The 57,671-nt window shown below is 37.3% G+C and carries 63 protein-coding genes (1 of these 63 running past the window's edge); 14 read left to right on the top strand and 49 right to left on the bottom strand.

Annotated elements, in window-relative coordinates:
• The 15 genes from murG to J7E77_RS17210 all read right to left on the bottom strand — a co-directional run.
• Positions 1 to 364, bottom strand: partial view of an undecaprenyldiphospho-muramoylpentapeptide beta-N-acetylglucosaminyltransferase gene (gene murG / locus J7E77_RS17280; RefSeq protein ID WP_214715974.1) — the 5' portion only. It extends 740 nt beyond the left edge of the window; only the first 364 of its 1,104 coding nucleotides appear in the window; its start codon is at positions 362 to 364; its stop codon lies off the left edge, out of view.
• A gap of 162 nt (positions 365 to 526) precedes the next feature.
• The gene (gene spoVE / locus J7E77_RS17275) at positions 527 to 1,627 is read right to left on the bottom strand and encodes a stage V sporulation protein E (protein WP_214715972.1); all 1,101 of its coding nucleotides are present in this window, start codon (positions 1,625 to 1,627) and stop codon (positions 527 to 529) included.
• A gap of 59 nt (positions 1,628 to 1,686) precedes the next feature.
• Positions 1,687 to 3,039, bottom strand: coding sequence for a UDP-N-acetylmuramoyl-L-alanine--D-glutamate ligase (gene murD, locus J7E77_RS17270; RefSeq protein WP_214715969.1), 1,353 nt, complete (start codon positions 3,037 to 3,039; stop codon positions 1,687 to 1,689).
• A 1-nt stretch (position 3,040) separates the two neighbouring features.
• Positions 3,041 to 4,015, bottom strand: coding sequence for a phospho-N-acetylmuramoyl-pentapeptide-transferase (mraY, locus tag J7E77_RS17265; RefSeq protein WP_168242711.1), 975 nt, complete (start codon positions 4,013 to 4,015; stop codon positions 3,041 to 3,043).
• Between the two features lies 1 nt (position 4,016).
• Complete coding sequence (locus tag J7E77_RS17260) at positions 4,017 to 4,460, bottom strand: hypothetical protein (RefSeq protein ID WP_214715967.1); 444 nt, start codon at positions 4,458 to 4,460, stop codon at positions 4,017 to 4,019.
• A gap of 2 nt (positions 4,461 to 4,462) precedes the next feature.
• Entirely contained in the window at positions 4,463 to 5,923 is a 1,461-nt protein-coding gene (locus tag J7E77_RS17255) for a UDP-N-acetylmuramoyl-L-alanyl-D-glutamate--2,6-diaminopimelate ligase (protein ID WP_214715965.1), read from the bottom strand.
• Between the two features lie 189 nt (positions 5,924 to 6,112).
• Positions 6,113 to 8,032: a stage V sporulation protein D gene (locus J7E77_RS17250; RefSeq protein WP_214715962.1), complete on the bottom strand. Its 1,920-nt coding sequence runs from the start codon at positions 8,030 to 8,032 to the stop codon at positions 6,113 to 6,115.
• A gap of 118 nt (positions 8,033 to 8,150) precedes the next feature.
• The gene (locus J7E77_RS17245) at positions 8,151 to 10,391 is read right to left on the bottom strand and encodes a penicillin-binding protein (protein WP_214715960.1); all 2,241 of its coding nucleotides are present in this window, start codon (positions 10,389 to 10,391) and stop codon (positions 8,151 to 8,153) included.
• Between the two features lies 1 nt (position 10,392).
• A complete protein-coding gene (gene ftsL / locus J7E77_RS17240) occupies positions 10,393 to 10,746 on the bottom strand; it encodes a cell division protein FtsL (RefSeq protein ID WP_214715959.1) in 354 nt (117 codons plus the stop codon).
• Between the two features lie 59 nt (positions 10,747 to 10,805).
• A complete protein-coding gene (gene rsmH, locus J7E77_RS17235; RefSeq protein ID WP_214715958.1) occupies positions 10,806 to 11,738 on the bottom strand; it encodes a 16S rRNA (cytosine(1402)-N(4))-methyltransferase RsmH in 933 nt (310 codons plus the stop codon).
• A gap of 63 nt (positions 11,739 to 11,801) precedes the next feature.
• Positions 11,802 to 12,233 carry a division/cell wall cluster transcriptional repressor MraZ gene (gene mraZ / locus J7E77_RS17230; RefSeq protein ID WP_214715957.1) on the bottom strand — a complete coding sequence of 144 codons (432 nt, stop codon included), beginning with the start codon at positions 12,231 to 12,233 and terminating at the stop codon, positions 11,802 to 11,804.
• Between the two features lie 155 nt (positions 12,234 to 12,388).
• On the bottom strand, positions 12,389 to 14,023 hold the full coding sequence (gene bshC / locus J7E77_RS17225; protein ID WP_214715956.1) for a bacillithiol biosynthesis cysteine-adding enzyme BshC: 1,635 nt from the start codon (positions 14,021 to 14,023) through the stop codon (positions 12,389 to 12,391).
• An 87-nt stretch (positions 14,024 to 14,110) separates the two neighbouring features.
• Positions 14,111 to 14,506, bottom strand: a complete 396-nt coding sequence (locus J7E77_RS17220; RefSeq protein WP_214715955.1) for a DUF3397 domain-containing protein — start codon at positions 14,504 to 14,506, stop codon at positions 14,111 to 14,113.
• Positions 14,503 to 15,405, bottom strand: a complete 903-nt coding sequence (locus J7E77_RS17215) for a 2-dehydropantoate 2-reductase (protein ID WP_214715953.1) — start codon at positions 15,403 to 15,405, stop codon at positions 14,503 to 14,505. Before J7E77_RS17215 ends, J7E77_RS17220 begins: the two co-directional genes overlap by 4 nt.
• Before the next feature lie 117 nt (positions 15,406 to 15,522).
• A complete protein-coding gene (locus tag J7E77_RS17210; RefSeq protein ID WP_214715951.1) occupies positions 15,523 to 17,046 on the bottom strand; it encodes an acyl-CoA carboxylase subunit beta in 1,524 nt (507 codons plus the stop codon).
• Between the two features lie 227 nt (positions 17,047 to 17,273).
• Between J7E77_RS17210 and J7E77_RS17205 the strand changes: the two genes are divergently transcribed.
• Positions 17,274 to 17,750, top strand: coding sequence for an N-acetyltransferase (locus J7E77_RS17205; RefSeq protein ID WP_168242699.1), 477 nt, complete (start codon positions 17,274 to 17,276; stop codon positions 17,748 to 17,750).
• Positions 17,751 to 17,785: 35 nt separating this feature from the next.
• Here J7E77_RS17205 and J7E77_RS17200 read toward each other — a convergent pair whose 3' ends face one another.
• From J7E77_RS17200 to J7E77_RS17185, 4 genes are all read right to left on the bottom strand, one after another.
• Positions 17,786 to 18,415: an RsfA family transcriptional regulator gene (locus tag J7E77_RS17200; protein ID WP_214715949.1), complete on the bottom strand. Its 630-nt coding sequence runs from the start codon at positions 18,413 to 18,415 to the stop codon at positions 17,786 to 17,788.
• Between the two features lie 82 nt (positions 18,416 to 18,497).
• A complete protein-coding gene (locus tag J7E77_RS17195; protein ID WP_251028097.1) occupies positions 18,498 to 19,259 on the bottom strand; it encodes an enoyl-CoA hydratase/isomerase family protein in 762 nt (253 codons plus the stop codon).
• 198 nt (positions 19,260 to 19,457) lie between these two features.
• Positions 19,458 to 19,631: a 50S ribosomal protein L32 gene (gene rpmF / locus J7E77_RS17190; protein ID WP_026566356.1), complete on the bottom strand. Its 174-nt coding sequence runs from the start codon at positions 19,629 to 19,631 to the stop codon at positions 19,458 to 19,460.
• Between the two features lie 83 nt (positions 19,632 to 19,714).
• A complete protein-coding gene (locus J7E77_RS17185) occupies positions 19,715 to 20,242 on the bottom strand; it encodes a YceD family protein (RefSeq protein WP_168242697.1) in 528 nt (175 codons plus the stop codon).
• A 233-nt stretch (positions 20,243 to 20,475) separates the two neighbouring features.
• On the opposite strand from J7E77_RS17185, the gene J7E77_RS17180 reads away from it, so the two are divergent.
• Positions 20,476 to 21,696, top strand: a complete 1,221-nt coding sequence (locus tag J7E77_RS17180; RefSeq protein WP_214715948.1) for a nucleotidyltransferase — start codon at positions 20,476 to 20,478, stop codon at positions 21,694 to 21,696.
• 28 nt (positions 21,697 to 21,724) lie between these two features.
• Here the strand turns inward: J7E77_RS17180 and J7E77_RS17175 are convergent, their stop codons facing one another.
• Positions 21,725 to 22,744 (bottom strand): SepM family pheromone-processing serine protease, encoded by a 1,020-nt coding sequence (locus J7E77_RS17175; protein WP_214715947.1) that lies wholly within the window; start codon positions 22,742 to 22,744, stop codon positions 21,725 to 21,727.
• A gap of 8 nt (positions 22,745 to 22,752) precedes the next feature.
• On the bottom strand, positions 22,753 to 23,532 hold the full coding sequence (locus tag J7E77_RS17170; protein WP_214715946.1) for a patatin-like phospholipase family protein: 780 nt from the start codon (positions 23,530 to 23,532) through the stop codon (positions 22,753 to 22,755).
• Positions 23,533 to 23,767: 235 nt separating this feature from the next.
• On the opposite strand from J7E77_RS17170, the gene ylbJ reads away from it, so the two are divergent.
• Positions 23,768 to 24,982, top strand: coding sequence for a sporulation integral membrane protein YlbJ (gene ylbJ / locus J7E77_RS17165; protein ID WP_214715945.1), 1,215 nt, complete (start codon positions 23,768 to 23,770; stop codon positions 24,980 to 24,982).
• Positions 24,983 to 25,005: 23 nt separating this feature from the next.
• Here ylbJ and coaD read toward each other — a convergent pair whose 3' ends face one another.
• Positions 25,006 to 25,491: a pantetheine-phosphate adenylyltransferase gene (coaD, locus tag J7E77_RS17160; protein WP_168242692.1), complete on the bottom strand. Its 486-nt coding sequence runs from the start codon at positions 25,489 to 25,491 to the stop codon at positions 25,006 to 25,008.
• 12 nt (positions 25,492 to 25,503) lie between these two features.
• A complete protein-coding gene (rsmD, locus tag J7E77_RS17155) occupies positions 25,504 to 26,064 on the bottom strand; it encodes a 16S rRNA (guanine(966)-N(2))-methyltransferase RsmD (protein ID WP_214715944.1) in 561 nt (186 codons plus the stop codon).
• Positions 26,065 to 26,475: 411 nt separating this feature from the next.
• Here rsmD and J7E77_RS17150 point away from each other — a divergent pair, with 411 nt between their 5' ends.
• A complete protein-coding gene (locus tag J7E77_RS17150) occupies positions 26,476 to 26,865 on the top strand; it encodes a DUF7147 family protein (RefSeq protein WP_214715943.1) in 390 nt (129 codons plus the stop codon).
• Between the two features lie 29 nt (positions 26,866 to 26,894).
• Here J7E77_RS17150 and J7E77_RS17145 read toward each other — a convergent pair whose 3' ends face one another.
• From J7E77_RS17145 to J7E77_RS17125, 5 genes are all read right to left on the bottom strand, one after another.
• On the bottom strand, positions 26,895 to 27,170 hold the full coding sequence (locus tag J7E77_RS17145; RefSeq protein ID WP_088086281.1) for a YlbG family protein: 276 nt from the start codon (positions 27,168 to 27,170) through the stop codon (positions 26,895 to 26,897).
• Positions 27,171 to 27,325: 155 nt separating this feature from the next.
• Positions 27,326 to 27,769, bottom strand: coding sequence for a YlbF/YmcA family competence regulator (locus tag J7E77_RS17140; protein ID WP_214715942.1), 444 nt, complete (start codon positions 27,767 to 27,769; stop codon positions 27,326 to 27,328).
• A gap of 60 nt (positions 27,770 to 27,829) precedes the next feature.
• Entirely contained in the window at positions 27,830 to 28,195 is a 366-nt protein-coding gene (locus tag J7E77_RS17135; protein WP_088086279.1) for a hypothetical protein, read from the bottom strand.
• A 108-nt stretch (positions 28,196 to 28,303) separates the two neighbouring features.
• Complete coding sequence (locus J7E77_RS17130) at positions 28,304 to 28,543, bottom strand: YlbE-like family protein (protein WP_214715940.1); 240 nt, start codon at positions 28,541 to 28,543, stop codon at positions 28,304 to 28,306.
• Positions 28,544 to 28,562: 19 nt separating this feature from the next.
• Positions 28,563 to 28,967 carry a YlbD family protein gene (locus tag J7E77_RS17125; protein ID WP_214715938.1) on the bottom strand — a complete coding sequence of 135 codons (405 nt, stop codon included), beginning with the start codon at positions 28,965 to 28,967 and terminating at the stop codon, positions 28,563 to 28,565.
• A 146-nt stretch (positions 28,968 to 29,113) separates the two neighbouring features.
• On the opposite strand from J7E77_RS17125, the gene J7E77_RS17120 reads away from it, so the two are divergent.
• Positions 29,114 to 29,596 carry a PaaI family thioesterase gene (locus tag J7E77_RS17120; RefSeq protein WP_168242685.1) on the top strand — a complete coding sequence of 161 codons (483 nt, stop codon included), beginning with the start codon at positions 29,114 to 29,116 and terminating at the stop codon, positions 29,594 to 29,596.
• Positions 29,597 to 29,617: 21 nt separating this feature from the next.
• Positions 29,618 to 29,977: a hypothetical protein gene (locus J7E77_RS17115; protein ID WP_214715936.1), complete on the top strand. Its 360-nt coding sequence runs from the start codon at positions 29,618 to 29,620 to the stop codon at positions 29,975 to 29,977.
• A 17-nt stretch (positions 29,978 to 29,994) separates the two neighbouring features.
• On the opposite strand, the gene J7E77_RS17110 is transcribed toward J7E77_RS17115, so the two are convergent.
• Positions 29,995 to 31,074: a CAP domain-containing protein gene (locus tag J7E77_RS17110; protein ID WP_214715934.1), complete on the bottom strand. Its 1,080-nt coding sequence runs from the start codon at positions 31,072 to 31,074 to the stop codon at positions 29,995 to 29,997.
• A 179-nt stretch (positions 31,075 to 31,253) separates the two neighbouring features.
• Positions 31,254 to 31,688 (bottom strand): CBS domain-containing protein, encoded by a 435-nt coding sequence (locus J7E77_RS17105; RefSeq protein ID WP_214715932.1) that lies wholly within the window; start codon positions 31,686 to 31,688, stop codon positions 31,254 to 31,256.
• A gap of 192 nt (positions 31,689 to 31,880) precedes the next feature.
• Between J7E77_RS17105 and J7E77_RS17100 the strand changes: the two genes are divergently transcribed.
• Positions 31,881 to 32,240 (top strand): YugN family protein, encoded by a 360-nt coding sequence (locus J7E77_RS17100; protein ID WP_214715930.1) that lies wholly within the window; start codon positions 31,881 to 31,883, stop codon positions 32,238 to 32,240.
• 55 nt (positions 32,241 to 32,295) lie between these two features.
• On the opposite strand, the gene J7E77_RS17095 is transcribed toward J7E77_RS17100, so the two are convergent.
• From J7E77_RS17095 to cyoE, 7 genes are all read right to left on the bottom strand, one after another.
• Complete coding sequence (locus tag J7E77_RS17095) at positions 32,296 to 32,760, bottom strand: DUF420 domain-containing protein (RefSeq protein ID WP_214715929.1); 465 nt, start codon at positions 32,758 to 32,760, stop codon at positions 32,296 to 32,298.
• A 114-nt stretch (positions 32,761 to 32,874) separates the two neighbouring features.
• On the bottom strand, positions 32,875 to 33,780 hold the full coding sequence (gene ctaG, locus J7E77_RS17090; RefSeq protein ID WP_214715928.1) for a cytochrome c oxidase assembly factor CtaG: 906 nt from the start codon (positions 33,778 to 33,780) through the stop codon (positions 32,875 to 32,877).
• A 143-nt stretch (positions 33,781 to 33,923) separates the two neighbouring features.
• Positions 33,924 to 34,259, bottom strand: coding sequence for a cytochrome c oxidase subunit IVB (ctaF, locus tag J7E77_RS17085; RefSeq protein ID WP_214715927.1), 336 nt, complete (start codon positions 34,257 to 34,259; stop codon positions 33,924 to 33,926).
• Positions 34,260 to 34,263: 4 nt separating this feature from the next.
• Positions 34,264 to 34,890, bottom strand: a complete 627-nt coding sequence (locus tag J7E77_RS17080) for a cytochrome (ubi)quinol oxidase subunit III (protein WP_214715926.1) — start codon at positions 34,888 to 34,890, stop codon at positions 34,264 to 34,266.
• A complete protein-coding gene (gene ctaD, locus J7E77_RS17075; RefSeq protein WP_374102984.1) occupies positions 34,890 to 36,761 on the bottom strand; it encodes a cytochrome c oxidase subunit I in 1,872 nt (623 codons plus the stop codon). Before ctaD ends, J7E77_RS17080 begins: the two co-directional genes overlap by 1 nt.
• Positions 36,762 to 36,792: 31 nt before the next feature.
• Positions 36,793 to 37,851, bottom strand: a complete 1,059-nt coding sequence (coxB, locus tag J7E77_RS17070; protein WP_214715925.1) for a cytochrome c oxidase subunit II — start codon at positions 37,849 to 37,851, stop codon at positions 36,793 to 36,795.
• A 114-nt stretch (positions 37,852 to 37,965) separates the two neighbouring features.
• Positions 37,966 to 38,901, bottom strand: a complete 936-nt coding sequence (gene cyoE / locus J7E77_RS17065) for a heme o synthase (RefSeq protein WP_251026798.1) — start codon at positions 38,899 to 38,901, stop codon at positions 37,966 to 37,968.
• Positions 38,902 to 39,564: 663 nt separating this feature from the next.
• Here cyoE and J7E77_RS17060 point away from each other — a divergent pair.
• On the top strand, positions 39,565 to 40,473 hold the full coding sequence (locus J7E77_RS17060) for a COX15/CtaA family protein (RefSeq protein ID WP_214715923.1): 909 nt from the start codon (positions 39,565 to 39,567) through the stop codon (positions 40,471 to 40,473).
• A gap of 38 nt (positions 40,474 to 40,511) precedes the next feature.
• On the opposite strand, the gene pyc is transcribed toward J7E77_RS17060, so the two are convergent.
• The 3 genes from pyc to J7E77_RS17045 form a co-directional block, all read right to left on the bottom strand.
• Positions 40,512 to 43,955: a pyruvate carboxylase gene (pyc, locus tag J7E77_RS17055; protein WP_214715922.1), complete on the bottom strand. Its 3,444-nt coding sequence runs from the start codon at positions 43,953 to 43,955 to the stop codon at positions 40,512 to 40,514.
• A gap of 68 nt (positions 43,956 to 44,023) precedes the next feature.
• The gene (locus J7E77_RS17050) at positions 44,024 to 45,229 is read right to left on the bottom strand and encodes an FtsW/RodA/SpoVE family cell cycle protein (protein ID WP_214715921.1); all 1,206 of its coding nucleotides are present in this window, start codon (positions 45,227 to 45,229) and stop codon (positions 44,024 to 44,026) included.
• Positions 45,230 to 45,431: 202 nt separating this feature from the next.
• Positions 45,432 to 45,713 carry an Fpa/YlaN family protein gene (locus tag J7E77_RS17045; protein ID WP_214715920.1) on the bottom strand — a complete coding sequence of 94 codons (282 nt, stop codon included), beginning with the start codon at positions 45,711 to 45,713 and terminating at the stop codon, positions 45,432 to 45,434.
• A 223-nt stretch (positions 45,714 to 45,936) separates the two neighbouring features.
• On the opposite strand from J7E77_RS17045, the gene J7E77_RS17040 reads away from it, so the two are divergent.
• Positions 45,937 to 46,434, top strand: a complete 498-nt coding sequence (locus J7E77_RS17040; protein ID WP_214715919.1) for a peptidyl-prolyl cis-trans isomerase — start codon at positions 45,937 to 45,939, stop codon at positions 46,432 to 46,434.
• 40 nt (positions 46,435 to 46,474) lie between these two features.
• On the opposite strand, the gene J7E77_RS17035 is transcribed toward J7E77_RS17040, so the two are convergent.
• Positions 46,475 to 47,803, bottom strand: a complete 1,329-nt coding sequence (locus J7E77_RS17035) for a PhoH family protein (RefSeq protein WP_214715918.1) — start codon at positions 47,801 to 47,803, stop codon at positions 46,475 to 46,477.
• A gap of 205 nt (positions 47,804 to 48,008) precedes the next feature.
• Here J7E77_RS17035 and J7E77_RS17030 point away from each other — a divergent pair, with 205 nt between their 5' ends.
• The gene (locus J7E77_RS17030; RefSeq protein WP_214715916.1) at positions 48,009 to 48,593 is read left to right on the top strand and encodes a YhcN/YlaJ family sporulation lipoprotein; all 585 of its coding nucleotides are present in this window, start codon (positions 48,009 to 48,011) and stop codon (positions 48,591 to 48,593) included.
• Between the two features lie 23 nt (positions 48,594 to 48,616).
• Here J7E77_RS17030 and J7E77_RS17025 read toward each other — a convergent pair whose 3' ends face one another.
• Complete coding sequence (locus tag J7E77_RS17025) at positions 48,617 to 49,072, bottom strand: pyridoxamine 5'-phosphate oxidase family protein (protein ID WP_168242670.1); 456 nt, start codon at positions 49,070 to 49,072, stop codon at positions 48,617 to 48,619.
• A 169-nt stretch (positions 49,073 to 49,241) separates the two neighbouring features.
• Here J7E77_RS17025 and J7E77_RS17020 point away from each other — a divergent pair, with 169 nt between their 5' ends.
• Entirely contained in the window at positions 49,242 to 49,442 is a 201-nt protein-coding gene (locus J7E77_RS17020) for a YlaI family protein (RefSeq protein WP_214715915.1), read from the top strand.
• 90 nt (positions 49,443 to 49,532) lie between these two features.
• On the opposite strand, the gene J7E77_RS17015 is transcribed toward J7E77_RS17020, so the two are convergent.
• Genes J7E77_RS17015 through typA form a run of 3 tightly spaced genes read right to left on the bottom strand, consistent with a single transcriptional unit; the run spans position 49,533 to position 52,008 of the window.
• A complete protein-coding gene (locus J7E77_RS17015) occupies positions 49,533 to 49,829 on the bottom strand; it encodes a hypothetical protein (RefSeq protein ID WP_214715914.1) in 297 nt (98 codons plus the stop codon).
• A gap of 15 nt (positions 49,830 to 49,844) precedes the next feature.
• Positions 49,845 to 50,150 (bottom strand): YlaH-like family protein, encoded by a 306-nt coding sequence (locus J7E77_RS17010; protein ID WP_088086255.1) that lies wholly within the window; start codon positions 50,148 to 50,150, stop codon positions 49,845 to 49,847.
• 19 nt (positions 50,151 to 50,169) lie between these two features.
• Positions 50,170 to 52,008, bottom strand: a complete 1,839-nt coding sequence (gene typA, locus J7E77_RS17005) for a translational GTPase TypA (RefSeq protein ID WP_214715913.1) — start codon at positions 52,006 to 52,008, stop codon at positions 50,170 to 50,172.
• Positions 52,009 to 52,187: 179 nt separating this feature from the next.
• On the opposite strand from typA, the gene J7E77_RS17000 reads away from it, so the two are divergent.
• Positions 52,188 to 52,373 (top strand): YlaF family protein, encoded by a 186-nt coding sequence (locus J7E77_RS17000; protein ID WP_214715912.1) that lies wholly within the window; start codon positions 52,188 to 52,190, stop codon positions 52,371 to 52,373.
• A 25-nt stretch (positions 52,374 to 52,398) separates the two neighbouring features.
• Here the strand turns inward: J7E77_RS17000 and J7E77_RS16995 are convergent, their stop codons facing one another.
• Positions 52,399 to 53,199, bottom strand: a complete 801-nt coding sequence (locus J7E77_RS16995) for an inositol monophosphatase family protein (RefSeq protein WP_214715980.1) — start codon at positions 53,197 to 53,199, stop codon at positions 52,399 to 52,401.
• A gap of 263 nt (positions 53,200 to 53,462) precedes the next feature.
• Positions 53,463 to 53,657 carry a hypothetical protein gene (locus J7E77_RS16990; RefSeq protein WP_088086251.1) on the bottom strand — a complete coding sequence of 65 codons (195 nt, stop codon included), beginning with the start codon at positions 53,655 to 53,657 and terminating at the stop codon, positions 53,463 to 53,465.
• 177 nt (positions 53,658 to 53,834) lie between these two features.
• On the opposite strand from J7E77_RS16990, the gene J7E77_RS16985 reads away from it, so the two are divergent.
• Positions 53,835 to 54,467 carry a YktB family protein gene (locus J7E77_RS16985; RefSeq protein WP_214715911.1) on the top strand — a complete coding sequence of 211 codons (633 nt, stop codon included), beginning with the start codon at positions 53,835 to 53,837 and terminating at the stop codon, positions 54,465 to 54,467.
• 41 nt (positions 54,468 to 54,508) lie between these two features.
• On the opposite strand, the gene J7E77_RS16980 is transcribed toward J7E77_RS16985, so the two are convergent.
• Entirely contained in the window at positions 54,509 to 54,781 is a 273-nt protein-coding gene (locus J7E77_RS16980; protein WP_098933074.1) for a UPF0223 family protein, read from the bottom strand.
• A gap of 42 nt (positions 54,782 to 54,823) precedes the next feature.
• Complete coding sequence (locus J7E77_RS16975) at positions 54,824 to 55,783, bottom strand: NAD(P)H-dependent flavin oxidoreductase (RefSeq protein ID WP_214715909.1); 960 nt, start codon at positions 55,781 to 55,783, stop codon at positions 54,824 to 54,826.
• A gap of 201 nt (positions 55,784 to 55,984) precedes the next feature.
• On the opposite strand from J7E77_RS16975, the gene J7E77_RS16970 reads away from it, so the two are divergent.
• Positions 55,985 to 57,457, top strand: a complete 1,473-nt coding sequence (locus J7E77_RS16970) for an aminotransferase class I/II-fold pyridoxal phosphate-dependent enzyme (protein WP_214715907.1) — start codon at positions 55,985 to 55,987, stop codon at positions 57,455 to 57,457.
• Positions 57,458 to 57,671: the final 214 nt, after the last annotated feature.

Here is a 57,671-nt window from a genome sequence, read left to right as displayed (position 1 = left end):
CGTGGATAATCGTTGGAATACCGAGCTTTGACGCAGCATAAACAACAGGTCCGCATACATATCCGCCTGTTCCAATGACAATATCAGGTTTGAACTCTTTTAACATTCTTTTACTGTCTTTTACCCCTTTTAGAAAACGTAGGACAGTTTTTATATTTTCAAAGGAAAGCTTTCTTTGAAAACCAGTAATATGAATTGCTTTAAAAGAAATATTCTCCATCGGAACAAGCTTACTTTCCAAACCATTTTTAGTCCCAATATATAAAAATTGTGCATCTTTATTCTGTTTTTGAATTTCTCGAATTAGTGCGAGAGCAGGATAGATATGTCCGCCAGTCCCTCCACCGCTAACAACTATTTTCATTTTTCCACCTCATTAACTATTTAACACCTTATTGCCATAACTATCTTACTATAAAAACGAACGAAATAAAGCATATGAAAAAAGAATGTTATCTAATTGTAACCTTATGAATTAGATTTCGCTAAAAATAAAAAGAACCCTGCTGCTAAACAGGGGTAAGGTTCAAAAGCGAGAATACCTGCTAATATTAAGGAGAACACCGATCGCCATTAACATCAGGGTCAATGAAGAACCCCCATAGCTCAAAAATGGCAAGGTAATGCCCGTAACGGGCATTAGCCCTGTGACAACTCCAATATTAATCATTACCTGAATAGCCACCATGGCGATGATCCCTACGGCTAAAAAGCTGCCATATAAATCCGGTGCACCTAGGGCGATTCGAATACCTCTCCACAACAACAGTGCAAATAATAGTAATATAAATGAACCACCGATAAAACCTAATTCTTCAGATAGTATTGCAAAGATAAAGTCGGTCTGTGGTTCTGGTAAGTAAAAAAACTTCTGTCGGCTTTCGCCAAGTCCAAGTCCAAACAATCCGCCAGGTCCAATCGCAAAAAGCGATTGAATCATTTGAAAGCCACTTCCCTGCGGGTCGGACCATGGATCTAAAAAGGAAGTTATCCTTTTCATTCGATAAGGTGCGGAAGCAATTAAGCCGACAAACCCTGCTATACCCAACAGTCCAAGGAAAGAAAAATGGCTAATCCGTGCACCAGCAATAAAAATCATGACGACACAGGTTCCCATCATAACTGTTCCCGTACCTAAATCAGGTTGGAGCATGATCATTGAAAAGGCTAAAAAGGCAAGCCCTAATGATGGAACAAGACCTTTCTTAAATGAAGTAATGAGCTTTTGCCGTTCGGACAGATATTTTGCCAAAAAAGCTATCATCGCCAGTTTCATAAATTCTGAAGGTTGAATTGAAAAAGCCCCTACACCAATCCAACTTCGAGATCCATTTCTTTCATTACCTATTCCCGGAATTAAAACAAGAATAAGTAGGACAAAACAAATAATAATAAAGGTTTTCGACCAAGTCCTCCACGTCCAATAGTTGATGTTCATAATAAAAAACATAGCAGCGACTCCTACCCCTGCAAAAAGAGTTTGTCTTTTCGCAAAGAAAAAGGAATCATTAAATTTATATTCAGCCCAGATAGCACTTGCGCTGTAAACCATGATAAGCCCTATTGCCAGAAGCGTGAATGTTACGATCATTAAAATAAAATCGGGAGTTGTTCTTTTTGTCGGCACCACAATACACCTCAACTGCTAGTTTTAGGGCTTTGCAGAACCACGCGAGGTACAAGCCCTTACTTAAGCTTATGCACCGCTTCGATAAAAATGTCTCCCCTGACCTCAAAAGTTTTATATTGATCCCAGCTCGCACAAGCAGGAGATAACAATATTACGTCACCTGATTCGGAGTATCGATAAGCTTCAGGCACTGCCTTGTCAACATTATCGACACGGATGATTGTTTTTATTCCAGCCAATGTCCCGATCCGTTCCATCTTAGGAGCGGTTTGCCCAAATGTAATCATTGCTTTTACATTTTTTAAATAAGGCAGGAGCTCATCAAACTCGTTACCGCGATCCAAACCGCCTGCCAGCAGAATAACAGGTGCTTCAAACGCAGCTAAAGCATTAATGGATGCCAGAATATTCGTCGCTTTAGAATCATTATAGAATTTTCTACCGTTCACTTCTGTAACGAATTGCAGGCGGTGCCTGACACCAGTAAATGTACGCAGAACCCTTTGAATCGCGCTATTTTCTACGCCTGAAAGCTTTGCCGCAGCCATAGCAGATAAAATATTTTCAAGATTGTGGTTGCCCGGCAGAGCTATTTTCTCAATTTCCATCACTTTTTCTCTATTAAATATAATCCAACCATCGGAAATATAAGCACCTTCCGACAGTTTCTTCTTTGTAGAAAAAGGAATGATGCTGGCCTTAGAGTGACGAGCAACTTCTAAAGTTTCTTCTTGATCCGCATTGACAATGAGATATTCAAGTTCTGTTTGATTTTTTGTGATGTTTGCCTTTGCTGTAATATATTCTTTTTTTGTCCCATGATAATCCAAATGGGCATCATATAAGTTTGTAAGAACGGCAATTTTAGGATTAAAATTGACAATCCCCATTAATTGAAACGAAGATAATTCAATGACAATCGTATTGTCTGCAGTTGCTTCCTCCGCAACACCTGATGCCACTGTACCAATATTCCCTGCAATTAGCGGGTTCTTTTCATCCTCTTTCAACATTTCATAGACTAAAGTTGTCGTAGTTGTTTTCCCGTTTGTTCCTGTAATAGCAATAAATGGGGCTTCCGAAACCTCATACGCAAGCTCTACCTCGGTGATTACCGGAATTCCTTTTTCAATAGCTCCAGCAATCATTGGGTTGTTATAAGGAATACCTGGATTCTTAACGATCAGCTCGAAGCCTTCATCAAGAAGTTCAATAGGATGTTCACCACAAATCACTTTTATCCCTTGTTCTAATAGCCCTTGTGCCTCAGGATTTTCCGAGAATGGCTTTTTATCATTAACCGTCACAAATGCTCCAAGCTTATGTAATAGAGCGGCTGCTGTTACCCCGCTTTTCGCCAAACCAAGGACAAGAATTTTTTTATGACTGAAAGTTTTAATCTGTTTCAATTTATAACCACACCTCTATATAGATTCCTAGTATCGCAAGGATTAATCCAACACTCCAAAAAGTGACGACAACACGCCATTCCGACCAACCTACTAATTCATAATGGTGATGCAATGGGCTCATACGGAAAATCCGTTTACCGGTTGTTTTAAAGGAGATAACCTGTAAAATAACGGATAATGTTTCAATGACAAATACTCCTCCGATAATGATAAGCAAAATTTCAAGTTTGGTAAGAATTGCGATAGTGGCAATTGCCCCTCCAAGGGCAAGTGAACCGGTATCTCCCATGAAAACCTTGGCTGGATGGGCGTTAAACACCAAGAACCCTAACACAGCTCCTACAACCGCCACAGAAAATATCGCAATTTCCATCTGTGATTGATTCCAAGCAAGTACTGCTAGTGCACCAAAAGCAATTGCTGCGGTACCTGACACCAGGCCATCAAGTCCATCGGTTAAGTTGACCGCATTTGAAAAGCCAACTAACCAGAATATGATGAAAAAGATGAAAAACCAGCCTAAATCAAATGTTGTATCAGTAAATGGAATACTAATTTCGGTAGAGAAACCTTGTTGTTTATAGATAAGATAAAAGATAATTGAAATAATGATTTGACCTGCTAGCTTTTGTTTAGAGGTTAATCCTAAATTCCGTTTTAACGCAACTTTGATAAAATCGTCTAAAAAACCAAGCAATCCAAAACCAAGCGTTACAAGAAGCAGCAAATATGTTTTAACGGTCGGTTCAGAAAATTTTCCAGTCATTACAAGTGTCGTAATAACGATCGAAAACAAGATCATCACACCACCCATGGTTGGTGTGCCAGATTTTTTCTGGTGGGATTTTGGCCCTTCTTCACGAATGCTTTGTCCAAATTTCAACCTTCTTAAGAAGGGAATAAATACAGGAGAAAGCAATACTGATATAAGAAAGCCCATAATTATTGTGAAAAAAATAACTTGCTCGAGCATTTTATTCCCTCCTTTCAGGTTTGTTTTTATTAATTACCTCGTTTAATAACACAGATATATCATATGTTTCGTTATTTTTATTAAGAAGTTTTTTATTTGAAAATTTAAAGTTAGTTATCGCCATAATTTTGTCTGTTTCTCCATTTAATTTTTCAATATATCTATTTAAAATTGTTACAATTGCATCAGCAGGATCGTTTGTAAAAAATACTGGAAAATGGTTCGGAGTATACCTTGGAAGATCGTGTTCTTGATTCCAAATAGCTGCGATTGCTCCATTGGCAATCGCTTCTGAAAGCTCACCATACATTCCGTTATATGACACAAATAATCCTTTTGGCTGCGCTTCGTTTGCTTGGTCGCTAACCGAAGCAAACAAAAAATCGTCTTGGATTCCACGGCTAGAATCAAATAGACCTCCCAAGTCTTTCAAAGCTAAATACATAGCTATCTCCCCTCAATCGCTTCCCGTGCTACCAGCCTGTCATCAAAATCGTGAACGACATTGCCAATAATTTGATATGTTTCATGGCCCTTACCGGCTATTAAGATCACATCTCCTGTTGTTGCCTGTTGTATTGCTGTATGAATCGCTTCTTTACGGTCAGGTATGATCTTATATTTTTCACCCTCAACCCCCGCTTCCATTTCCTTCAATATTGCTAATGGGTCTTCACTTCTAGGGTTATCTGACGTGAGGATAGGATCTGTGGCCAATTGACAGGCTATCTGAGCCATCAATGGCCGCTTCGTACGATCTCGATCTCCACCGCAGCCTACGATGACGAAGATTCTTTTTTTGGCAAAATGCTGAACCGTCTTTAATACATTTTCAAGGCTGTCAGGTGTATGGGCATAGTCAACAATAACCGTGAAATCTTGTCCTGCATTTACAAGTTCAAACCTTCCTGATACACCTTCTACACTTTCAATGGATTTAATAATTTCATTAATTTCGACTCCGGACACAAGTGAGGCAGCAATACTTGCTAAAACATTATAAACACTGAATTTCCCAATTAATTGCATTTGGATCGGAAATTTTTCCGTTTCGACAAAAAGATTGAAATGAGTACCAGAGGAAGTCATTTGGATGTTTTTCGCTTGAATATCGGCCTTGTTGTCGATTCCATATGTAATTACATGTGCGGCAGTTGACCTGCTATACATATCAGAGGCTGGGTCGTCTGCATTTAAAACAGCAAATTTTGGTTTATGATGATCAAATGTATTACCGAGCTGGGCAAATAATAAACTCTTCGCACGCTTATATTCATCCATTGTCTTATGATAATCCAGGTGGTCTTGCGTTAGATTTGTAAACACTGCCACATCATAATCGCAGCCATGGACCCTGCCAAGGTCTAAGGCATGCGAAGAAACCTCCATTACAGCAGTAGTTACACCTGCTTCAACCATTTGCTGAAAGGTTTTTTGAAGTATCAAGCTTTCAGGTGTGGTGTTTTTGGTTTCAATCGTCTTTTCAGCTATTTTAGTGTACATCGTGCCAATCAAACCAGTTTTTTGACCAGCATCTACCATTATTTTTTCAATTAAATGACTGGTGGTTGTTTTTCCATTTGTTCCTGTGATCCCAATTAAATGCAGCTTTTTAGTTGGCTGCCCATAAAGAGTATCAGCTAACACAGCCATTGCTCTTGTTGTATCTTTTACAAGAATAACAGGCACATCAAGTGATAACGGACGTTCCGCAAGTATGGCTGCTGCGCCGTTTTTGACAGCTGATTCTGCAAAATCATGACCATCAACTGTATAACCTTTAATACAAATAAATAAGCTCCCTTTTTGCACCTTCCGATTATCGTTTTCGATCGATGTAATTTCCAGATCTTCACCTTTAAAAGGAACTAAAAGATGCAAATTCTTAAGCAGCTTTTGTAGCTTCATTTCTCTCAAATCCTCTCATGACCGTACATACATATTACCAGTATTCACCTTAAAATTCTTCTTAACGAAAGTTCCATCTTATTTTACATTAAAATATTTTATTTTGCTATTTAGTTATATAAGCTTAAAGAAAAAATTAGGCGGCGGAAAACATTCCGACCGCCCTAACAATAAGAAATTCAACTCGAGTTATTCTTCTTTACCAAAATAAAGCCTAATTTTTGACCCTTCCTTCACTTTGGTTCCGGCTACAGGAGATTGCCTAATAACCACATCTCCCTCCCCGCTGGCATCTACCTTTAAGTTAATAAGCTGATCCATTAACTCCATTTTTGTTAAACCGGTAAAATCAGGAAGTTTTATTAAAGGAGTATCTGGCCATTTTAGTTCTTTTTCAATTTGATCCTTTCTCGGCTCAACCCCCATTGCTTTCATGCTATCTTTCATAATATTACCTACAATTGGAGCGGTAATGGTTCCCCCAAATGCCGTAACTCCTTTTGGGTTATCAACAGCAACATAAACGACAATCTGTGGGTCATCAGCAGGGGCAAAGCCCATAAAAGAAACAATAAAGTTATTTTCTAAGTATCTGCCGTTTTGTGCTTTTTGCGCAGTCCCTGTTTTACCACCAACACGATAGCCTTCAACAAATGCCCTGCCACCTGTCCCTTGGGCCACTACACTTTCAAGTGCATGGCGGATTTCCTTTGAAGTTTTCTCGGAAATTACTCTTCTTTTTTCAACAGGAGAATTCCTCATTACAATCTCTTTGGTTACAGGATCAATTAACTCTTTCGCAATGAACGGCTTGTATAATATTCCGCCATTGACCGCTGCTGACACTGCGGTTACCTGCTGGATCGGTGTTACAGATACTCCTTGTCCAAAAGCAGTTGTTGCCTGTTCAACAGGACCTACGCGGTTCAAATTAAATAAAATCCCTGTTCCTTCACCTTGTAAATCAATTCCAGTTTTCTGACCAAATCCAAAATCCTTAACATATTTAAAAAGCTTTTCTTTTCCTAGTCGTTCACCTAATTCAACAAATCCAGGGTTACACGAGTTTTCAACAACCTCTAAAAATGTTTGATCACCATGCCCGCCCCGCTTCCAGCATTTTAACCTTGCACCTGCTACTTGAACCGACCCAGAATCATGGAAATGTTCCTTTTCCAAGTTAACCTTTCCTTCATTCAATGCTGCAGCAAGGGTAATAATTTTAAAAGTTGAACCAGGTTCATAGGTTGACCAAACTGGCAGGTTCCGATTATAGACCTCTTGGGGTACATTCCGGAAATTAGCAGGATCAAAAGTTGGTCTGCTTGACATCGCTAAAATTTCACCACTATTTGGGTTCATAGCAATGGCGATAATACCATCTGGGTTGTATTTTGCCTCAGCAATATCTAGTTCTCTTTCGACAATGGTTTGTATCTTTGAATCGATTGTCAGTTTTAATTCAAGGCCCTTTACAGGGTGCTCATAATCATCAGCCATGCTATTCATTCTTTTTCCTTTAGCATCCGCATAAAATTTAACTGCTCCACGTTCACCTCTTAACTCTTTATCATAGTACTGCTCGAGTCCCATCAAACCTTGGTTATCCACCCCAGTGAATCCAAGCACATGGGAAAGATAACTCCCATTTGGATAATGGCGCTTGGAGTCTTCCCCAATATAGACGCCATCAAGACCGAGGGCTCTGATTTCTTTTGCCTTTTCATGGGAAATTTTTCTCCCTTCCTTAATCCGAACGGAAGAAGCACTTTTTGTAATTTCTCGATAGGCTTTCTCTTTTGGCATATTTAACACAGAGGCCAGCTTCTCTGCTGTTGCTGCCGGATCTTTTACTTGTCTTGGCATAACATAAACAGTTGGCGCACTAATATTTGTTGCTAATGGGATCCCATTCCGGTCAACAATTTGTCCGCGCTCAGGTTCGAAGGGGATATTTCGGCTCCAAGAATCCCTTGCCCCTTTAGTCAGCCAATCTCCAAGGACAAATTGCACATATCCAAGCCGCACATCAATAATTAAGAAGGTTAGAATACCAACGAATAGAGCAATCATTAATCGATTACGGACAGTTACATTTGAAACTCGCATATTTTGAACGACCCTCCTTTTTCTATCGTTCATTTATATGCTTGTACTTTTTTTATTAGAACGCCGACTAACGTTAATAAATAAGAGAAAATCCCGCTCTAGTAAGCGGGATTAACGTTTAATCTTGGACTATTTCTTCAATGGTTTCTTCTGATTGGTCTTGACCATTTGAATTAGCCTGATTTTCTTGAGTCCACTGTTCTTCAGGAGTTTTTAAATCAACTATTAAGAAATCACCGTTTCGCATAATCGTTTTTGGTTTGATATTTTGCTGAGTTACGTAGCCTTGTCCCTTTGAATTCAGTTTTAAGCCAGCAATATTGGCTACTTTCATTACATCTCTAAGTGACCAGCCTGTCATATCTGGGGCCAGTTTATCTCCATTTGTTTGGATGATTACCTTTTCCCCCTCTAAAACAGTCGTACCTGACTCTGGTAGTTGTCTGACAACTTTTGTTCCTTTCCCTATTACAACGGTTTCAATGTCCTTTGCCTCTAGTTCTTTTTCTGTTGCCTCGACCGACTTCCCGATAAAATCTGATAGTTTATTTAATTGTGCTTTTTGACTCTTAGAAGGTTGGATATTTAAATATTGCAAGCTGTTTTTCATGACAGGATTAAAAATTGCCGAGACAGGAAGGGCACCTATGCCGGTTCCATCAAGATCAGGCTGCTGAACAGCAACATATACAATCAACTTGGGATCATCCTTAGGGGCCATGCCTAGAAACGAAAACATATAGTTATCTGCCCCTTGTAAATATCTTCCGTTCGGTCCTGGGATATTAGCTGTCCCCGTTTTACCAGCGACACTGTAGCCATCAATTTTGTAACGGCCACCCGTTCCATTAGGTGAAGTAACAACGGTTTCAAGGATATCACGAACCTGTTTGGCAGTCTCTTTTGATATAGGAGTTGAAACGACCTCAGGAGTGGTTGATTTAATCGTTTCTCCTGTGTCATGATTGACAATTTTTTTGACAACATGCGGCTTTATCATTTTCCCGCCATTAGCTATCGCTGTCGCCGCTTGAATTTGTTGAATCGGTGTAATTGCCGTTCCCTGTCCGTATGCAGTTGTAATTTTTTCAATCGGATAAGTAAACTGAATCTTTCCTGAGGTTTCATCGGGAAGATCAATACCCGTAGGTTTATCAAAGCCAAATTTTGTTAAATATTCTCTAAACTTTTCAAAACCCAATTTCTCCTTCGCAATCTTCGCAAATGCAACGTTTGATGAACGTTGCACACCTTCAAGATAGGTGATGGTTCCCCAGCCGGAGTAATTATGGTCATGAATTGCTTTATCCTTTTTGGTAACTTGATAGGAACCAGATTGATAGGTTTCATTCGGATTAAAAACCTTTTCTTGCACCGCTGCTGCAAGTGTAAATATTTTCATTGTCGATCCAGGTTCAAATGAGGTTTCAATAGCTTCATTATGCCAGCCTTTATCAATTCCTTCTTTTGTTTTTGGATGGAAGGACGGCCGTTGCCCCATCGCTAATATTTCTCCTGTTTTCGGATCGGCTACAATTGCAATAATTTTTTGAGGTTTATATTCCTTATCTACCTTGTTCATTGCATCTTCTAAAAAGGTTTGAATTTTTTGGTCTATGGTCAAATAGACATCATTCCCATTTTGAGCAGGAGTAATTTTTTCCTTCTCGTCCGGAAGTATATAGCCCCACAAATCACTCTCAAAATTTAATTTACCATTTTTTCCTGTTAATTCATCATTTAGAATTTTCTCGATTCCCATTTTCCCAATTGATTTAATCGTTTTATCCTTTTGCTCAATCCGGTCTGCATACCCAACTAAATGTGAAGCAAAAACTCCGTTTGGGTAAAAGCGTTTGGACTCACGGAGAAAAGTTATTCCAGGCAACTTTAAATCTTCTATCTTTTTCTTTGTCTGATTAGTAATATCTTTGCCTTCCTTGCCAAACTCAACCTGAAATTTCTTATTTCTTATTCCTGTAGTTAAAATATTATAAATCTCTGACTCATCCATTTCTAAGTATTTAGCTAATTCCTTTGCTGTTTTGTCTGGGTTTTTAACGTGTTGCGGTTTTTTGGGATTCGTCGTCATCTTCTTATCTAAAATAGCGATTAATTTATAGGCATTCGTATCTTCAGCAATTACCCCGCCATTCCGATCAAAGATATCGCCCCTTAAGGCCGCCAAATTCCCTTCCCTGCTATATTTCTCTTGAGCTTTCGCAGCAAGAGGCTGCCCGTCTACTTCTCCAGAGATTTGTATCGAAAAATACCTACAGAGTAATACAAAAAAGAGCAAGCCAAATAATCCAAATAAAATGGCTGCTCCTGCATTCATATATGGTTGTTTCTTGTTCATTTTAATGCACTACCTTGACATTATTTTCATTTTTAATAAGGCCCATTTCATTGGCCTTTTGATAAATTCGATCATATGCACTTAATTCGCTTACCTGAACCTGTAAATCACTATTTACCTTCTGTTGTTCGGACACCTTTGCTTCAATAACCTGGATGTCCTTATTGACCTCGTAAATTTTAGATTGGTTCGAAATAATGTGAATCGCCCCAAAACATACAAATCCAGCAAAGGCTAATCCAATTATTTTTTCTCCTGGAGTAAGCCAGGATTTTTTGATAATTACTTGACCTTTTTTTTGGACTTTCTGCTCTGTTTGTTGCTGCTCTAGATACTTCCTGGCAAGATTACTCAAACGCTTCCCCTCCAGATTTTATTCATTTTCTACCACCAATGCATAGGTGATAGTATTTTTTATAATTTTTCTGCAATACGGAGCTTTGCAGATCGGGCACGATTGTTTTGTTCTAATTCTTCTTCAGATGGAAGAATTGGTTTCCGTGAGATTAGCTTTAAGATCGGTTTATACTCATCTGGAATGATTGGTAAACCTGGAGGTAAATTAGGGGTTTCACTTGCTTTCTTAAGGGCTGCCTTGCAAATCCTGTCCTCTAGAGAATGAAAGGTAATAACACTTATTCTCCCCTCTGGGTTTAATAAGTCAATTGCTTGATTTATCGACTTTTCAAACACAGCTAATTCATCATTAACAGCAATTCTTACTGCTTGAAAAACTCGCTTGGCAGGATGTCCACCTTTTCTTCTAGCAGGTGCTGGAATAGCATCCTTAATCAATTCAACTAATTCTGCCGTTGTTTCAATTGGTTTTGCAAGTCTTGCCGCTTCAATTTTACGTGCTATTTGTTTAGAGAATTTTTCTTCTCCATAGCGGAAAAAGATGCGAACTAAGTCTTCATATGCCCAATGATTAATCACATCATAGGCAGAAACATCAGCATCATTATCCATCCTCATATCGAGTGGTGCATCATGATGATAGCTAAAACCTCTTTCTGGTGTATCCAATTGTGGTGAGGATACCCCAAGATCGTATAGGACTCCGTCAACTTTAGCAATTCCTCGATCATTAAGCTCTTCTTTTAAATATAAGAAATTGCTTTTTATTATCTCTAATCGGTCTCCATATTGTGCCAACTTCTCTTTAGCATGTGCAATAGCTGTCTCATCCTGGTCAAATGCAAATAGTTTACCGCGGGCTCCGAGTTTTGAAAGAATCAAGGAACTGTGTCCCGCCCCACCCAAAGTACAATCAACATAAATACCATCTGACTTAATATTTAATCCATCAACAGCTTCCTTTAACAACACAGTTGTATGTTCAAACATGTAGTAACCACCTTTTCCAATCGAACGATATATAACAGAAAATATATTAACATAATTTATCCATTATATATCAAAGCCAATCATATTTTCTGCAATTTCCGCAAAAGATTCTTCAGACTGTGAAAAATAGTCTTCCCAAATCTGTTTGCTCCAAATTTCAATTCGATTGGAAACACCCAAAATTACACATTCTTTTTCTAGCTTTGCATATTGCAATAGTGGTGCTGGGATATTAATTCTTCCTTGCTTATCAAGTTCACTCTCTGTTGCTCCAGAAAAGAAGAAGCGAGTAAAAGCACGGGCATCTTTTTTTGTCAGAGGTAAGCCTTTTAACTTTTCTTCGATAAGCTCCCACTCTGATATGGGGTAACCAAATAAACATTGATCCAATCCACGTGTGATAATAAACATTTCACCAAGATCATCACGGAATTTGGAGGGCACAATCATGCGGCCTTTATTATCAATGCTGTGATGGTATTCACCCATGAACATACCCATGACCCCCACTTTCTATTAAAAATGTACCACATTCCCCCACTTTCCACCACCTATTTTTTAACTATTCGCGTTAATTCTTAATTATCCTGTTTCATTAAGTTATTTTTTTACAAAAAAAAGAAAAACTCCACTATGTAAGTGAAGTTTTTCTATATTTTCATGACCTTGTGCCTTCCATCAAATTCGAATCTTCCTGTCATTAAGTCCTTAATAAAATTCAATCCATATTGATTTAGATAATAAAATACATTCCAAACCCTCTCTTGCGGAAAACCATCAGGTCTTAAAGCAAGATCGACACGCGCATATTTTTTGATCATATTATCGTGCTTTAATCTTACTGCTTCATCAAGTTTCTTTTCTAAAAAATCGATTTCTTTTAATAAGTAACCTTCGTTTTTCTTAAATAATGGTAGGAGGCCGCGGTCTAACTGAGCTGTTTTTGCTTCAATTTGTCTATATTGCTTTACTAATTGGTCTTTAGTAATTGAAAATAGTGACTCTACTTCTTTGTCTTTTATTGCTTCTAGAAATTGGTGTCTTCCTTTGTCCGTTCCAATGCTCAAAACTTCTGCTAAATTTAGATGCAATTCTGCAACATCTGTTTCCACCGATCGATCAAGGATGGTAATATTCAAACGGGGAACGATCGGCGGCATCTTCATATCAAAATGCTCAAAAACTAGTTTGAGTTCTGCCCAGTATGATATTTCACCTGGCCCCGCAATGAAAGCAACAGTTGGAAAGAGCCATTCCTGCATTAACGGACGCGTCACCACATTATTGCTTAAATTTGCCGGATTCTCCTCGGCTAGCACCACTAATTGTTCTCTCGTAAATGCCAAGGTCCCATTTTTCCCCACAAACCGATCATTTCCTCGATTGTACTCAAGTAGAATCCGTTCACTCATTTTCTGATCATAGTAGAATAGGTTGGCATTTTCTTCACTTGCATCAATCGTAATCGGAAAACCCTTTTTTCCAATTTCCCTTTGTTGTTCCAATAATTTGTTTGTTATCGCTTCATGGTGAAGAATTTGACTTTTTAAAAATTCTTTCTGCAGCAAACGAAACTCTCTGTTACCTGAATCAACAATTAATAACCCATAATCCTTGAACAATTCCATAATAATATTTGCGAAGAAATCGACGAAGGTGGTTGATATGGATATTTGTTCTTTGGCAAATTCTAATAGTGTATTCGTATGCTCTGTCTCACCGAAATTCTCAATTAGATTATTAACCCATGATAGACAGCTTTCTTTGTTTAACTGAATATCGGAGACCATTTTCTTATTAACTACTCTCTCCGGATAGGTCCATTTATCTACCTTTCGATTAACAGGCACAAACACATGATTAACTTCTTGGAAATCATGATCTTCGCCTGCAATCCAAAATACTGGAACGACTGGTACTCCAAGCTGCTCTTCCTTTTGCTCTGCTAATTTAATAATTGAAATGACTTTATGTATTGAATAAAGCGGCCCTGTGAGGATCCCTGCCTGCTGACCACCAATAACAACGAGGCTATTATTTGTTTTAAGTTTATCAATTGACTTGATAACAGCTTCAGACGATGGAAACTGCTTCATAAAGCTCTCAATGTGTTCAGCAACCTCTACGCGAGGAAATGACCGGTTACTTAGTTCAGAAACCCTTTTGGCATCATCGGTTAATTCATTATACCTGTAATGAAAAAATGGCTCGATTTCAGTAGACTGTTCCAAATAATTCGAAGCAAACCGATTTGTTGCTGGTAAAGAGAGATTTAAAATCTCCATTCATGTACTTCCTTTCTGATCACCCAAATTCATTCTTTTTAGAGTATACCACTACCAACCGGATTTGAAAAAAACTTTGGCTTGAAATCAGTTGGAAAAGGTAAATATTAATGCACGATGGATTAATCCATATAGCGTTAAGGTGATGTATGCAAGGAGAAAAAGGATAAAATTAAAACGCCAAAAACCCTTCATCACTTTTTTCAAAACAATTTCTTCTTTTACCTTCCAATGAACAAATACAAAAATCATCGCAATTAAAATCATTATTAGTATTATTAACCAAAAAAGTGATTTACCCCAAATAGTAGCGATTAAAAAATGAACGGAAATAATAAATAAAATCGTTGTATAATCAAGTGCCATGTGGACAGATTTTCGAGTATTTTTTTTCACCAGTTTTGTTATAAAAAAAACGATGAATAATCCTAAAAATGGCAAAGTGAAGAAAATAGATATTATGGAGGATAGAAAAGTAATCAAGAGTTCGCCTCCTTTAACACTTCTTTCCCTTTTATTAAATAATAAAGGTTCTCAACCTGAGGTGCTGTCATTTCCTTAAATTGTGCTTCTTCTAAAATATACCCTAAGATTGCATCTACTTCTGTCATTTTGTTCGCTTCAATATCCCTAAGCATGGAGGAGCGGTTTTCGGAGGTGTTTTTACATATATCAATAATTTGTAGTTGATGTACTTCAGCATTTTTCAAATTTAATACCGTAGAAATTTCGGAAAATAAATTTTTTAATACATGAAAATAGTATTGATTATTTATTAATTCGCCATTTTTAACATGAAGAATTGCCGTTAATGGATTAATGACTGCGTTGACAATTAATTTATTTTGCAGCATTTGAAAGTAATCCTCTTTGAGAACAAGTGGAAATTCGTTTGGTGCTGAAAAAACAAATTCACTCAAAAGTGTTGTATCTCCCTTGAAAACAGCAACATTAGTTATACCTTCACCATTATGGGATACAGTATATGAATTTTCTTTAAGGGCTCCGTGCTCCACTGATCCCACATAAATATTAGTAAACGGGATTGTTTCAAGCTGTTTTAAATGCCCCATGCCATTCTGTAAAAATAATAGATTGTTAGGAATTACCTGTAATTGATTTATTTTCTCAATAATTGGATAAAGATGATACTGTTTGACCGCGATAATTGTTATATCCTCTACTCCCTTCCACTCTGTAATTGGCAGGGCCTGTACAAAGGATATCGTTTGTTCTCCTTTTTTCTTTAGTACGATTCCATTTTTGTTTATCTCAGATGTTTGCTCTGTTGATCTGCAGTATATCGTAACCTCAAACACCCTACTAATATAAGCGGCAAATAATAAGCCAATTGATCCAGCACCTATAATTCCAACCCTCATGGTAACCCCTCTTTTTAGTCATCGTTACCCATATTTTATCAGATGCAGTCGATAGTTTGTTAGAAAGATTAGAAAAAATAAGCCCTATTCGACAACCGCCGAATAGGGTCTATAGAATTATACGGGGTAAACCGGATGCTTACGCACACTGAAATTTAATTCTTTCGTTTCATAGTAAGCAAAGCGTTGAATAAGTATATTTCGTAATTCAGACGGAGCGACGATTTCATCGATAATAAGCTCTGAAGCAAGCTTGTAAATGTCGATATGCTCTTTGTATTCTTTCTGTTTTTCTTGGACAAAAGCAATTTTTTCTTTCGGGTCGGTTATTTCATTAATTTTGTTTGAATAGACCGCATTGACAGCGGCTTCTGGACCCATAACGGCAATTTGTGCGGTCGGCAACGCGATGCAGCAATCAGGTTCAAAAGCGGGACCTGCCATCGCATAAAGACCAGCACCATAAGCTTTCCTAACAATTACAGATATTTTCGGAACAGTTGCTGAGCTCATAGCAGCAATTAATTTTGCCCCATGACGGATAATTCCTGCACGTTCAACCTTTGTTCCGATCATGAAACCAGGTACATCTGCCAAAAATAATAGCGGAATATGAAAAGCATCGCAAAGCTGAATAAATTTTGCAGCTTTATCAGCGGAATCAACAAACAAAACGCCGCCTTTTACTTTTGGCTGATTAGCAATAATTCCAATAGCTCTTCCATCGATTCTAGTTAATCCCGTTATCAATTCTGGGGCAAATAATTTTTTAATTTCATAAAAGCTATCTTGGTCCACAAGTCTATCAATACATTCATACATATCAAACGGTGCGTTTTGGTTTTCTGGAATGATCGCTTCTAGTTCACGGCCTTGTTTCGCTGCTGTGCCTTCAGTCATTCTTGGTTTTTCTTTAAAACTGCTTGGAAAGAAACTGATATACTTTTTAGCTGATTCAATCGCATCTTCCTCACTATAAGTGAGAACATCCCCACAGCCGCTGACAGAACAATGCATCCTGGCACCGCCCATTTCCTCAAGCGTTACCTTTTCGCCGATAACCTTTTCTGCCATACGTGGTGATCCCAAATACATCGAAGCATTTTGATCAACCATAATAACAATATCGCAAAATGCAGGGATATAAGCCCCACCAGCAGCGGACGGGCCAAACAGAATACATACTTGGGGAATCATCCCGGAAAGCTTCACTTGATTATAAAAAATTTTTCCCGCACCTCGTCGATTTGGAAACATTTCTAATTGATCTGTTATTCTTGCTCCTGCTGAATCGACCAGATAAAATAACGGAACTTTTAATTTCTCCGCTACTTCTTGAATACGGATTATTTTTTCAACCGTTCTTGCTCCCCATGACCCTGCTTTAATTGTTGAATCATTTGCCATGACACAGACAGTCTGACCTTTAATTTTACCAATCGCTGTTACGACACCATCTGCAGGAAGGTCACCAGCCTTAAAATTGGCGAATTTACCATCTTCTTCGTATTTTCCTTCATCAAGCAATAATTGAAGACGCTCACGAACAAAGAGCTTTTTTTGCTGTTTAGCCTTCTCATGATATTTTGGTTGTCCGCCGGATTCAATTATTTTACGGTTCTCGTTCAATTGATTTTTCAATAATTTTCCTCCTCAAAAAACGTCCGTTAATATGTTTCATCATCATTTTCTAAATTTCCTGCAATCTTTGAAAACGCTATCTGAACTTATTTGAAGAATTTTTTGAGTTTTTGTTATATAATAAAGGTAATTCATTTGAATAATGCAAAATTAATTTCATATCATGTTATTCAGGAACAAATGAATATATACAAGATTATGAGGTTTTCATATTTAGGAGGTCGACTATGGCAATTAAAGTGGAAAGACTAAAAGTAAACTTTAAAACACTAGAAGAGTTTAAAAAGTTTAAAGAATATGGGATTCAAGAATTGTCTATGCTCGAAGATCTTGAAGCAAATATGGTTGATAACAATAGCGACTCACCATTCTACGGAATTTATTTCGGGGACAAACTAGTAGCACGAATGAGTTTATATCAAATTGATGCAAAATTTGACCGCTACTTCTATCCGCCGCAAAATTACTTAGAACTATGGAAGCTCGAGGTATTGCCTGATTATCAAAGTAAGGGGTATGGCAAAGTGCTTGTAGAATTTGCGAAGAACTTTGGTCTCCCGATTAAAACAAACCCTAGAGTTCAATCAAGGAGTTTCTGGGAAAAAATGGACTTTGCCAATGTAGAATACGATATGGAGCGTGACCGTGGAGAAAATCCATTGGTTTGGTATCCTAAAGGCGTCGAACCACAACATCATAATTAAAAAAAATGAAAAAGCGGACATTAGGTCCGCTTTTTCTACTTTTCTACTCTTTCAAGGTTACCGTTTTTATCCATTTGAAATTTTACCTTTTGTTGTCGGTCCTCATCTTGAAGGACGACCATTTTTCGAGCTCTTTCCATAATTTCAATTAATGATCGATAATCCTCTTCGATTGCTTTTAAATTTTTGGATAATCTTTCATTTTCTGCAGCTAAATAGAATGCCTTCTTTTCCAACTCTTTGATTTTTTCAAAAGACCTCTTCCTGTCTGCTTCAAAATCGGATGAAACTTGCGCTTTTTGATGGAGACCCTCTAAAAATTGAATAACAGCCGAAAACGTAATTGTGCTGCTTGGCACATTTCCTTTTGGTGAAGGAACGCTTTCTACTTTAACTTCTTCCTGAATAGTCTCTACTTCATTCGAGACTGGCTGCTTTTTCAACTCTTTACGCTGCTTTTTGGCAAGCTCTATTCCTGATTTATATTGTTTTCTAACAAATGAATTCCAGCGAAAGCCACAGGCTGCAGAGGTACGCATAAGCTGCTTCCCTACTTCCTCAAACGCTTGCAGCTGTGTCCCGCCTTCACGGATGTGCCGTAACACAACTTCAGCAAGCAACAAGTCTTCGTCTTGGGACCATGCATCTTGTCGAGTTGGTGACATTAAATCATCCCTCCTAGTGTTTTTATAATACATATGCATCTACTAGAAAAGATAGACTTAATCAAAAGCGGTGTTTTAATCTTTATTCATTGTTTTTACCTATAAAAGTTTTTACATATTGATGATGGGCATCACTTTCCCACAATAAGGAACAATTTCTTACCTCTTCCTCTATTCTTTCACGCAAATTAGTTTCCTCCCACTTTCTAACCCAAAGCATTTTATAGGATTTCAGCACACTTCGATCATTTGTTAACATTTTCTCAAGGTATGCTTCACAAGCCTTAAGAGAGTTACCCCTATACAAAGCATCTATAAAACCAATTTCATTTAAAAATGACGCTGTTTGCAGTTCAGCCTCCATTAAAAGCTTCATAGCAGCTGAGACTGGGAACTTTTCTGTTAAAATTGAACCTCCACCCCAGCCTGTTGTTATCGCTTGCTTGCCTTGTACAAACCCTGCCTTTATACCTTCTCGCGCAATACGAAAGTCGCAAGCTGCTGCAAGTTCGCACCCGCCGCCAACCGCTGTTCCATTTATGAGAGACATGGTTGGAACCGCTAAGGTTAGCAGCGAATAAAGAATATTAGCCATTTTAGAAAGCATTGGGTACGCTTCTTCCTTTGTGTGAAGCTTATGAAAAACAGATAAATCTCCTCCCGAACAAAAAGCCCGATCGTCTTTTCCAGTAATCACAAGTGCCTTTATATCTGGTTCTGAGGCTCTTTTTATCGCCTCAGCTAAGCCTTCCATCACGTCAAAATTAATAGCATTTCTTTTTTCACTTCTATTAATCGTAAATAATAAATAACCCTTTTCCTGTTTTTCAATGGAATAAGACAAAATGTCGCAACCTTTCATTATTAATTGATAGGCTGTGTTAAACTTGTCTGTTGATTTCCGCTCCAATCAACAGATTGTGAAAAATCAACATTTAGCTTTAACACAGCCAATTGATAAAGGGATATAGTATGTATTTTTCTTAAAACGACAAAAGCACAAGGGCTATAACACCCTTGTGCTTTCTATCTTACCTTAAAATTAGTCGTTCACTACGTCTTTTCCTTTGTATGTTCCGCAAGCTTTACATACGCGGTGTGAAAGTTTCATTTCACCACAGTTTGGGCAGCTTACCATACCAGGTACGTTTAATTTAAAATGAGTACGACGTTTTCTTTTTGCAGTTTTAGAAGTCCTTCTAAAAGGTACAGCCATTCTTCCCACCTCCTTAAAGAGTATTAAGAAAGTAATGAAGGCCAGGAATTCTGGTTCTTCACTTTGCTTCTTAGATTTGTCGATTATGATTCGGAAGAAGAATTGTTTTCGTCAAAAAACTTTGCGAGACCAGCAAGTCTCGGATCCATTTTTTTAGATTGATCTTCCTCATGAACAACTTCCCAATCCTTGCCAGACTGTGGAGCAGCATCTTCATGATTAACATCGTCACAAAAAACTTGCATTGGAACCTCAAGTAAAAGAATTTCTCGAAGGATTGGCATTACATCAATCACATCACTATTTACTTGATATGCTTCCTCTTCAGTTTCATAAACTGAACCTTGCAAGAGGAACGTTTCAGTCGTTTCGACATTAATTGGAAGTTTTACATCCACTAAAGTACGAGAACAAGGAAGTATTAAGTAACCTTCGATTTTTAAATGGAATGTCACTTTTGTTGAATCGATATCTCCCCGACCAGTAATATGCATCGGAGAAACTTCTCGGATGGTTGGATCATCTTGTTTGATCTCATCCACACGAACCATCTCATCAATCATAAAATCCTTGTTTCGATATTTTTGTAATTGACTTAATGTCCATTTCAATTGAATCACCCCAAGGCAACAAAGGTAATTATAGCCTTCGATAAATTTTTTGTCAATGTTTTTTCTTTACACCCCGTCAGGTGATAAAAAGCAATCGCTCATATAGGTTTCCTATACTAGTTTAACCAGTTAAGCTATTTGCAAACATCTTTAATATCTTATCATATAATTTGATTGGTTTCCTTACATTATTGATATAATGTTAGTAGTTTAAAAAAAAAGGGAGAAAATAAATGAAATCTGTAGGATTAATAGTGGAATACAACCCTTTTCATAATGGACATGCCTTTCATTTACAAGCATCAAAGGAGGCTGCAGAGGCAGATGTTGTCATTGCAGTAATGAGCGGAAACTTTTTACAGCGCGGGGAACCGGCACTTGTTTCTAAATGGCAGCGCACCAAGATGGCATTGCTTAATGGAGTAGATATAGTCTTTGAGCTTCCCTATCGCTTCGCTACTCAGAAAGCGGAAACGTTCGCAAACGGTGCTGTGTCAATTTTAGATGCAGTCGGCTGCGACTCTCTATGTTTTGGCAGTGAAAGTGGGGATTTATCCTCCTTCATTCAAACTATCGATTACTTAAAAGATCAGCAAAACTCATTTAATGAAAACATCAGATGGCACTTAGATACTGGTGTCAGCTATCCTAAAGCCCTTTCCTTAGCTTTTAAACAATTGCCTAATGCAAATAATTATTTGGATTTAGCAAAGCCAAATAATATTCTTGGCCTTGAATACATAAAAGCAATCCAACGACAAAAGAGTTCAGTCAGTCCGATGACAATCCCACGAAAAAACGCTGACTATCACGATGAACATTTTGCTTCTGCAACAATTGCAAGTGCGACGAGTATTCGTAAAGCCATTTTTACAGATAACGCAAGCCAAGCAGAAATTAATCAATATGTACCAGAGCAAACAAAACTTTTATTAAAAGAGTATGTACAACAATTTCAGGGATTTCACCAATGGGAAAATTATTGGAGCTACCTTCAATTCCGCTTGATTCATTCTAGTCCAAGTGAACTCAGGGAAATTTATGAGATGGAGGAGGGACTTGAGAACCGACTTCAAGCAGCATCTCTTGTAACTGATAACTTTCATAAATTTATGCAGCAAATTAAAACAAAAAGATATACATGGACAAGGCTGCAAAGGTTATGTGTTCATATTTTAACGAACACAAAAAAGGAGGAAATGACGAGACACTCGGAAAAAGCCTCTTATCTAAGACTTTTAGGAATGACCAGTATAGGCAGGGAATACTTAAATAAGAAGAAGTCTCACCTTAGTCTCCCCCTTATTTCAAAACTAGCCTCATTTAAAGAAAAAGAAATAAACCTTGATATTAAGGCAGCTCGGATTTATTCTCTAGGGATTCCTAGTCATTTAAAAAACAAAATGCTTCGGCAGGAATTTGAGCAACCGCCAATTTATATACAGGAAAAATAAAAATGATGATGCAGACGCACCATCATTTTTATTTTTCCTTTAGCTTTTCTAAATACCTAACTGCGTCGTCAAATGTATCAATTGGAACGATCTTCATTTTGGTTTTTATGTCCCTTGCAGTCTTAACAGCATCCCGGTAATTGGAATTCTTTATCCCTTTTTCATTAGGAGCTAAAAAGTACTCCGCCCCAGCCTTGTCAGCAGCTACGATTTTTTGTTCAATTCCTCCAATAGGTCCGACTGTTCCATCCACATCGATCGTCCCGGTACCAGCAATTTGATAGCCCTTAGTTAAGTCTCCTTCTGTTAACTGGTTATAGATTTCTAATGAAAACATGAATCCAGCAGATGGTCCCCCAATTTCATCTGTCTTTACCTTAACCTTTGGCTTGACAACTATTTCTTTATCGTCCACTAGAGAAATCCCTATCCCCACCTTTTGAGGATTCTCTTTAAAAGGCTGAAGTTCTAATGTAACAGTCTTTGTACTTTTATTACGCAAGTAGGTTAATTTCACCTTATCCCCAGCTTGTTTTTTGCTTACGTAATCAATAAATTTTTCCGAAGAAGGCAATTGCTGCCCATCCACTTTAAAAATTCGGTCACCCGTGGAAAGCTTTCCTTCCGCAGGCATTTCTGGAATCACCTGCATGACATAGATCCCCTTATATTTATAATTTACAGGCAATCCCGCCTTACGGTAGGCAACTTCTATTGCATTAAGTTTTGAGCCAGCCATCAGATGGAGCTGTCTTGCATTGTATTCTTCCTCTGTTTCTTTTTTATTTAAAATCATATCTAATGGATAAAGTTCTTCATAATTTCGTATCTTTGCTTCTAAATAGGAGTAAATATTTGCTCTACCCATTCTAACTGTTGTAAGCATAAAATTACCTTTATCCTTATCGCCGCCTTCAACCATAATGATTGGTCCAAGTTCTTTCGCCATTCCAGGTTTTGAAACATAATAAGGCAATGAATAGAACATTCCCCAGATAAAAAAAATGGCAACGATTAGTGCAGAACCTATATATAATTTTTTGCGCATCGCAATTTCTACCCCTTCCACTGTTCAATCACGGTTTTTATTTGCTTTAGATGTTTTTTCGCTTCTTCCTCACCAAGATTAATGATCTCATCAATATTTGTGAAGGCTCGTGAACTATAAATTTCAACAGGGGGTCGAATCATTACACTGGCCGCGATCTCTCTATTGTTAATTATTTCCGCTTGCATAATGTCTATACTCTGCATAATCACATCGTAAATTGAGGTAATTTCTGCGTTCCGTTTCACCCTGGAGACATCAACTGCGATAACTATATCCGCCCCCATCTCTTTAGCCACAGAAACAGGAATACGGTCAGATACACCACCATCTACAAGGATTCTCCCATTATATTTTTCTGGAACAAAAATCCCCGGGATGGAAATACTTGCTCTTACAGCATCAGCAACCGGGCCCGTTTGAAAAACAACCTTTTCCCCCGTCAATAAATCAGTTGCGACGATACCTATTGGAATGGACAAGTCCTCAATGTTTTTTCCATGAGTAAAAACCTTAATAAATTCCTTTACTTTTTTTCCTGAGATAAATCCCATTTTCGGAACAGTAAAATCCAAAAAGTATTTTCTTTTAAAAGCAGTGGATAATTTATATAACCGATCCATGTCAATTCCTGCCCCGTAAAAACTTGCAACCAGCGCCCCCATGCTGCTGCCTGCAATCAGATGAATCGGAATTTCAGCATCTTTCAATGCTTTTATGACTCCTAAATGAGCAAACCCGCGTGCACCACCCGAACCAAGCGCCAAGCCTATTTTAGGGTGCTCCATTACTAAAGACCTCCTATTTAAAACTATTAGATATTTTTTCTTCTTAACAGACAGGACTTCCCGAAGCCAATCCACAGAAATAAGAAATCTCGTTCAATCTTATGGTCTAAATAAACGTTCTATGAGTATATTTGTTTTATATGAGGACAAGTCAGGATAAGAATATTTCTTATTTTACCATTCAATTAATTGATTGCACAGTTTCATCGATCCCTCTCGGAAGGAGGTTCCTTCATTGTTTCGTTCCAAACTAAAAACTATTTTTTTATCTATATCCGTCACTATTTTAGCTGCCTCCCTTATTTCTTATCCTCAAGAGTCCTTAGACGCTTCTATACGAGGGCTAAATATGTGGTGGGAAATTGTCTTTCCATCCCTATTACCTTTTTTTATTGTTTCTGAAATGTTAATTGGCTTTGGGGTTGTCAAATTTATCGGCGTATTATTGGAGCCATTAATGAGGCCTCTCTTTAAGGTACCTGGTGTTGGAGGGTTCGTTTGGGCGATGGGTATGGCTTCAGGATTCCCCGCTGGAGCAAAGTTTACCGCAAGATTACGTCAGGAAGGCCACTTAACACGAATTGAAGCTGAAAGACTTGTTTCTTTCACAAATTCTTCTAACCCTTTATTTATCTTTGGGGCAGTATCTGTAGGTTTTTTCTATAATCCTCATTTAGGTGTTATTCTTGCATTAGCCCACTATTTAGGAAATATTTGTGTTGGATTAATCATGCGTTTTTATGGGAATGAATCCCCTGACGAAATTAGTAAGAAAAATAAAAAGTTCAAAATCCGATTGGCTTTATCCGCTTTGCATCAAACAAGATTAAAAGATAATCGACCAATTGGTAAACTTCTTGGTGATGCAGTTAATTCTTCTATTCAAACTTTATTAATGGTTGGCGGGTTTATTATTTTATTTTCTGTGATTAACAAATTACTTTATCATTTACATATCACAGCGACACTTGCAAAATCAGTGGAGATCTTGTTATCCTCATTGTCTTTCCCTGAAATGTTAAGCATTCCATTTATATCTGGTTTATTTGAAATCACATTAGGCAGCCAACTAACGAGCCTGGTTCAAGATGCTACTCTATTACAAAAAGCAATGATTACCAGCTTTATCCTGGCATTTAGTGGATTTAGTGTCCAAGCACAGGTTGCAAGCATCCTGGCACAAACAGATATCCGATTTAAACCATTTTTTATTGCAAGAATCCTTCAAGGTATATTTGCAAGCTTGTTTGCATTGATTTTGTGGAAGCCAGTTTACTTGCGTTTCAATAATCAAGAGCAGCCTTCTAACGCTTTACCTGTTAGTTTTTTTGAAGACGGTTCATGGGGAGATCATTTTTATCATAAAATGATGGAAGTTGGTCCGCTTATCACCATTTTCTCCCTTTTTGTGTATGTGCTAATTTTGTTTTCCCGCGTAAAAAAACAATAAAAAAGAGCTGGCAAAGCTCTTTTTTATTGTTTTTTGAACTTCTTTTGTAATTCTTTTTCAACAATTGGTGGGACGAGCGTTGATATGTTCCCATTATATTTTGCCACTTCTTTTACAATACTGGAGCTTAAGAAGGAATATTGATTATTGGTCATAATAAAAAAGGTCTCGATATCTTCATTAAGCACTCTATTCATCGAAGTGATTTGCATTTCGTACTCAAAATCTGAAACTGCCCGCAATCCACGGATGATAGCATTAGCATTAACAGCCTTTGCATAATCAACAAGTAAGCCAGAATGGACATCTACCTTAACATTAGGAAGATCTTTTGTTACAGCCTGAATTAGATTCATTCGCTCTTCAACACTGAATAACGGATTTTTAGATGAATTGTTTAATACACTCACATAGACAGTATCAAATACTTTGGCACCTCTTCTAATAATATCTAAATGACCATATGTAATTGGATCAAAGCTTCCTGGACAAACGGCTATTTTTGTCAAATTGACTCCCCCTCACTCAATATCTGTTCGTATATAAATAGTTACCGCGATCATTCCATACTTTTCATGTTTTATTTGGATAAACCGCCCTAATGATTTTGGTAATTCAACATCGAAGCTATGCTCACAGATAACGCATCCATTTATTTTTACTACATCCTGTTTATCCATTTTTTCCATTAAACTGACGAGTTGTTGTTTTTTGTACGGCGGGTCTAAAAATATGTAATCAAAGCAGATTTCTCTTTTTATGAGAGCCTTTAATGCTCTATCGGCATCATTGCGATAGACTTCCGTTTGGTCCTCAAATTTACAAGCTTTAATATTTTCCTGGATCACTTGAATGGCCTTTAATTCTCGGTCAATAAAAATAACTTTATCCAATCCCCTACTAAGTGCCTCCAAACCTAATCCACCGCTTCCAGCAAATAGGTCCAATCCAATGCCGCCATCAAAATAAGGACCAATCATATTAAATAAAGCCTCTTTTACCTTATCAGTTGTCGGCCTCGTTGTATTACCCGGAACAGCTTTCAAAGGTCTACCTTTGCAAATCCCTGAAACCACTCTCACTACCATATCACCACATTTTTTCAGAAATAATTTTCTTAATCCATCCTACCATAATATACAAAAAGTAGACAATTAGTAAGTGAATATCTTTTCATTTGAGTAATGATTTACAAAAAATGATTCTTTCATCAGGAAAATTTATTCGAAAGTACGTATAAGCTTTTAGGTTGTGGAAATAATGTAATTAACAACATCAATTCGAGGATGTTGTTGCCAACCGCGGAGAAGACTTACGTTTCCCCATAAGTTCTTCCTCCGGTTTCTCCTCTCCCTTTGCCTTCTATCCTCTATGAGGATGTGGAAGGACCCTGCAGAATTTTCTGCAGGTTTTTTTTTTTACTTATTATTCAAAAGATCGGAAATTAGTGATAGAGTATTCTTGAATTAAGCCATTTTAAAGGAGAGTTTTCATTGATCCAGCGTTTTATTGAATTAGGAGAAGGATATTCAGATATATATGAACTGATTGAGCTTACAAATGCAAACCAACACCGTCTTCAACATATGCTCGCACTGCACACAAAGATTGATGATCAGGAACGAACCTCATTGGTTGTCGTATTAAAGCCAACAGACCCTGGAAAATTTCAAGCCCTATATATTTGTCGTGAGGGTATTCCAAACCCAAAATTCATATCAAATAAGAGGTATGATATCTTTGCTTCTACTGCTGTAAAACATGGTAAGCAAATACATGAGCTATCTGTTAAGCCGTCAACCATTTTTTATGAAAAAGAGCTGTATTACCAGCACTTAATCGGCATTCTCCGTCTTAATCATTATTTACTTCCATTACAATAGGAAAAGGTGAGGGAAACGCCCTCACCTTTTTAAATACCCATTTTATAATCATATTCCTTTGCTTTATCTGGCGCCGAATTCTCATACTCCATTCTTAAAAATGGTTTATATGAAGGTTCTACTTTCTTTACAAACGAAAAAGAATTCAACTTTTCCATTATTTCATTCAACTCTTCTTGATTACAATACAGAACAACATACTTCAACTTTTTTGAAACGTAATGAACGTTTCCGAAACGCCGAAGCATTTTAGCTTGTTTTAACGAGTAAAGCCAAACAACCAATCCTTGTCTTTGAACAAACATACTTTTTTCCCCTTCAACAAACCATCATTTTACATAAGTCTAGCATATTAAAACGTTCCTTTTCAATTCAAACTTTGCTACTTATTCCAGATAAGTGCTTAAAATCTGAAAAGATTGACATTACAAAAAAAAAATCAGCACAATTCGCTGATTTTTCAGCCGCAACCACAGCTTCCTCCACCGCCACAACCACTAACGTGGCTGGTTTTCGTTTCAAAAAACTGATTTCCTGTTGGAACTTTTATATGTTCAGAGACCGCACCGCCTACAATAATACTAATTGCATCTAGTAGGTCTTGCAAATCATTCTCAGCCAATTTGAATTCTGCTACCAGAGGATCCATATCCATTTCCCTTTTATTTTCGCGGATTTGTGTCATTACCTTTTTATAATCAGGATGGTATTTACCAAACCGCTGGACCTCGTCATATAGCTCCTTTAGACGAACGAATTGACTTATTTTCCGCTGTGTTTCCTTGTTATTTTGCAATTTATATAAACATATTTGATATTGTTCGGCTATTTCAGATTCTAATACCATCTTTGCTAATTGCTCAGCTTGTTCCAATAATTCGACTCTCTCTAACGTAGCAAGCATTTTACGCCCACCTCCAAAGATATTTTAACATGAAAGTGGTGGTAATGTGAAAATTTCAGTTTATCTAGGGATATTTACCATAAATTCTTTCGCTAATCCATACGGTTCATTATTTGGATTGACAACTTCTAACTTTACCTTATGGGTTCCCGGTGAAAAACCTTTAATTATAAAAGCTGCCGCTTTAACCTCGCTATTTTTCTTTCCATCCACCCAAACAACAATCTTCCCGATTCTTCCTTTTGAAGGGTCTGCGTCACGGAAGCTGATTCCTGTAACAATACAATTAATTAAAACTGTATCACTTTTGATCTGGTGGTGAACATATAGTGAAGGAATTTCAGTTCTAGGTAAGACATTATTAAATCCAGTAAGGATTCCAATCAAAAAGATCATTAGGACTAACTGCGGAACTAGCTTTTTCATTTAAATTCACTCCTTCTTTTGCTTGTATTGTTCGCCTCCTTTTCTTTTTTTAGTCTTACTCCGCTATGACAAATAAAAAAAGCCACAAAATAAATCCTGTGACTTTGTTTAATTTTGATTTTTCATCGCCTGAAACATGTGATACATCATCGAAGCCATTTGTACATTATTCGAAAACTTATTCACTTGGTCAGGAATTGTTTTCTTATAATAGTGTAAGGATTCAATTTCAAGCGATTGCAAATCATATGGATTTCTTGACAGCTTTCTATACCATATTGGTTGTTCGCGAATGAATTGTTTTAAGTCCTTTTGACTTTCAATATATTGCAGTATATCTCTTCGCATAAGTTAAAGTTCCTTTCCATCAATCTTTTCTAAACACAAATGGATGTTTAGGTCCTTCTGACGGCTTAACAGGACCTGTAACAGGGTTTTCTCCTTGAAATTGTGAAATTACACCTTGGATCGCCCCCAGAGCCTGACTTAGGTTATTCATGTGATTTTGCATTTGATTCGGATCCATTTTCTTAACCATTCCCATAATATTAGAAAGCCAATCACCTTTAGATTCTGTGCTCGTTTCATCGACTGATCCAGTATCAGATCCCATCGATTCCCAGCGGCTATCTTCTTCACCTAATAAATACCAGTCTTCATATAGTTCCTGCCAAGTTGCCTTCCCTTTCCGTACTTCTTTGATTAGTTTTGGATTGTTTTTAACAAATTCTTTGAATTGTGACACGGAAGGGTGTAATTTTTTTTGTGTCATTTATCTCACCTCAGCCCATATTATTCCCAGTAATACAATATGAAAGAATTTTACAAATGTGAAAGAACACCGAGATTAAAATATTTAATATTTGCCTTGTAAATGGTAAGATGTCAAAAGACAAAGAAATGAAAGAGGTAAGTATAATGAAAGATGAATTACGTCGATTATTAGAAACATGTATTGAAACTGGTTCAGAGACTGATTTAAATTCTCTTGCCTACCTTTTATCGGGATTCCAAGTAAAAATTAAACAAAAGCGAAGTACATATATTGACGGAATTCTACAAATGGATAGAAAACTAAATGAGAAAACTTGCGAAATTACGATTCCTTTAGACCCAACTCTTAATAACAACCTAGATATTGTCCATGGCGGGATTACTGCGACGGTACTTGATACAGCAATGGGGAGTCTGGCTAATTATCTTCTACCAGATGGTTATGGAGCCGTAACAAATCAATTGAATATCCATTACATAGCACCAGGTATCGGAGAAACACTCTACAGTAAAGCGGAAATTGTTCATAGCGGCAGCAAAACAATGGTCATCTCAGGTGAAGCATATCGGAGTGACGGAAAAAAAATCGCCTATGCCACAGGTACATTCTTTATTATAAAAAAATAATAAGCGGAGGTGTGATCAATAATGGTCACCGCCATCGTAATCCCAATTATTTGCTTTTACTTTTTTTGGCTTACAAAAAAAGAGATGAAGGAGCACGATACAAAGTGGCTTGATACTGGCCAAGTACAGCAAGAAGCAATCATAACAGGTGAAATTAAAAGTATTATCGAAGAGAAACAACGGTTTTATTATCATCGCTACATTTATGTTCAGTCCTTAAAACTACAAACAGTAACAAAACTAATCACCGCCCAAAAGATCACACCCATTACAAACAATTTCAATAAAGAGTCTTTTAATGTGGGGGAAGTAATCCGATTATACGGGAAATGGGAGCAAAACAGATTTATATTTAATCAATATAAGATTGAAAAAAGGTGACCTAATCGTCACCTTTTTCATTGTTCTGTTTTTGATATAAAGTTTTGGGTATAGTACTTTTGGAATACCCCTACACCAAGATGAGAGTATTCCTTGTTTAACAGTGACTCACGGTGTCCTTTACTATTTAGCCAACCCTCGACAACAGCTGGTCCATCTGTATAATTTGCAGCAATATTCTCGCCTGCAGCCTGGTAAACCACATGGGCCGTTTTTAATCGTTTGGTAAGATCTCCAAATTTCTTGGAAGTATGTGAAAAGTCGTTGTTTACTGACATATCCTTACTGTGCTCAAACGCGGCCTCTGCCGTATTCTCATCCCATTTTAATTCCTTTAATTTATGTCTTACTCGTAAGACATTCGTTAGGTCAAATATCTCTTGTTCCGTATCTTCTTCAATGGCACGCCGCCTTTCCTCACTAGGTTCAGGTGCTTTGATTAAATATCCACTATAAACAAGTTCATATGGCCTTTGTTTAATTAGTGTTTCTGCATTAAGGAACCGAACACTAGAAAGATTGCCAGTAAATTTATCTATGTAGAGCTGGACAAAGACATCACCCAATTGCACCATTGGCCGAAGATTTAAATCAGCATCATTCAATTCAAAATGATACGAATTACCATTAAAGTCAATCTTAATATTTGTATCAATATAATGCGTATTAAAGATTTCCTCAACCGGCTCTCCTATTTCAAAAGGTGCTACATCAAGATTTTGGCCTATCGCGAAAATCGTAACTACACGTTTATTTTCAACACCCACTTGGACATACTTTTTATCGTCTTGATTATAAATATACCACTGATAACCATACATTGACTCATCAATCCGAGCTGGTGAACCAAGTATTTTTTCTAATTCACCTTCATTTTTCCCAATTAATAAAGCCAAACCTTCTTTTGGTTTTTCCGAGACTATTTTTTTACTTGGCTTATTATCAGGATTTTGTGAAATAGGTTGTTTCATTTCTGAAGTACGATCTTCTTTAATTAAAATATTACTATCGTTATTTTCGTTTATACTCACATAAAAACCGATAGTTAAGAAAACTGCTGAAAGAATAAGAATTCTAGTCAGTGTACGCAGAGGCATTCACCCTCTCTATTACTTTCATGTATCATTATATGTATAGATAAAATTATTATATCATCAATATCTTGAATAGTAATAGTCATAATCAAAAATGTCAGACAAATGAACTGATGAAAAGAAAACAGGCACGATGAGTACCTGTTTTCTAAAGGTAAAACTATTTTTTTATATAATAATTTTTAATGTTGTACTCCATTATAATTTTGCTCAGATATTTCCGTTAATGCCTCTTTTGCTTGGTCGTCAGTCAATTCGCGAATCGCGAAATCACCAAGGGAAACAATTCCTATTAACTTACCTTCCTCTACCACAGGTAATCGTCGGATTTGATGGTTTGCCATTAATTTTGCTGCATCTTTACTGGAAGAATCAGGAGTAACAGTAATAAGGTCATTACTCATGATATCTTCTACTTTTGTTGAACCAGGATGTTTTTCAGCAACACCTCGAACAACAATATCTCGGTCTGTAATCATTCCGACTAGCTTTTCCTGGTCAATAATTGGTATAGCCCCAACATTTAATTGCTTCATCTTTAAGGCGACTTCATAAACATTATCAAGTAACGTACAGCATTCTACCTCTTCAGTCATTATATCTCGGATTTTTTCCATTTTACTGCCCCCTAGGTTTATTTAATTCCTCTTACCATTATTTTAGGGTATCCTACTAATATTGTTTTATTCGCTGAAGGTATTCATTGCAAGTTGAAACATTTTCAACTATTATTAAATTGAATTATTATTGCTTTCCTACTTAAATAGGAAACATAGGGGCAATGGTATTGTTTTTAGGAGGGATTCATTATGAAATTCGAGAATACTGAAATTGAAAAGTTAAAGGCTGACTTAAACCGTTTAGATGAGGTAATGTTAGATCACGGTTTAGTTCGCGAAGGACAATGGGACTACGAACGAGTTACATACGACCGCAAGTTTGAATTAAAAGAAGGGGTATTTTACTTGCGTGTACGGGGTCATGCGGTTGAGGGCGATATTGGTGCGGATAAAGCAACTATTCAATTAATGACACCGCTTTTAGGCAAACATTATTACCCGCATGGTGTAGAATATGGTGAAGGCGAAAGCTTCCCAACTTCACTTGTGAATCAATGTAAAAAGATCCTCGATGAAGTAAAAGCAGAAGTAAGTACGTTTGCATTATAATCGAAAAAAGACGCATGGTTCTCATGCGTCTTTTTATTATTAGGAAGCAATTTGTTTACAGTCCAAGAATCGCTTTTAGCATAGATGTTGTCTCGCCGCCTCGATAAAATACATAAAGCAATAAGTATACGGCAACACCTGTGATCGCCGTAAAAAACCAAATGAAACTAGTTATCGGGCCGAGCTTTCGATGGATAGAAAGTTTGTTTTTGTATCCTGTCAGGATAGAGACAATGCCGAATACAGCTCCAGTCGTCGCAAGTGTAATATGGAATATTAAAAATATTGTATAATAAATTTTAATATTATCTGGCCCTCCAAATGAAGTATTTCCAATAAAGAGGGTTCTAGAAGCATAGATAATAAAAAAGATTACAGCAAAAATAGCAGCCAAAAACATTGTCTTTTTGTGGGCCTCAATATGTCTTTGCTTAATTTGCCACCATCCAATTGCAACAGTTATAGCACTTAAAACAATAAATGAGGTACTAATAGTAGGTAATATCGGTAAGGAATTCATTTAGACGTCCTCTCTTTTCTTTTATTCTATAATAATAGTAGTTCAACGACTTTTCAAATGATACCCAAGTGATTAAGGCTTATCAGTAAAAAAATCTCCCAGGAGTATGGGAGATTATTTAATGAGCAACGGATTTAATGGTTGCTTCATTTCCTGTTCGGAGTCTGATTGATCTTTACGGTACCATTCGAAGAAAACATGACCAAGAATGACACCATATATAATTTCTTGAATAATTTTCATCAAAACTCCACCAAGCTGCTGATCATGTAGTAATGACATCGAACTAAAAAGTTGTGGACCACTCAAATTTAAACTATCGAAGTTCGCTGATCCCACACATAGGCTCATCACTTGTCCCCAAACATGGGGATCAGAATAGGTTGCATACATTGGTGTATCTGCAAAAATGATTAAGGCACAAGCTGGTGTTAACAGAATCCCATCCGCAAAAATATAACCAACCTTCTTAAGTCCATTTAATGTCTGATGTTCAGGCATCATATTAAGCAATGGCCACCACATAAAGATTGCGACAGCAAACAATAAGATTGAATAGCCAGCATGCAGCCAAGCATTTTGCATGATGTGATCAAAAATGATAGGTACATGATAAAAAGAAAAAAAGCCGTTAAATGCAATTAATGCTATAAGTGGCTTTGTGAAAACCTTAAAAAGCGAATCAATAACGGAAACACTGAAAATTTTTCTCCAAAACCAGTCAGGTACAGCCATGATAAATAGTGGTGGTACAATTAACACTAAAGCAGCCATTTGAATCATATGGACCCAAAACATAAGGTGTGCTAATAAATCAACAGGAGATCCTTTAATGGCATATAGTAGGATCATTGATAATAAAAACAAAGCTCCTTGTGTTTTCGTTAATGGCTCACCATCTGGAAAAAAGCTTCTGTATTTTGTTGTAAGGACAAAATACCCTACAGTTATGACTATCAAGATTAGTAAAAAATACGGGCTCCAAAGTGCTTTAAAACCGAATATATCTAATGTAAGCACCCAAATCACCTCATTATGATTTAAAAGTATTATTGACTATATTATACCCTTGGCCAAAACGATACGCAAAGAAAATGGAAACAACCCTTGAATAGGTCTAAAAAAGAAAATCGGCCATTAGCCGATTTTCTTTTTTGAACATATTACCACCAAATAATAGTTGAAAACGTAAGAATAGTTATTGCTCCAACCATCACACCAGAGTATAAAAAGAGCGATGGTGCTTCATGTCCTTTATGGCTCATATGCATGAAATAATATAGTTGGAAAATAACTTGAACGACAGCTAAAAGGATAATAAATGGAACTGTAAACCACGCACTAAATCCTTTAATTGCAACAGCCGCAAAAGCAATGAGAGTTAAGAAAATCATCAATGCAAAAGAAACCACTTGATATCTCATCTCTTCTGCATTTTTCTTGCGACGATATTCAATGTCAACTCTTGGGTTACCTGAATTTAATTGTTGATTAGCCATCAGTTTATCCCACCATTCCCATTAAATATACTACTGTAAAGATAAATACCCAAACAACATCGATAAAATGCCAGTATAAACTAAATACATAGAATTTTGGAGCGTTGTAAAGGTCTAAGCCTCGTTTGGAATTTCTAAACATTAATGTTAAACACCATAGTAAACCAAATGCAACGTGTCCTCCATGAAAACCAACTAGTGAGTAGAAGGCAGATCCGAAAGCACTGCTTGTAAATGTATGCCCTTCATGGACATAATGGGTAAACTCATAAACCTCCAGCCCTAAGAAAGCTGCACCTAATAGAGCTGTAAGACCAAGCCAAACCATCATTTTTTTGAAGGCAAAGTTCTTCATATGATACATTGCGTACACACTTGTTAATGAACTCGTTAACAGAAGCATAGTCGCGACAAATGTTAACGGTAATTCAAATAAATCCTTTGCTAAATGATGACTTGAATCAGGAACTTTATCCTTCAATGCAAGGTAAGTGGCAAAGAGAGAGGCAAAAAGAACTGTCTCTCCCCCTAAGAAGAACCAAAAACCTAAGAATTTATTTTTGGATTCAAGGGTTGATTTTTCCGGCGCAGCAGGCCATGTTTCATAGGTAAATTTTTCATCAGCGTGCATTATGCCTTAACCCCCTTATCATCCTCATCAATTAAGTCTTCTTTGTGAATATGAAATCCATGATCGTCTTTCACCGAACGTAAGAACATGGAGCCAAAAGTTACTAATAATCCGATAATCATTACTGGTAAAGCCCAAGCCTTATCATTTACATGGTACATTGCACCAAATGCCGCAATGAATAATCCTAGAGCCATCATAAACGGTAAAAACGACGAATTGGGCATATGAATATCACCAAGTGGCTCTGCCGGAGTCATTCCTTTTTTACCATCCATTTTTTCTAACCAGTAAGCATCTAAACCACGTACAAGTGGAAGCTGCTTAAAGTTATAAAACGGTGGTGGAGAAGGGATTGCCCATTCAAGTGTTCTTCCGTCTCCCCATGGATCATTACCAACTTTGACATTTTTCACAGAAGTGATAATGATGTTAAATAACATTACGATAACACCTAATCCCATAAACGCAGCACCTATAGAACTAACCATGTTAGCAGTGTCAAATCCTTGACCAGGAAGGTATGTGAAAACGCGTCGCGGCATTCCCCATAAACCTAAGAAATGTTGGATAAAGAATGTTAAATGGAACCCGATAAAGAACAACCAGAAAGTAATTTTTCCAAGTGTTTCATTTAACATGGTACCAAACATTTTTGGCCAATATAGATGTGTACCTGCAAAAACTGCAAATACCACACCACCCACAATTACATAATGGAAGTGTGCAACAACAAAATAAGTATCATGATATTGATAGTCGGCTGCTGCGGAGGCAAGCATTACCCCTGTTACTCCACCAGCAAGAAATGATGGAATAAACGCCATTGCCCAATGCATAGGAGTGGTAAATTTTACACTTCCTCCCCACATTGTTAAAAGCCAGTTAAAAATTTTAATTCCGGTCGGTACACCAATAGCCATTGTAGCAACTGCGAAAATGGCATTAGCTACTGGACCTAAACCTGTAGTAAACATATGGTGAGCCCATACCATGAAGCCTAAGAAACCGATTAATACAGTTGCAAATACCATGGAAGAGTATCCAAATAATCGCTTTCTTGAGAAAATCGGAAAAATCTCTGAGAAAATCCCGAAAGCTGGAAGTATTAAAATATATACTTCTGGATGACCGAAAATCCAGAAAAGGTGTTCCCAAATAATCGTATTACCACCCATAGTGGCATCAAAGAAATTCGCACCAAACAAGCGGTCAAACATCATTAAAACTAAACCAACTGTTAATGGAGGAAATGCAAACAAAATAAGTGCTGAGGTAACAAATGTAGTCCAAGTAAACAAAGGCATTCTCATATATGTCATACCTGGAGCACGCATGTTAATGATGGTAACAAGGAAGTTAATACCACCAATTAATGTTCCTATACCTGATATCTGTAAACCTAAGATATAAAAGTCTACGCCATGCCCTTGGGAATGAAGTGCAAGTGACGCGTAAGATGTCCATCCCGCATCAGGAGCCCCACCTAAGAACCATGATAGGTTTAGGAATATTCCTCCAAAAAAGAATAACCAAAATCCAAGCGCATTAACAAACGGAAACGCTACGTCGCGTGCCCCAATTTGTAATGGCATTACCGCATTCATAAATGCAAATACAAGTGGCATTGCTGCAAGGAAAATCATCGTTGTTCCGTGCATTGTTATAATTTCATTAAATAATCCAGCACTCACAAAATCATTATTCGGCACTGCAAGTTGGATGCGGATAAATACTGCTTCAAGTCCGCCCACTAAGAAGAAAAATCCACCTGCAATGAGATATAGGATGGCAATTTTTTTATGGTCAACAGTAGTTAAAAAATCCCATAAAGTTGCGCCAAATCCCTTTTTTTGAGCATAGGTACTCACAATTTTACCTCCCTTTCAACCAATTCCCCATTTATTCCTGGGCCTTTAACCCCATTAAATAGTCTGCTAAAGCATCGAGCTGTTTTTCAGACATTTCCGGGTATTTTCCTGTCATCATGTTACCTGGTTTGTATGTTTCTGGATTACGAATCCAATTTTTCAACTCTTCTTTATTATGATCCAAAACACCGGCTACACGAGATCGTTCACCAAAGTTTGATAAGTTTGGTGCTAGACGTGCTGTTTCAGGCATTTTGTTTGATGGTGTTACAGCATGACAGCCAATACAGCTTTTATTAAATAGTTCTTGTCCTTGTGCCGCTGAAGCTGTTTGGGCTTTTTGTGGTTCTTTAACATTCTGCATCGATGTTACCCAAGCGTCAAATTTGTCCCGGCTAATAGCTTTTACTTTAAAATCCATTAGAGCATGGGATGGACCACAAAGTTCTGCACATTTTCCATAGAAAAGATTTCCTGCTTCGTTTGCTTTTTTATCGTCAAACTCTAACCAGAATTTATTAATATTCTCAGTATTAGTATCTAACTTTCCACCTACTGCTGGAATCCAGAATGAGTGTTTCACATCAGATGACTTCAAGTTAAAATATACCTTTTCATTTGTAGGAACAACAAGTTCCTGGCTTGTAACAATCTTTTTGCCTGGATATTCAAAGTCCCACCAATATAAGTGTGACCGAACATTAATTACAAGTGCCTTTGTATTTTTCTTATCCATTGGAGATACATCAGCAAGTTTAAAGGTTGCGGCCACAGTCGGAACGGCAAGAATTAATAGTAAAAGAATCGGCACAACAGTCCAAATAATTTCTAATTTGTGACTTCCTTCTACTTGTTTTGGGATTCTGTCATCCCTTCTTCTAAAACGGACCAAGATCAAAACGAAAATGATCGCAACAATAATAATAACCCCAACCATGATTAAAGTACTTAACTTCATTAAATCATATTGCGTTTTCGCAACTTCACCGGCAGGCTTTAACGTGGAAAGGAACGGTTCGCCACATCCGGAGAGTACAAGCGCTAAAATCGCAAATAACGATATTAAACGCCACTTTGCAAGCCTTTTCATAGCTTAATCAAACCCCTCTTTCACTAATAAATTCTTAAAAACATTTGGTGGATCAAAGAAGTATGTAGTAAGACTGTTTCCTTCACTTTCATCCAGAAACAATCATTTGCAAAACTAAATTAATGTAACTATAACCATTGCTACAAAAATAATAGTTAAATATTGCAAAGAGTAAACAAACATTAGTTTTGCCCACTTTATGTCATCTTTGATTCTATATCCATAAATCCCTAATGCAAGCCACCCGATATTTAGTACGATAGCAAGTATTAGAAATGGGATTCCTAATTTGGTAAGAAAAAATGGGATTGGCTGAAGTGCAGCAACCCAAAGGATGATGTGAATTTTTGTAGTTTTAAAACCCTTCACTACAGGTAACATTGGGATCCCAGCTGCTTTATATTCTTTAACCCGTCTCATCGCAAGCGCATAAAAATGCGGAGGCTGCCAAACAAACATTAGCACAAACAATGACCACGCCATGATACCGAGATTAGCATCTACTGCTGCCCATCCGATTAGTGGTGGTACTGCTCCTGATATGCTCCCAATAATAGTGTTGGACACCAATTGCCGCTTTGACCACAATGTGTACAGGAAAACATAGCTAAAAACTCCAAGCAGTCCAATTACTGTTGCAGTCATCGTAGTAAAGAATAAAGACAGTGTTCCCAGTCCAATAAGTAAAATACCTAATACGAGAACTTTTATTGGAACTACTTTCCCTGTTACAGTAGGTCTTTCTTTTGTTCTTTCCATTAAATGGTCAATGTCACGATCAACATAATTATTGATTGCACATGAGCCTGCAATGATCAGTGACGATCCTGCAACTGTAAAAAACACGATATCTAAATTGTTTAGAAAGCTTTGTCCTGAAAAGTGTAGTGCAAGCCATAACCCCGTAAAGGTAGTAATAAGGTTGGAATTTACAATTCCAATTTTGATAAGAGCCATAAAGTCTTTCCATGCAGAGGTTTTTATATTGGCTTGCAAGCTCGCAGCGCCATTATCAATAGCAGCTTCTCCGAAGGCCTTAGAGTTCGACATTTGGTTTCTCCTCCTAAACCTAAATAACAAATATTCATCATTTAAGTAAGTGATAATTGATACTTAATTTATATATGCCCTCATTTGTAAAAAAAAGGAACGTTTTCAGAAAAATTCTATTAATTATTTTCGACATAATAAAAAATCAGCTTTAAAAGATAGTGCTAATTAAAACACTTTCTCTGTATATTAAATCACACTTTTAGATATTTTTGTGAACTTTTTTTGAATAATTTTAGACTAAATTGTGACAAAGTTCATTTTATCGTTACTATCTTATATTTTTTATGGATTTATAGTTCCATTTATGCAAATTATCCCCTGAACTTATAAAAAATCCTAGTGTCTGCATGAAGAGTTTAAAGTTAATTCCTCTTACACCTAAAAAGGAATAATTCTAATTAAACTACCACTAATATATTTCTAACAGACCATTAGCTAAGTTTCTACGGTTTTCACTATAATAATAGTGAAAACTTTTTATTATTCCGCATCTGTTTTTATTGATTTAAGTTATCTTAAAATCTATACTTAATTTCTGTTCTTTTTCGACTTTATTCGTTATGATTAATAGGGAATTTAATAATCGAATTACTTTCCAATCTATTATACTGTCAGGTTTATCCAATGACAAATTATTGAACTTTTTAAGAGGTGAATTTTTTGCGAAGATCTTTGAAATGGTTGGCTGTTGCTACTACCATCGGAATGATATTTATCTTAATTGGCGGAGCACTAGTCACAAAGACTGATTCTGGAATGGGATGCGGGAGATCATGGCCGCTTTGTAACGGTAAATTTCTTCCGTTGGAAATTACTCCAGAATTAGTTATTGAGCTTGCCCACAGACTTGTCTCTGGAGTAGTTGGAATGATGGTTCTCGTTCTTTCTGTTTGGTCATGGAAGGCGATAGGACATATTAGAGAAACGAAATTTCTTTCCTTCCTTTCCTTTTTCTTTTTACTTTTACAAGCATTAATCGGGGCTGCTGCAGTAAAATGGGGACAATCTGGTTTTGTACTCGCATTACATTTTGGTATTTCACTTGTATCCTTTTCTGCTGTGTTATTGTTAACACTTCTAATATTTGAAATTGATAAGAGATTTGATGCAGAAAAACTATATATCGATAAGAGAATGGGGTTTCATATTGTCGGTGTTTCCATTTATAGTTATCTTGTCATCTACACTGGCGCACTCGTACGTCACACTAAGTCAAGTCTGGTTTGTCGAGATTGGCCGCTATGTTTAAATGACGCTCCTTCCTTGCCTTCCAATTTGTACGAATGGGTGCAAATGGGACACAGAGCCGCTGCTGGATTAATCTTTATCTGGATTACTTATATTCTTTATTTGACTGTTCGCCATTACAAAAACCAAAAAGTTCTTTATTGGGGCTGGATTATTTCATTCATCCTTGTTTCATTACAAGTGATTGCAGGAGCTTTGATTATTTTTAGCAGCCTAAATCTGTATATCGCCCTTCTGCACGCCTTCTTTATTACTTGTTTGTTTGGCGTCCTAAGTTATTTCCTTTTGTTATATTCTAGATCTAAAAGAAATAATCTATAAAAAAGCTGCCAGGGATACACACCTGGCAGCTTTTTTTATTATGCTTTTGTTAACTCAATTAAAAGGTCACCGGTTAATATTGCCTCACCACTTGTGACATAGATATCCTTTACAACGCCTGAAAAAGGTGCTTGAACTGTAGTTTCCATTTTCATCGCTTCGGTAATCATTAAATGATCGCCACGTTCAACCTTTTCCCCTTTTTCAACGACAACTTTGACCACAGTTCCCGGCATCGAGGCAGCAAGGTGATTTTCGTTTTTTGGGTCTGCCTTCAGCCTAGATACCACCGTAGATTTTATATTCTCATCTTTAATGAAGACTTCACGCGGTTGACCATTTAACTCAAAATAAACGACCCTCGTGCCATCAGCTTGAGGATGACCCATAGAGACAAGTTTAACAATTAATGTTTTTCCCGTTTCTATTTCTACCTCTATTTCTTCACCCAATCGCATTCCATAAAGGAACGTAGGAGTGTCTAGTACTGAAATATTTCCATACTGTTCATCCATTTTAATGTACTCCATAAATACCTTTGGATATAAAGCATACGAAATGATCTCAAAAGACGTTACCTGTCTGCCAAGTTCTTTATACAATTTTTCCTTCAATTTTTCAAAATCAACCGGTTCAAGCAACTCACCTGGACGAACTTCGAGTGGTTTTTTACCTTTTAATATAATTTTTTGAAGTTCCGCTGGAAAACCTCCATATGGCCTGCCAAGAAATCCTTCAAATAATTCAACGACAGAATCAGGGAAATCTAACATATGCCCCTTTAAAAGGACATCTTCCTCACTTAAATCATTTTGAACCATAAATAGAGCCATATCACCTACAACCTTTGATGAAGGCGTCACTTTTACAATATCACCGAACATAATATTAACTCGTGAATACATTTCTTTAACTTCATCCCAACGCTCACCGAGGCTTACTGCTCTTGCCTGTTGTTGGAGATTGCTATATTGCCCACCTGGCATTTCATGTTGATATACTTCAGTGTGAGGGGAAATCATTCCGCTTTCAAAATCCTGATAATACTTACGGACATCCTCCCAATAATACGACAATTTTTCTAGTGCTTGGATATTTACTCTTGGTTTCCGTGGATTCCCTTCAAGTGCATAAAATAACGAATTAGCGCTAGGCTGAGAAGTTAGGGCTGCCATTGTACCCAATGCTGTATCAACAATATCCACTCCACCATCAATTGCACGTGCATAGGTATAGAGACCATTTCCACTTGTGTCATGCGTATGGAGATGTATAGGAATATCAACGGTTTCCTTTAACTCAGAAACCAGTCTGTACGCTGCTTCAGGTTTCAATAAGCCTGCCATATCCTTAATTCCCAGGATGTGGGCGCCTTGTTGTTCCAGCTCTTTGGCCAAGCTTTTATAATAGTGAAGATTGTATTTCGACCTTGTCTCATCTAAAATGTCCCCTGTATAACATATCGAAGCTTCGGCAATTTTACCGCTTTGACGCACCGCATCAATTGCAACTTCCATACCTTTTACCCAGTTTAAGCTATCAAAAATTCGAAAAACATCAATTCCAGCTGAAGCAGATTGGTCAACAAATTCGCGAATCAAATTATCAGGATAATTTTTATATCCCACAGCATTGGCCCCACGTATTAACATTTGGAACAGTACATTTGGAATTTTCCTGCGTAGAGTTACCAATCTGTCCCATGGATCTTCTTTTAAGAACCTGTAGGCAACATCAAAAGTTGCTCCGCCCCACATTTCAAAAGAGAATAAATCAGGTAAAAGTTTTGCAGAGGGCTCAGCTATATGAAGAATATCAGTCGTCCGCATACGGGTTGCTAATAGTGACTGATGAGCATCCCGAAATGTTGTATCCGTTAATAAGACCTGCTTTTGATTCTTCACCCATTCCACAAGTCCATTGGCACCATACTTGTCAAGAATTTGCTTCGTCCCCTCTTGATACGGTAAATCATAGGGTAAATTAGGAATTCTTGGCTTCGGAAATACTGGTCTCTTCTTCTTTTCAATACCTGGAAACCCGTTAACAGTGACCGTGCCGATGTATGACAGCATTTTAGTTCCGCGGTCCTTTCGGAATGGGAAAATGAACAGTTCCGGTGTTGTATCAATGAATGAAGTATCATATTCGCCATTCCTAAACTTCTCATGCTTCACAACATTCTCTAAGAACGGGATATTTGTTTTGATCCCTCTAATCCTGAATTCCTGTAAATTTCGAACCATTTTTGATGCAGCTTGTTCAAAGGTTAACGCCCATGTAGAAAGCTTTACTAATAAAGAGTCATAATACGGTGTAATAACAGCTCCTTGAAAGCCATTTCCGGCATCAAGACGCACCCCAAAGCCGCCCCCTGAGCGATAGGCCATGATTTTACCGGTATCAGGCATAAAATTATTAAGGGGGTCTTCTGTTGTTACCCTTGACTGTATTGCAAATCCATTAATTTGAATTTTTTCTTGAGGTGGTATACCGATAATTGGACCATGTAATTCGTGCCCTTCTGATACCAAAATTTGCGTCTGCACGATGTCGACTCCTGTTATCATCTCTGTTACAGTATGTTCCACTTGTACACGTGGATTTACTTCTATAAAATAAAAGTCATTTCCTGAAACCAGAAACTCTACCGTACCTGCATTTAGGTAATCAACATTTTTCATCAATTTTACGGCCGCCGCACAAATCCTTTCTCGCAACTCATCAGAAATAGAAACACTTGGAGCAACCTCCACTACCTTTTGATGGCGTCTTTGAACAGAACAATCGCGGTCAAAAAGATGAACAATATTCCCATGCCGATCACCAATGATTTGCACTTCGATATGTTTAGGACTTTCAATTAATTTTTCAAGATAAACTTCATCATTCCCAAAAGCGGCTTTCGCTTCCGACTTTGCTCGTTCAAATGATTCACGGATTTCCTCTATGCGTTTAACAATTCTCATCCCGCGCCCGCCTCCGCCAAGAGAGGCCTTTATGATTATGGGTAACTTGTGTACTTCCACAAAGTCTTCAACATCACTGACCTCTGTTACGGGACCAGGACTACCAGGAATCACTGGTATTCCAGCTAGCTCTGCTTGATGCCTTGCTTTTACCTTATCTCCAAACATATCAAGTTGTGTAATGGACGGACCGATAAAAATAATCCCTTCTTCTTCACATCGCTTGGCAAAATGAATATTTTCTGACATAAACCCATAACCTGGATGAATGGCATTTGCACCGCTTTTTTTGGCTATAGCAATGATGCCATCAATGTCTAAATAGGCATCAATTGGTTTTTTTCCTTCCCCAACCAAATAAGCCTCATCCGCCTTATAACGATGATAGGACCCAGAATCCTCTTTCGAATAAATTGCAACTGTTCGAATATTCAGTTCAGTACACGCGCGAAAAACCCTTATCGCTATTTCTCCCCTATTGGCAACCAACACTTTATTTATCTGTCTTGTCATTTAAAGCACCTCATATTCTATGTATTTTTAAAAACGCGAAGAAGCAAATATTGTCCTTCGCGTTTTGATTAAATATAGAAAACCTTGCCATCTTTTGATTGATTCCTATTAGTGACTTGATCCTGTTTATTTTTATATTTTTTTTCATATTTCGAGAACATAGAAACATTTACAAGTATTCCTGTCGCTCCCGCAAGCATCAAGAGTGATGATCCTCCGTAACTAATAAATGGCAGCGGTACACCAGTCAGTGGAATTAGCCCAGAAACTCCTGCTAGATTGATAAAGGACTGAATCCCAATCATACTCGAAATACCAATAGCAAGCAGACTACCAAAGGGGTCCTTACATTGTAAGCCAATATAAATTCCCCTTAATACAATATAAAAAAGGAGAATCATAACGAATCCTACACCCCAAATCCCTAATTCTTCCGCAATTACGGCCATAATGAAATCCGTATGTGATTCCGGCAGATAACCAAGCTTTTGAATACTTTTCCCGAGACCCAACCCATTTACTCCACCAGAACCGATGGCGATATAGGAGTTTGCCAAGTGAAAACCTTCATTATTTACATATTTATCAGTAAAAGGATTATCTAATACAGCAAAACGACTTAGTTGTTCGTCAGAAAAAAACTTCCCCCAGGAAACTAAAATAAGCGGCAGAAGGACAATAAGCGCCAAAATAAGTAATTTACCGATACTTTTAAAATTCATCCCAGAGCATAAAACAATCATACATGCTATGGCTATGATAATAGAAGCTGTACCGAAGTCAGGTTGAAAAATGATAAGTGCACATATGATAAAAAGATATACTAGAGGCGGGAGAACACCTTTGTTAAATTGATTGATATAGGCTTGCTTTTTCGCATAAACGGCTGCTAAATAAATGATGGCTGCAAGCTTGACAAACTCCGATGGTTGAAATAAGAAAGTGCCAATGGAGTACCAGCTTTGCGCATTATTTTTTTCTACCCCAAATACAAATAATCCTAATAGAGATAAAATAGATGATAGCACAATCAATACCAGAACTTTTTTGAACATCATGATCTTATATGGAATAATTGCTGCGATAAGGAAGATCACAGTAAAAATCATCAGCCATACTTTTTGTTTTTGGTAAAAATAATCAGGTGGATAACCATACCTTTGAACTGCGGAAGCCATGCTTGAGCTATAGATCATAACAAGTCCAAATATACACAAAAGGATGGTGGCAATAATTAATGAATAATCATATGATTTCAATATTTTTTTCAGCATTTAAAAAGTCCTCATTTTCAATATTGATTTTTATCACCCTATTATAATAGAAAATAAACAATTTTACTTGAGGAAAAGTTAATTTGTTACAACAATTTAATAAAGAATATTCTGAAATAAGGAAAGTGATGAGCCCGTTTTTGTTTTCTTGAAATAATAAAAAACCCAAACAATTAACATGGATTGTTTGAGTTCTTTGCTACTATTTCCTTAACGATGAATCGTGAAGCGCTGATAATTCTCTTTCTAATGTATCTAGAATTGCCTTACCATCTTTACTATCTATTAAGCCTAACCGAACAGCAAAATCTATTTCTCTTGATAAACCAAACATTTGTGTATCCAATACCTCTTCATAAAGAGGGCATTGAGGCATCGTGAGATTGTCCATTTGCACTTTGATTAGCTTTAATATTTTTTCAGCGTCAGCCTGTAGTAAGGCATATGCTTTATCCTGGTGATTCACGATCATTTCAGACGCCAACATTGATCCCCCCATTTCAGAGCGATAATTCAACTTATCTATAAATTTTACCGTTTACAAAGGAAAATTGCAAGAACTATGAAGTGGATTGCACAAAGGAGTTTGTTTAAAACGGCAGCTATTCAGACAGGGTGTATCTTCTTACGGAACCTGCTTTTACTATTATGACATTTTGCCCAAAAAAAGTTATACTAATTATGCAAGGATTTAGGGGGAATGCAAAATGGAAAATATCATTATCATATCTGGAAAAGTGAAATATTCGATCACGCTTGATCCAGGTGTGTGGATTTTCGACGACCGACGAGTTGATTTAACGACCTTTTTTTCAACAAAATTAGAGAGTACCAATTCATTAGATGAATATACTAAAGCTGTTTCTAAGCATTGGGACCGTGAAATTATGGAGGGTGCAATTTATCCTCCTACATTGAAATCTGAAAAGAAATTCGAGAAGGAAAAGGTGTTAACTGGTACCTTTGGTATTCCATTGAAGCCTTTTTTATTAAATTCGGAGCCTGCTCGTGATGCTCACACTTTTGTAATTCAGAGCACAGAGGGGGACTATGAGTACCCTCTTGAAACAGCCTATGATTTTATATTGGGTTTCTCCGATAAAGGTAAACCACTTACGTTAGATGGTCCCGTTCATGTCTATTTAGGTGATGGTTCAAATCAACAAAGTCCAATTAAAAATATAAAGAGTTTTATCATAAAATAAGACGGGTGCCTTGGGCGCCCGTTTTACTTTTAAGGATTATTTACAGCAAATCTGCTGCCAAAAGTGCCAATCCTGACCTTTCCCCTTTCATTAATTTAACATGTCCGGAAATGACTTGATCCTTGAACTTTTCTACAACATACGTTAAACCGTTGTTATAGGCATCAAGATATGGATGATCTATCTGTTCTGGGTCACCCATTAAAACAATTTTACTGCCTTCTCCGACACGGGTAAGGATGGTCTTTACTTCATGCTTCGTTAAGTTTTGTGCTTCATCAATAATGATAAACTGCTTTGGCAAACTTCTGCCTCGAATATACGTTAATGCCTCTACCTCAATCGAACCCATACCTGCTAAAATCGCATCAAGTTCACCAGGCTTTTTAGTATTGAAAAGATATTCTAGATTATCAAAAATTGGCTGCATCCATGGTCTTAATTTCTCTTGTTTTTCTCCCGGTAAAAACCCTAAATCTTTTCCCACAGGTACAATTGGTCTAGCCACTAATAGTTTTTTATATTCCCTGAAATCTTCCGTTTGCATTAATCCCGCAGCAAGTGCTAGCAGAGTTTTTCCTGTACCAGCTTTCCCCGTTAATGTGACTAAATGAATATCCTTACGAAGTAATAATTCGATTGCCATAGTCTGCTGCACATTCCTTGAGTGAATCCCCCAAACATGGTCTTGATTCAGTGCTAATTTCTTTACCTTCGTACTCGTTTTGTCGACCATCCCAATGGCTGATGCTGAACTGCCAAGGGCGTCCTTCATAACGAGAAATTGATTTGGATAAAATGGGTGGTTTGCCAGTTCAGAGAGATTTAACTCCCCTTTCTCATAAAAGCGTCCTAATAATTCAATTGGTAGCAATACTTCAAAGAAACCAGTGTATATATGATCTATGTCTACAACACGGTCACTTAAAAAATCTTCGGCATCTAAACCAATGGCATCCGCTTTTACCCTGACGAGAGTATCCTTACTTACTAGAATAACCGGCTTCCCATTTTCCTTGGTTTGTTCCTCTAAGTATAAATTCTTTGCCACTGCAAGAATGCGATTATCATTTGTTTTTTCAATAAAAATATCCTGTAATTCATGAAAGCTACGATGATTTAATTCAATTCTAATTGTCCCCCCGCTCTCAAGCGGGATTTTTTCATGAAGCTTTCCTAATGCCCTAAGTCCATCAATCAACCTTGATACATGCCTTGCATTTCTCCCGACTTCATCCATGTACCTTTTCTTTGAGTCCACTTCTTCAAGAACCACTGCAGGAATAACAACTTCATTATCTTCAAAGGAGAAGAGGGAATACGGGTCTTGTAATAAGACATTTGTATCTAACACGTATATTTTGCTCAAAGCAACGCCTCCTGCTTTACTTGTTGTTAGATTTGTTAAATTGCAGAACAACCCTTTTGCTAGATTGGACTTTGGTAAAATATATGTTTATTGGAATAAAGATAGAAGGAGTTCCGCACAATAAATGTTAGTGAGACCATTCAATAATTCGTATGAAGAGGCTTAATTTCAAATTTTTTATAAGCAATGCGGAGGTGGGTAATAAATGAAGAAAACCTTAATTATTACTGCGTTATGTCTGATCCTAGCCGGCTGCAGTACAAAAAGGGAACTAACAAACAATGAGAACGCATCATATGTTAAGGTAAAAAACAGCTACATTGAAAGTGTTGACCGAAAAACGGGGCAGGAAATCTCCAAACGTTTAGTTAAGCTGGCGACAAGTATCCCAAATGTTAACGATGCAACTGCAGTGGTATTAGGAAGATATGCGATGGTCGGAATTGATGTAAACGCGAAAATTGATCGTTCCCAAGTTGGATCCATAAAATATTCTGTAGCCGAAAGCTTAAAAAAGGATCCGTACGGAGCAAAAGCAGTTGTTGTTGCTGACGCTGATACAACACAGCGTTTAAAAGAAATACAAACAGATATTAATAAGGGCAGACCAATACAGGGTATTATGGAGGAGCTAGCAGATGTAGCCGGTCGATTAATGCCTGAGATACCAGGAGACTTAATTACTCCAAGCCCTAAAAATGCCACCGAAAAACCTGATAAAAAGCTTCCTGAAAAGGATAAAAAGAAACTAGAAAAGGAACAAGAAGACCAATCTAATCACTATAAATAAAAATGAGAAAAGCTTAGGGATTCCTAAGCTTTTCTCATTGCTTCCATAACTTGATTGTCTAACTTTTGGGCAGCGTTTTTATCATATGTTTTATCATATTGAACTTCAGAGACAATTTTAGATCCATAAAACATAACATCCCTTACTGCTGTTATTGCTACTTGTATCAAAGCAAGCTTTAATGGTACATCTTTAAGTCTCTCTTCTATTATTTGGGCTGTCCCATGAATTGCGTATGTAGATTCATTAGCAATTATATTAATAACGACTTGATTGTTATTAATTAAATTCTCAAGAATTCTGGAACGATTATCCACCGCAAAATAAATGGTACTTTCATCTTTTGCTAATACCCAAGAAATAGAACTAATATTTGGCCCCCCTGATTCATGATCTACGGTTGCCACTGTCACGAACCGTTCCTTTTGCAGTTCATCATATAAAGGCTTGATTAGCTTTGGTTCCACTTGGTTTGCCATTAAAACATCCCCTTTACTTATTCCTTCACCCTGTTAAAAAACAGATATTCTCATATTACTACTATCCCATGCTTTCATCAAATTAAACCAATTGATTACATTCAAACTTTCTGCCATGATATACTAGAGGAAACAGTCGGTTATTAGAAATAGTTAAAGAGGTGTCTTAATGAGAGTTAAATGCGTAATTTGCGATAAAATTGAAGCGATTGAAGATGAATCGTTTGAGGCCAAGCGTCTACGTAATCGTCCCATCCATACATATATGTGTAAACAATGTAAGACAAGAATAACTGAAAAAACAAATGCCAGATTTGAAACAGGCAATTTCCGATTATATCGTGCGAAATCTGAAGAAGATGATTGGTAAAACGAAAAGCGGTAGCGTCCCTAGGCGCTGGAGCTGGACAAGAAAAAACCATCATGCTCATTCCAAAGTGGAATGAACATGATGGTTTTTTTATTCTTCTTCTTCGATTGGGTAATTCTCGTACTTTTCTGGCTCTTGATTGATTTGGTCTAGCATAACCTCAATTAATTCCTGAGGATAACGAGTTTTTTTAGTTTCTTCTCCTTGCTGATAGGAAACATAATACATGACATCATCTTTTGTTACCTCAATGTTTGAGAGGTGAAGATCAGCTATCATTTCTTCAAAAAGGTTTAGTGTATCTCGTGCTGCTGTGTCATCAGGCCTTGCGTCGCATACAACCTTAATAGTAAGCCAATTATATAGTGTATCCTGTACGGATTTCATTTAATTAAACCCCCGTTACTTCGCTTCAGCCTGATGCTTTTTAGTTTGATGTAAGCGTATTTTATAGATGATCAATAACACCGCCGCACCTGCAAGTCCTTCTGCAATTGGTAAGGCATAAGAAAAAATAAGCATTACAAAGCATCCAATTAAAAGGCAAATATAGATCACGATGTTTTTCAAAAGAGGCAGTTTTTTTGCAAAGCCTAACTTATATACAATTGCCGCTAAAATTACAATATATAAATACTGTAACCACACAGCAGTTTTTACATCTGTTAGTTCAATGAAAAATCTAAGACTAGGAGAGAATCCTTCCATCTTCTTGCACTCCTTTTACTTAACTCTGTTCAGCATATTTTTTCTTTTTAGCTGCTCTTTCACGTTCGTTTTTATCAAGAATTTTTTTACGAAGACGAATCGATTCTGGAGTAACCTCACAATATTCGTCATCATTTAAATATTCTAATGACTCTTCTAATGTCATAATACGCGGTTTTTTAATTACAGATGTTTGATCTTTGTTAGCTGAACGAACATTTGTCGCCTGTTTCATTTTTGTAATATTTACGGTGATATCATTTTCACGAGTGTTTTCGCCAACGATCATCCCCTCGTAAATTTCCGTACCTGGCTCAACGAAAATGGTTCCGCGGTCTTCAATTTGCATGATACCATAAGTCGAAGCTTTTCCTGATTCCATTGACACTAGAACACCTTGGTGTCTTCCGCCGACTTGACCTGGTAACATTGGCTGATAGCTGTCAAAGGTATGATTAATAATTCCATAACCGCGAGTCATTGTTAAGAACTCGGTTGTGTAACCAATTAAACCACGTGCAGGTACATTAAAGATTAAGCGTACTTGACCTGAACCATTGTTAATCATGTCAATCATTTCGCCTTTACGGGCACCAATGGATTCCATTACTGAACCAGTATGTTCTTCTGGGACATCTATTTGAACTCTTTCAACAGGCTCACAGCGTACACCGTCAATAACTTTGACAATAACTTCCGGTTTTGAAACTTGAAGTTCATAACCTTCACGGCGCATGTTTTCAATAAGAATTGATAAATGAAGCTCACCACGTCCAGAAACGATCCAAGCATCAGGTGAATCCGTGTTATCAACACGTAAACTTACGTCAGTTTGCAATTGAGAACGAAGTCTTTCTTCAATCTTTCTTGAAGTTAAATACTTCCCTTCTCTACCGGCAAATGGGCTGTTGTTTACGACGAAAGTCATTTGTAATGTTGGCTCATCGATTCTTAAAATCGGCAGTGCTTCCTGATGTTCAACAGGACAAACTGTCTCACCCACATTTATATCTTCCATTCCTGAAACAGCAATTAAGTCGCCGGCTTTGGCTTCTTCTATTTCTTGGCGTTTTAATCCAAAGAAACCGAAAATCTTGGTGACGCGGAATTGCTTAACTGAACCGTCTAACTTCATCAGTGCTACTTGTTGACCTACGTTCATCGTACCGCGGAAAACACGACCGATTCCAATTCTGCCAACATAATCATTATAATCAAGAAGGGCAACTTGGAATTGCAACGGCTCTTCATGATTATCAACAGGGGCAGGGATATATTCAACAATCGCATCATATAAGGATTGCATATTTTCATCTTGCTTTTCAGGGTTTGTACTAGCTGTACCATTAATCGCCGAAGCATAGATAACTGGGAATTCAAGTTGATCTTCAGTTGCTTCAAGTTCGATAAACAAATCGATCACTTCATCAATTACCTCTGCAGGTCGTGCAAAGTCACGGTCAATTTTATTGACAACAACAATTGGAGTTAACTTCTGCTCTAATGCCTTTTTAAGAACAAAGCGAGTTTGTGGCATACAGCCTTCATAGGCATCAACTACTAACAATACACCATCAACCATTTTCATAATCCGTTCAACTTCTCCGCCAAAATCAGCGTGTCCCGGAGTATCCAATATATTAATTCGTTTATCTTTGTATTGAATAGCTGTGTTTTTCGCCAAAATGGTAATACCGCGTTCTCTTTCTAAATCATTGGAATCCATTGCACGTTCTTCTACATGTTCATTAGTACGAAATGTACCTGACTGTTTTAACAATTGGTCAACCAATGTTGTTTTACCGTGGTCAACGTGGGCAATAATTGCAATATTACGAATATCATCTCTTAATTTCAAACAATTCCACTCCTACCTATATTTTAAAAATAAAACTATTTATAGTTTCTCATTTATAACTAAAACATTATACCACAAATAAAGTGGAAACCCCTAACCATTTTATTGTAGAATAAAAATATACTTAAAACAGTGGGCCTTTAACTAGCTGTATTTCAATGATAAAGGGGTATAAAATAATGAAAAACGTGAAGTGGCCTTTACTTGTGTATGCCATTCTTGCAGCCGCAAGTATAATGGGGATTGGAATCGCAATAGGCGAAAAAAGCTTAATAGGAGCAATCGGTTGTTTCGTTGCAATTATTGTAATAATGGGAATGGGCTTTAAAACAAAAAGAAAAATGCGCGAGAATGGTGAGTTATAAAAAGAAGCCTCGATTGGCTTCTTTTTTACCATTTTCCCTCTTTTAAGTAATCCTTTAAGATTGATTGGTGTAGGCCTGGTTTAGCTGAAAGCAAAGAATCCTGCGAAAGGAAATTCAGCTTATCTCCCCTTAAATTTGTCACTATACCACCCAGTTCTTCAATTATTACTGCCCCAGCAGCAATATCCCATGGTGATAAACGCATGGAAATATAGGCATCCACTCTTCCTGTTGCAACAAAAACCATTTCGAGCGCAGCAGAACCATAAGACCTTGTTCCTCTCGCTGCTTTAACAAGAGGAATCATTAAATTGTGATCGATCCGATGATTTTCCATCACCCATGTGGCATTGAGTGCGATGATGGATTCCTTAACGGTTGTTTCCTTTAGTACATCTAGAGGCTTTTCATTTAAATAGGCCCCATTTCCTCTTTTAGCATGATACAATTCGTCATGTACGACATCATATATGAGTCCGATCTTTCCAACACCATTTTCATACACGCCAAGGGAAATAGCAAAATTTCTTTGTTGATGGACGAAATTCATCGTCCCATCGATTGGATCAATCATCCAAACAATTCCCTCAAGATTATCAAGTGAATCACCAAATCCCTCTTCGCCCATTATTTTATGATCTGGATACACTTCTCTAATTTTACTAATAAAAAATTGTTCAATTTCTTTATCGATATTTGTTACAAGATCATTAGCGTTCGTTTTTGTTTCAATATTTAATGTTTCATTAAAAGATAACCTGATTTTAACCCCTGCCTCATTTACCCATTCCTTTGCATGAGCATAAATTTGATCCCAGTTCATAATTCTCCTCCAAATATCTTATTTCTTCATTAGTTTTCATGTATGTAGTATGATGCCGGACAAATTAGATGATGTACCTTTAGCTTAATCAAATTGATGTAACACAGCAACTTTTTGGCGTATTATAAGTTCCAATTATAGTAAAGGGCAATAATAAACGAACCCCCCTCTTTTTTGCTGGAGTTCGTTTTAGATAAGTTCAGGATATATTCTATTTCGATTCATTCTTATTTATTTCTCCTTGGATAAAAAAACCGTCTTATTTATCAAAGGGCTTTTAATCGTAATAATTCTTGGCGGATTTTTTCTAATTTTTGTTTGCAATCCTTCATTTTTTTCTCGTTCTTTTCCTCAATCGCTTCGAATAATGTTGCTAATTCATAATCCATTTCCAATCGCAAAACTGCAGTTCTTTCCTTTTCGCCTGCTTTTTTAAGTGAGGTATTCATAAGTTGTTTCACGTTTCTCCTCCCCTTCCTAAATTTAACTATTTTTTCAGATTATTTTTTTACTGTATAATATGAGTCAGGGAGATATGTTGCAACAAATATGTGCTTTAACCTAGAAAGCATCTCACTACTCGTCTGGTAAGTGGTATGCTACAATTAAGTACAATTGTTTTGTTGGAGGTTTAGTTTATGAGCTTTAAGGGATTTACAAATGAGGATTTTGATGTTTTTTTAATAGATGGTTTAGAGGCTAGAATGGCAGCTCTTAAAGAAACAATTCGTCCAAAATTAGAAGATTTGGGAGAATACTTTGCCCCTTCAATATCTGTATTAACAGATGATGAAATGTTTGTTCATGTCGCCAAACATGCAAGGCGCACTATTAATCCACCAAAGGATACTTGGGTCGCATTTTCAAATAGTCCTCGAGGTTATAAAATGCTTCCGCATTTTCAAATTGGCTTGTGGAATACCCATTTATTTATATGGTTTGCCGTTATTTATGAAGCACCCCAAAAAGATAAGATTGCTGCAAGGTTCTCAAAAAAAATCACTAAAATTTTCAAAGATACACCAAAAGATTTTGTTTGGTCTATTGATCATACAAAACCAGAAACAATTGAACACCGTCAACTAACAAAGGATGATCTTCATTCGCTGTTTGATCGGCTGCAAAACGTAAAGAAAGCAGAATTGTTATGCGGCTATACAATCAACAGGGAACAAGTCATCCAATTAGGTTCAGATGGGCTAATTCAACAAATTGAGGACGTTTTTAATAAAGTAGCCACACTCTATAAAATCTCTCTTAATAAAAAGTAATAAGAAGAAGCTCCCAGACCAAATAGTTCGGGAGCTTCTTCTTATTTCATTTTAATTTTATCCCCAGATGAAGCCTCTTTTGCTTTTTTTATGGTCCGATAGGACGAATAACCACTCATTTCTTCAAATTCACCACAAATAGTTTTTTCTTCCGCCTTGCTTGGGACAATTTCTTTAAATCGACGATACGCCTTCATTACCGCATCACGTTCAATTCCGTTTTCATACGCCTTCTCAATGGTTTCAAAAAATGCAATTACATCAACAATTTCATCTGTGCTCCAATGATAATCAATGGGATATTGGTATTCCATTCTTTCACCTACTAACTATTTTAACTAAAATGAATCATACATTTAATTTCCCCACTTTGCACGAATTTGTTCAGCATCTTTCATCATTCGATCGAATAACTCATGAACCGAAGGGACATCTTTAATTAATCCCATCACTTGTCCTGCCCATGCAAAGCCTTCATCAGGGACACCATCATAAATGTAGCGTTGGTTAGCCATTCCACTAATGAAATCTTTTAACTGATCATAACCTTCATTGTTTTTTTCTAACTCAAGAATTTTTTCTGTCCAGCTGTTAGCAAGTGCCCTGGCGGGAGTTCCTAGAGTTCTCTTGATGACAACCGTTCCAGATTCATTTCCTTCCACTAAAGTCTTCTTATATATCTCGTTTGCATGAACACATTCCTTAGTCGCGATAAATCTCGTACCCATTTCAATCCCTTCAGCACCTAAGCTAAGGGCTGCCATGAGCCCTCTGCCATCTCCTATTCCACCTGATGCAATAACAGGTATAGAAACGGCATCTACCACTTGAGGAACTAAAACAAGCGTGCCGACATCATCTCGTCCTAGGTGGCCTCCCCCTTCTTGACCGACGACCATTACTGCATCTGCACCGAGTTCTTCTGCTTTGACAGCCTGTCTTCTTGCCGCTACAAGGACAAGCGTTTTAATCTCTGTGCCTTTTAATTGTTCAAATATGGGGGCAGGATTCCCTCCTGTCATTGAAACAACCGGTACCTTTTCATCAATAGCCACTTGGAGGAAATCAGCAAATGGCCTCCCATGCTGTCCAATCGCAAAATTAACCCCAAAGGGATTTTTCGTCAATTGCTTCACCTTTCGTATTTCTGCTCTAAGCTGTTCAGGTTCACCTAAAGACATAGCTGTGATTTGACCAAGACCTCCGGCATTAGATACCGCTGCGGCCAATTCAGAATAGGCTAAATAAGCTAGACCCCCTTGAACAATAGGAAATCGTATATTTAATAATTCAGTAACACGTGTTTTCCATTCCAATTTAACCCCTCCAAAAACTTTCTATTTGTTATTTCGCCTCTTTAGGGTAATTTTCCTTTCTAATTGGGAAACTATCGTAAACCTAATAAGTAAAAACATTTATTTCTTTGCAATGAAAGGTATTAGTGCTATAATTCCTTTGTTTTTATGTTTTTGAATGACATAATTAGAGTATTTTTTATAAAGAGGTGTGGTTAAAAATTGTCTCAAAATCAAACACCGCTATTTAGCGGTTTATTAGCACATGCGAAAAAGAACCCAATTCAATTTCATATTCCTGGTCATAAAAAAGGAGCTGGGATTGACCCTGAGTTTCGAAACTTTATCGGTGATAACGCCCTGTCTATTGACCTAATTAATATTGGTCCACTAGATGACCTTCATCAGCCAAAAGGAATCATTAAGCAGGCTCAGGATTTAGCAGCCGAAGCCTTCGGAGCTGATCGAACATTTTTTTCAGTACAAGGGACAAGCGGAGCAATCATTGCCATGATTATGGCTGTTTGTGGTCCAGATGATAAAATTATCGTTCCAAGAAATGTTCATAAGTCAATTATGTCTGCTATTGTCTTTTCTGGTGCCATCCCTGTATTTATCCAGCCTGAGATTGATAAGGAATTAGGAATTTCTCACGGAATAACACCCGATGCAGTAGGAAGGGCTCTAGAGCAACATCCAGACGCCAAAGCTGTTTTAGTAATCAACCCAACATATTTTGGCATCTCCGGAGATTTAAAAAAGATTGTTGAAATTTCTCATTCCTATCATATTCCTGTTCTTGTTGACGAAGCCCATGGTGTTCATATTCATTTCCATGATGACCTTCCACTTTCAGCTATGCAAGCCGGTGCAGATATGGCGGCTACTAGTGTCCACAAACTAGGTGGATCGATGACCCAAAGCTCGATTCTAAATGTGAAAGAAGGACTTGTTTCCGCAAAACATGTTCAGTCAATTCTAAGCATGCTTACTACTACCTCCACTTCGTATTTATTACTTGCATCACTTGATGTCGCTCGGAAGCAATTGGCTACGAAAGGAAGAGATTTGATCGATAAAACCATCAATTTAGCGCAATCCATGCGGAAAAGAATTAATGAGATTGAAAATCTGCATTGTATCGGTGAGGAAATTCTAGGGTCAGAAGCTACCTTTGATTATGATCCAACCAAGCTTATCATTTCAGTTAAAGAACTAGGATTAACTGGATACGATGTTGAAAAATGGTTAAGAGAAAAACACAATATTGAAGTGGAACTTTCTGATCTTTATAACATTCTTTGTATCATCACGCTTGGAGACACAGAAGTGGAAGCCGACTTGTTAATTAATGCCTTAAAAGATTTGGCAGACGAGTGTGAACATCGCACCGAAAGAATTGAACCTGTTGAAGTTCTTCTTCCTGAAATTCCTGTACTTGCCTTAACACCAAGAGATGCGTTTTATTCTGAAACAGAAGTTATTCCTTTTGAAGAATCTGAAGGAAGAATTATTGCAGAATTTATTATGGTATACCCACCCGGTATCCCAATTTTTATTCCTGGTGAGATTATTACTAAGGAAAACCTCCATTACATTCGAAAAAACCTTGAGGCAGGTTTACCTGTACAAGGTCCAGAAGATGATGAAATTAAGTCAATTCTTGTCATTAAAGAGTACAAGGCAATAAAATAAAACAACAAAAATACAGGATTCCGATATCGGAATCCTTTCAGACTGTCGACAAATCCGAAAAACTTGGGTTTGCCGGCAGTCTTTTTTATGTCTTTGTTAATTTGTTTGTTGATTTGCGCTCCAGGCGCTTCGCTTTCCGCGGGCGTAGCGGGGAGCCTCCTCGGCGCTTAAGCGCCTGCGGGGTCTCCCCTGCTTCGTACTCCCGCAGGAGTCT

It is taken from the genome of Bacillus sp. ISL-77, from assembly GCF_018613105.1.
The sequence above is the reverse complement of the archived record's forward strand: the minus strand, read 5'-3'. Positions and strand labels throughout refer to the sequence as shown.

Coding starts and splice junctions, on each gene's coding strand:
- mraY (WP_168242711.1), bottom strand. CDS start 4,015: ATGCTCGAGCAAGTTATTTTTTTCACAATAATTATGGGCTTTCTTATA.
- J7E77_RS17260 (WP_214715967.1), bottom strand. CDS start 4,460: ATGTATTTAGCTTTGAAAGACTTGGGAGGTCTATTTGATTCTAGCCGT.
- J7E77_RS17255 (WP_214715965.1), bottom strand. CDS start 5,923: ATGAAGCTACAAAAGCTGCTTAAGAATTTGCATCTTTTAGTTCCTTTT.
- J7E77_RS17250 (WP_214715962.1), bottom strand. CDS start 8,032: ATGCGAGTTTCAAATGTAACTGTCCGTAATCGATTAATGATTGCTCTA.
- J7E77_RS17245 (WP_214715960.1), bottom strand. CDS start 10,391: ATGAACAAGAAACAACCATATATGAATGCAGGAGCAGCCATTTTATTT.
- rsmH (WP_214715958.1), bottom strand. CDS start 11,738: ATGTTTGAACATACAACTGTGTTGTTAAAGGAAGCTGTTGATGGATTA.
- mraZ (WP_214715957.1), bottom strand. CDS start 12,233: ATGTTCATGGGTGAATACCATCACAGCATTGATAATAAAGGCCGCATG.
- bshC (WP_214715956.1), bottom strand. CDS start 14,023: ATGGAGATTTTAAATCTCTCTTTACCAGCAACAAATCGGTTTGCTTCG.
- J7E77_RS17215 (WP_214715953.1), bottom strand. CDS start 15,405: ATGAGGGTTGGAATTATAGGTGCTGGATCAATTGGCTTATTATTTGCC.
- J7E77_RS17205 (WP_168242699.1), top strand. CDS start 17,274: ATGGCAATTAAAGTGGAAAGACTAAAAGTAAACTTTAAAACACTAGAA.
- J7E77_RS17200 (WP_214715949.1), bottom strand. CDS start 18,415: ATGTCACCAACTCGACAAGATGCATGGTCCCAAGACGAAGACTTGTTG.
- rpmF (WP_026566356.1), bottom strand. CDS start 19,631: ATGGCTGTACCTTTTAGAAGGACTTCTAAAACTGCAAAAAGAAAACGT.
- J7E77_RS17180 (WP_214715948.1), top strand. CDS start 20,476: ATGAAATCTGTAGGATTAATAGTGGAATACAACCCTTTTCATAATGGA.
- J7E77_RS17175 (WP_214715947.1), bottom strand. CDS start 22,744: ATGCGCAAAAAATTATATATAGGTTCTGCACTAATCGTTGCCATTTTT.
- J7E77_RS17170 (WP_214715946.1), bottom strand. CDS start 23,532: ATGGAGCACCCTAAAATAGGCTTGGCGCTTGGTTCGGGTGGTGCACGC.
- J7E77_RS17145 (WP_088086281.1), bottom strand. CDS start 27,170: ATGTTTGTTCAAAGACAAGGATTGGTTGTTTGGCTTTACTCGTTAAAA.
- J7E77_RS17140 (WP_214715942.1), bottom strand. CDS start 27,769: ATGCTTGCTACGTTAGAGAGAGTCGAATTATTGGAACAAGCTGAGCAA.
- J7E77_RS17135 (WP_088086279.1), bottom strand. CDS start 28,195: ATGAAAAAGCTAGTTCCGCAGTTAGTCCTAATGATCTTTTTGATTGGA.
- J7E77_RS17130 (WP_214715940.1), bottom strand. CDS start 28,543: ATGCGAAGAGATATACTGCAATATATTGAAAGTCAAAAGGACTTAAAA.
- J7E77_RS17125 (WP_214715938.1), bottom strand. CDS start 28,967: ATGACACAAAAAAAATTACACCCTTCCGTGTCACAATTCAAAGAATTT.
- J7E77_RS17120 (WP_168242685.1), top strand. CDS start 29,114: ATGAAAGATGAATTACGTCGATTATTAGAAACATGTATTGAAACTGGT.
- J7E77_RS17115 (WP_214715936.1), top strand. CDS start 29,618: ATGGTCACCGCCATCGTAATCCCAATTATTTGCTTTTACTTTTTTTGG.
- J7E77_RS17110 (WP_214715934.1), bottom strand. CDS start 31,074: ATGCCTCTGCGTACACTGACTAGAATTCTTATTCTTTCAGCAGTTTTC.
- J7E77_RS17105 (WP_214715932.1), bottom strand. CDS start 31,688: ATGGAAAAAATCCGAGATATAATGACTGAAGAGGTAGAATGCTGTACG.
- J7E77_RS17100 (WP_214715930.1), top strand. CDS start 31,881: ATGAAATTCGAGAATACTGAAATTGAAAAGTTAAAGGCTGACTTAAAC.
- J7E77_RS17095 (WP_214715929.1), bottom strand. CDS start 32,760: ATGAATTCCTTACCGATATTACCTACTATTAGTACCTCATTTATTGTT.
- ctaF (WP_214715927.1), bottom strand. CDS start 34,259: ATGGCTAATCAACAATTAAATTCAGGTAACCCAAGAGTTGACATTGAA.
- J7E77_RS17080 (WP_214715926.1), bottom strand. CDS start 34,890: ATGCACGCTGATGAAAAATTTACCTATGAAACATGGCCTGCTGCGCCG.
- coxB (WP_214715925.1), bottom strand. CDS start 37,851: ATGAAAAGGCTTGCAAAGTGGCGTTTAATATCGTTATTTGCGATTTTA.
- cyoE (WP_251026798.1), bottom strand. CDS start 38,901: ATGTCGAACTCTAAGGCCTTCGGAGAAGCTGCTATTGATAATGGCGCT.
- pyc (WP_214715922.1), bottom strand. CDS start 43,955: ATGACAAGACAGATAAATAAAGTGTTGGTTGCCAATAGGGGAGAAATA.
- J7E77_RS17050 (WP_214715921.1), bottom strand. CDS start 45,229: ATGCTGAAAAAAATATTGAAATCATATGATTATTCATTAATTATTGCC.
- J7E77_RS17040 (WP_214715919.1), top strand. CDS start 45,937: ATGGAAAATATCATTATCATATCTGGAAAAGTGAAATATTCGATCACG.
- J7E77_RS17030 (WP_214715916.1), top strand. CDS start 48,009: ATGAAGAAAACCTTAATTATTACTGCGTTATGTCTGATCCTAGCCGGC.
- J7E77_RS17025 (WP_168242670.1), bottom strand. CDS start 49,072: ATGGCAAACCAAGTGGAACCAAAGCTAATCAAGCCTTTATATGATGAA.
- J7E77_RS17020 (WP_214715915.1), top strand. CDS start 49,242: ATGAGAGTTAAATGCGTAATTTGCGATAAAATTGAAGCGATTGAAGAT.
- J7E77_RS17015 (WP_214715914.1), bottom strand. CDS start 49,829: ATGAAATCCGTACAGGATACACTATATAATTGGCTTACTATTAAGGTT.
- J7E77_RS17010 (WP_088086255.1), bottom strand. CDS start 50,150: ATGGAAGGATTCTCTCCTAGTCTTAGATTTTTCATTGAACTAACAGAT.
- J7E77_RS17000 (WP_214715912.1), top strand. CDS start 52,188: ATGAAAAACGTGAAGTGGCCTTTACTTGTGTATGCCATTCTTGCAGCC.
- J7E77_RS16985 (WP_214715911.1), top strand. CDS start 53,835: ATGAGCTTTAAGGGATTTACAAATGAGGATTTTGATGTTTTTTTAATA.
- J7E77_RS16980 (WP_098933074.1), bottom strand. CDS start 54,781: ATGGAATACCAATATCCCATTGATTATCATTGGAGCACAGATGAAATT.